This is a genomic window from Sinobaca qinghaiensis, assembly GCF_003610495.1.
Taxonomy (GTDB): Bacteria; Bacillota; Bacilli; order Bacillales; family Marinococcaceae; genus Sinobaca; species Sinobaca qinghaiensis.
In genome coordinates, this window is record NZ_RAPK01000006.1 from 623,451 (window position 1) to 681,121 (window position 57,671).

Consider the following 57,671-nt stretch of genomic DNA (forward strand, 5'->3'; position numbering starts at 1 on the left):
GGAGATGCTGATGCGGACGGAGATGCTGACGCGGACGGAGATGCTGATGCGGACGGAGACGCCGACGCGGACGGAGATGCTGACGCGGATGGAGATGCCGACGCCGATGGTACTGGCGCGGGAACTAACGTCGATGATAGTGGATCCGGTGGAGAGACATCTGCAGAAGAGGATAGTGGTCAGGCCGGAGCAGATGGCGAAAGGCTGCCTGACACTGCTACAAATATCTTTACCATTGGATTAGCAGGACTTGGTATTGCATTGGCCGGTATTTTAGCAAAAGTTGCATTAAATAGAAGAAATAAATGGCAGTAAATAATACCTTCCCCCATTTTTTGGGGGAAGTACATACATAGAACATCGTTTCGTTTAATTAAAAGGAGGAACAGGCATGCCTTGGAAAATAGAAGAACAACTTAAAGGGTTTTCGCTGCTTAAACAGAGCCTGCTTTCCAAAGAAAAAGATATAGCTGAAAAAAACCGTGGTTTTTTTGGAAGAAAACAGAAATTTATCGTGTTTCTTTCTGTCAGCGATGGCAGTAAGCGTGCGTCCGTTTATTCTGCTTCTGCTAATACGCTGGAGGCCGGCATTAAAATGGTTCAGCAGTTGTGCAGCAAAAACCTCAAATCTTCAGAACGTTTAATAGCGAGGCTGGAAGCCGTCGTTTCACCGGAGGCGATGACGTTAGAGGAGTTTTTCACGCTTTCCACAAAAACGAAAAAAAATTATCTGCGTAAAGGAATCTCCTTTGATGAGCAGTTTAATCTCGCTTTTATGGAACAGGAAGTGTTGAGCAACGCCTTTATATTAAAATCAACTAAAAAAACACAGGATGTACTGTCGCTGAAAAACATCAATGCTTATGCAAAAGCCCATAGAGGGTTCCAATACCCCATACTGGAAACTCATATTAAACAGGTTATTTTATTCAATACGATTGGGTTTTTCTGTGAAAATGACAGTGTGGAAGAATTGGAAAGTGGAGGGCTGAACCACGGCCGTAGAAAGCTGCCGGAAGCGGATGCCGATACGGTTTTTCAGGTAATAGAAAGCTCTTCCCGATTTTTGGCAGGGGAAGTAAAAGAAAATGGGGCCTTCACATATGGGTATTTCACCCATTTTTATAAGGAAATCAAATGGTACAATATGCTTCGCCATGCAAGCACCATTTACTCTATGATCGAAGCTTATACATTAACAAAAAGCACTGATTTAAAAAATTCAATTGATCGGGCTGTTGAATATTTAATTGATCAGGGTATCGTTTTAAAATCCCATCGCACCTATGGTACAGCCGCCTACGTAGTAGATGAAAAAAATGATAACGAAATCAAGCTGGGTGCTAATGGGGTTGCTCTGCTGGCCTTATGTAAATATACGAGCGTTTTCGAAGATACGTCTTATATGCACGTCATGAAAGCCCTTGGCAGGGGAATTCAATCCATGCAGGAAAAAGACGGCCGATTTGTTCACATTCTTTATGCGGAAGATCTTCAGGTGAAAGAAGCATTTCGAATCATTTATTATGACGGGGAAGCAGCCTTTGCATTAATGCGTCTGTATGAGTTGGATCGTGAGGAGAGCTGGCTTCGCACAGTAGTCCGCACGTTTGATTATTTTATAGAACATGATTACTGGAAACATCACGATCATTGGCTTAGCTATTGTACGAATGAGCTGACGAAGTATCTTCCTGAAGATAAATATTTTCAGTTTGGTTTAAAAAACGTGCAACGAAAGCTGGAGTTTATTTACCACCGTGAAACAACCTATCCGACGTTTCTTGAGCTGTTAATGGCAGCCCATCATATGATAGAAGTAATGAAACAACAAGGAAAGAGCTACCTGCTGGAGGGTTTCCCGACCGAACGGGTTTACGAAACCATTGAAAAAAGAGCTTTGTATCAGCTGAATGGCTATTTTTTCCCCGAAACAGCTATGCACATGAAATATCCCAACAAAATTGAAGGAGCGTTTTTTATCAGGCATCACTCATTTCGCACGAGAATTGATGATATTGAACATTATTTATCCGGCTACTGCCATTATTATATGGAATATTTGGGAGAGGAGAGTCCTGCAGGGAAGCAGAAGGAGATGATCCTGAATGATTAAAAAAATAACATCTTTATTAATCGCTGCCGGGCTCGCTATGGTCGGTTTCAGCGTATACGATTATATGTCCGTCCAGCAGGAGGAAGCAGCTACAGTCGGGGAAATTGAAGAACTGCTTGGAAAAGATGAAGAAGAGCAAGGCGAGTCCAGCTGGTTTTCCTTCTTCGACAGTCCGGGCGGCAGTTCTTCTTCTGTGCCAGCCGAAGAGGAGGGGTCTGAAACAAGCACAGCGACCTCAATAGAAGAAACCCCGGATCAAGGCCAGAACTTAGAACAAGCAGACCCTGCCGGGAGAGAAAATTCCTCTCGGGATGAAATATCCGGACATGATGAAGATATGGCGCAGACACCGGAAAATTCATCTGATTCTTCAGAACAGGCGGATGCTTTTAACCCACAGACCGGTGACGGTATAGCTCTGCTTCATATTCCATCGATTGGGGCCGAACTTCCCGTAGTAGAAGGGGTGGATGCGGACAGTCTCCGCAAAGGGGTGGGCCATATGACAGAAACCGTACTTCCCGGCCAGGGGGAGCAGATACTATTTTCCGGCCACCGGGACACGACCTTTACCGATTTCGGAGAATTGGAAAACGGTGATCGATTTATTGTAGAACTGCCTTATGGAACATATGAATATGAAATGAGGCATTCAGAAATTGTCGATCGGGAAGATAGAAGTGTCATCCGTCCCATGGGTGAAGAGGTGTTAACACTTTCTACCTGTTATCCCTTTAACTACTTAGGTGATTCTCCGGAAAGGTTTATCATCTACGCTTACCCTGTATAAGAGCAGTCTGTCTAAAATTTAGATAAGGGATATAGATTATGAATTGTTAAATTTGACTGTGAGTGAATTAAAAGGCGTAAAATTAACCGCCTTTTCGAAATTCGTTAGGGGTCTGTTTTGTTACTTTTTTAAATTGATGCGTAAAATAACTTTGGCTCTGAAAACCGCAGTAATAAGAAATGTCTAAAATCGAATGGGTGGAATGTCTGAGGAAATGTTTGGCCTTACTGATTCGTTTATTCAGAAGAAATTCCTGAATGGAGTAGCCGGTGTCTTTTTTAAAAAGAGTGGAGATGTAGTTGGGGTGACGGCTGCAGTAGTCCGCAATATCCTTTAAAGATATATTCTCATGCAGATGCTTTTCTATATATTCTACAATCAGTTGAGTCATTCGATTGTAGTCGGCGGTAACATGGCGTTTAATTCTTAAAAGAACGGTTTTTAACAATTGCTGCTCCAATGACCGGCGGATTTCAGGAATTTCGATATTTTGCTGGGCTTCGACTTTCTTAATTAACGATTCGCCCAGCTTTATGGTCTGCAGAGGATCAAGGCCTGCTTCAATAGCGGTGCGGATGATCGTATTAACGAAAACAATAAGGTTATTTTTAATGGAACGGGAGTGGGTGCTTGCCAGCGTCAGGGAATCATAACGATCAAATGACGGCATAAGTTCTAATACTTGCTCGTCTCCGTTTCTCAAAAGGTGAAGAAATTGTTGTTCGAGTTTATAAGGGAAAGGAGTATACTCTTCGGACTGCTGAAATATTTGGTCTTCCGGTAGAATATCTTCTTCAAATTCCGTACTGCTTTCGTTAGATGAAGGGTAGGCATGTGTTTTTATCAAACGAAGCATATCTTTTAAATAATTAATCTGTCTTAGCGTACAGGAAGGAGGAACAGGAGTTGTGGTCGGTATTAATTCATCTTTCCGAAGTTTTGAGGATGCACTTTTTTCAAAAGAAAAGAGAGGTGGATTTTCTAAAAGGAAAGGACCAGCTGCTATCCATTCTTCTTCAAGAGATAAATGTTTACTGACGATGAAATGGTAATTGTTGGAGTCAGAAACTAACTTCACACAGGAAGGGTCTTCTAAAGAAGTATCCTCGGTTAATAATTTCTGCAGATACGCTCGGTCGAACACATACCATGGGTCGATATCCGGACGTGCAGAATGAATTTCCCCTCTGTGATTAAATATGCAGATAGGAAGCCTGGTTGTATAGTGAAAAAAAGCCAGCTGTTCTGTAATGGATTGAAAATGGAAAGATGACTCGGATAAAGGCATCTAACCCCTCCTTAAGATAATCTTTATATATTTATAAAAATCTTATAATAATAGAAAAAAGCAGATTCATAATATAGTAGTCTTTAATTACTTTAATCTGGCGACTAAAGTTCTAGTTTTATTATATCTAATTTTCAACAAAATTCCAATAGTGTTTAAATATGTAACTTAATAGTGCATTAAAAAGGACTGCCGGTTTAAAGGGCAGTCCTTTTTACGTATATACCTTTTTATCTTCCGAAGTCATCCTTGAATAATGTTTGGGGTTTTTTCTTTATCAAAGAAATCCTGAATAACCTGCAGCTCATCGTAAGGAACCTGTTCTCCTTTTACGTGCTGATAGCCGCCGAAGCCTAATCCGGTAATAAGTACCAGATCCCCCTCCTCTGACAGGGACAGGGAACGGTGAATGGCATCCTGCCTTAGAGGTTCTTTATATACATTCGAGGCGTTAGGGTCGCTGAAGCCGGATGCTACATCTTCTGCTACTTTTTCCCGGTCTACAAAACCAGGGTGGTCAACGCTGACAACAAATGCATCTGCTTTACCTTCTGCTGCCTTAGCCATTTTAGGCCTTTTACCAGGGTCTCTTAAACCAATGCCTGTCAGCATTAAAATAAGTCTGCGGTGCTTAAGCTTTTTAGCAGCTTCAATGACCAGTTCGAGCGCGTCGGGCGTATGTGCATAATCCAGAATTATTTTGTAGCTCGGGTAATGATCAATTATCTGGAAACGTCCTTCCGGTCCTTCAATAAATGGAAGCTGGGCAACAATCTGATCTTCTTCCAATCCTAAATGAATACAGGCACATACAGAAGAAAGAAGGTTGGATACGTTATACGTGCCAAAGATTGGCACATGAATGTCATACCGGTTGTTTTGGATAACGATCGTTAACGATGTACCGTGTTCGTCGGGAACGATCTGTTCTGCATATACATCAGCTTTTGTTTCGATACTATACGTTAATAGAGGGCCTTTGAAAATGGAGAGAATATCATCGGACATTCCTTCATCGTCAAGATTTACTACGGCGCGTTTGGACTGCAGAAACAATTTAAGTTTAGACTGCTTATAATGATTCATCGTTTCATGAAAATCCAAATGCTCGGGTGAAAGGTTCGTATGAATACCGACGTCAAACATAATACCGTGAAGACGCTGCTGTTCAATGGCAATAGAAGTGGCTTCGAGCGATACTGCTTTTGCCCCGTTTTGGTATATTCTATCAAAAATAGCATGCAGATCCGGTGCTTCCGGTGTGGTAGGTGTTGTCTGCTTAAACATAAGTTTGCTTTTATGATCCCACATACCTGCTGTTCCCATAATGCCTGTAGGAACTGCCAGACGATTAAGCAGTGTACGTGTATATGCCGTTACGGTCGTTTTTCCGTTTGTTCCCGTAACGGCAACGGTCTTTAAAGATTTATGAACAAAATTATGGAAAAATATTGAAAATTCTGCCATTGCGATTTTTGAATCGGCAACTTCAAGAAACGTAATTGAAGGAAAAGCGGCGGCAAGTTCCTGGAGAAATGGTCCGTTCGAACCGACAATCATTGATGCTCCGTTGTTGATTGCTTCCCTGGCATATTCGTGTCCATCCGCCTGAGAGCCGATAATACAAAAGAAGGCAGCGTTTTTTTCTGCATTCGAAGAGTTATAGCACAGGGAGTCGACCTCCGTCTGTTCCGGTCCCCATATAGACGTAATAGATAGGTGCTGCTGTGCAGTTGTTAGCGAGAAAAGCATAGTCACGACTCCTTTTATGAGATAACGTGCTGTTTGAGCACTTTTCTGGTGTATAAATAATGTATACGAAAATATAGAGCGATCGGATCACTTATTATGTATAAATTGTTTTTACTATATTATTAAGTACCCTGTCCTGAGCATGTAAAAACGTTTTAAAAAGGCTATACAGAAAAATAGGAAGTTTGATCGACACACGCTCAACATAAACCAGCTTTTCTAAGTATAAACGCTAGCCCTATAATAATCCAATAATTAAAAGTAAGGATTTTCCCCGGCGGCAATACCCAATTCACCCAGGCATTATAAAAGGTGACTAAAAGTGAATAATAATAAGAATATACCGCTGTGCTATATATTGTTTAATGCAATTACTGCTCAAAAGCCGGATGTATCTTCTTCATATTGAGCATGAATGTTTTCCAGTTCTTCCAGCACATCGTGAATGGACAGCAGAACATATAAAATAATTACTTCCCCGGAAAAATGATGATGATAGGCGGATTCATTCGTTTCCGGCCAATCAAGCTGTACCTGCCGAAAAGTGTAGTCCAGCTGTTCGATAACTTGATAATGCGCCTCCGTTATGCTCCGGCTTTTCCGCTCCAGCACGTTGGCGATGGAGTGGGCAGCCTGATTTACGACCTCCTGCTTTTCCGGAAAAAGATTAAAATGATCGTCTTTGAGCATAAATAAGCTGTGCGTATGGTAAATAATCCGTTCCAATGCATAAAGCTGTTCTTTTTGATAAGTGAAAAACATCATATCCCGGTCGCTGTAGCGGTGGTATTTCCATTCTTTTTTCTGGTGGGAAATCAGTTCAATAGAAGCATTCAGCTGTCTTTGCATATCGGAAAAACGCTTTCGGGTGTAATTTTTGGATTCCCCGGTCTCCACAATTTCCGCCATTTTTTCAAGGAGGAGCCGGCCGGCCTGGGAAAACAGTACATCATTTTTTTCCGCCACCATTCTTGAGAAATGAGGAGGGAGAATGGTGAGGTTAACGATGGTGGATACGCTGATTCCAATCAGCGTGGTGCCGGCACGCTGAATGAATTCGATCAAATAAGGAGCTTCTGCCACAGGGATCATCAACACGGCTGTCAGTGTAGCAACCAGAATTCCTGCTTCCAAACGAAGCTTATAGCATATGTAAATGGTCAGCACGGCCGCCAGCGTAAACGCAACAGCGGACTGGCCGAATACAAACAAAGAGCCTAAAGAAAGCGCGGTGCCGATTAAAGTTGCGGGAAAGCGCTGCAGTCCCTTCTGCACGCTGTCGGCTGCCGTTGGTTCGAGCGTCACTACAGCGGCGATTACGGCAAAAGCCGGAGGGAGTTCGAAAAACCGGCAGATCAGTACAGTGAAAAAAACGGCGAGCGCTGTTTTTATCATCCGCTCCCCTCTTATTTTAGAAACCCATTTTTTTATCATAATAAAACGCCTTCCTGCAATAATATCTTTTTTCAGTATAAAGGAAAAAAATAAACATGTCTTGGTGCTTTAAAGGAAAACGGTTTCGAAATCTTCTTAAGTAAGGTACTCTGAAATATAAGATAAGATTCGTTTGAAGCAAAATCACCTGGATGGAGGGGCAGCTATGAAAGCAGTAGGTTTTTATCAATATCTTCCTATAGAAGAAAAAGAAAGTTTCCTTAACGTAGAAGTACCGGATCCGGTACCGGGTACACATGACCTCGTTGTTCGAGTGAAGGCCGTTTCCGTCAACCCCGTAGACACAAAAACGCGGATGTCCAAAGGATCTGAAGTAACAGAGGATCATCCACAGATCATCGGATGGGACGCTGCAGGTGTAGTAGAAGCCGTCGGCGAACACTGCCAGATTTTTAAGCCGGGAGACGAAGTATACTATGCGGGAGATAAGTCACGTCCCGGAGCCTATGGGGAAAAACACATAGTGGATGAACGTATCGTCGGCAAGAAGCCAAGACAGCTCAGCTTTGCAGAGAGTGCTGCTTTGCCGTTGACGGCCATCACCGCCTGGGAAGGTATGTTTACCAGGCTGGGCATTGATTCGGAGAAAGATCAGTATAAATCTATTTTAATTATCGGTGGAGCAGGAGGAGTGGGCTCGATTGCAATCCAGCTTGCCAAATGGGCAGGCCTGCATGTGATTGCAACTGCTTCCAGACCGGAAACAGAGGAATGGTGCACAAAGATGGGCGCCGATGAAGTGATTAATCACCGGGAGCCGCTCCTTTCCCAGCTGCAGGCGCTTGGAATTGAGAGCGTTCCATACATTTTCTGTCTAAATGACACCGCCTATCATTGGGGAAACATGGTTGACTCCATCGCGCCGCAGGGAAAAATCTGCTCTATTGTTGGATCTAAGGAGGCGCTCGATCTTTCCCAGCTTCAGCACAAAAGTGTTACATTTGCCTGGGAATACATGTTTACAAGGGCGCTGTACCAGACCGATGATATGATTGCCCAGCACCGGCTGCTTACAGAAGTCAGCGAGCTTCTCGATAAAGGAGCGCTTCAGACTACGTTGACGGTAACATTGTCACCGCTCGAAGCCGATACGGTGAAAGAGGCTCACAAAAAAGTAGAATCCGGAAAAATGATCGGAAAGCTTGTTATAGAAGTGTAGTAAACAAAGAACCGCGGCGCTGCATAGGCTGCGGTTTTTCTGTCTGTGAACTTTATGTGAAAAAATTCACAAATGCTTGCAGAACATATAAAGGCGTACTATACTAAGGTTAACAAATAAATGTGAATCATTTCACAATATATGTGAAAACATTCACAACAGGAGGAACTACTATGAAAATAGCAGTTATTGGCTGCACCCACGCGGGAACAGCAGCTATTACCAATATGGCAGAAATGTACCCGGAAGCCGACATCCACGTATTCGAAAAAAATAATAATATATCTTTTTTATCCTGCGGCATCGCTTTATACGTCGGCGGAGTGGTAAACGATCCGGATGGATTGTTTTATGCATCTCCTAAAGGAATGGAAGAATTAGGGGTGCACATGCACCTTGAACACGAAGTGCTAGAAACTGATACGGAAAACAAAACGCTGCTGGCTAAAAATCTGCAGACAAATCAAGAAACGGTATATGGTTTCGATAAGCTGGTAATTACTACCGGTTCATGGCCGATCACCCCGCCGATTCCAGGGCGGGAGCTTGATAATATTATGCTCTGCAAAAACTTCAATCATGCAAAGCATATTATTAAACAGGCACAGCATGCCGAAAGCATTACCGTGGTCGGAGCCGGCTACATCGGCATTGAGCTGGTGGAAGCTTTTGAAGAAGCCGGTAAAAAAGTTACGTTAATCGACGGAGAAACAAGAATTTTGAACAAGTACCTGGATCCGGAATTTACCGCTCCAGTACAGAAGTCCCTGGAAGACCGGGGTGTGAATATGGTGCTTGGAGAAACGGTCCGCGAATTTAAAGGAGAAGAAGGAACAGTACAGAAAGTGCTGACAACTAATGGAGAATATGAAACAGACATGGTCGTAATGTGTATCGGATTCCGTCCCAATACAGATTTGTTCCGCGGCGAAGTGGATATGCTCGACAATGGTGCAATTATCGTAGACAAATATATGCAGACAAGCCGGAAAGATGTGTTTGCTGCCGGTGACTGCTGCACGGTTCCTTATAATCCTACAGGTGGTAATGCGTATATTCCGCTGGCTACAAACGCGGTACGCATGGGAACGCTGGTCGCCCATAACCTGGAAAAACCTGTTCTGGCCCACCCCGGTACGCAGGGAACATCCGGTTTGAAAATCTATGAGCATCAAATGGCTTCTACCGGACTGACGGAAATGGCGGCGAAACAGGCCGGTTTTGATACCGGAACTGCTGTAGTGGAGGACGATTACCGGCCAGCATTTATGCCGGATAATGCTGTCATTAAGCTGAAAATTGTATATGACACAAAAACACACCGTCTGCTGGGCGCACAGGTTATTTCCGAAGCGGATTTCACCCAGTCCATCAATACGCTGAGCGTGGCGATTCAACAGCAGATGACGGTAGAACAGCTTGCGATGAATGATTTCTTTTTCCAGCCTCACTTTAACAAGCCTTGGAATTACCTTAATATGGCCGGACTTGAAGCGATGAAAAATATAAAAGCACGGGCTGCAGATAAAAGAAAAGTACCGGCTGCTGTTTAATTCCCAATGATAGAATATAAAAAAGCACGGCTACCGGCCGTGCTTTTAATTATGTCCAAATAAAGGCAGTACAAAAATTCATACTGTAAAGAATGGGCATTAAGGTTTTAATCTATAGAAAAAAAGGTAAATTATTTAAGATGAATTTAATGAAAAATATGAAACATGAGCAGAAGAAAGGATGTACCTTATGAAAGCAGTTGGATTTTTTGAATCTTTATCTATTGATAACAATGAAAGCTTACAAAATATAACAAAAGATAAACCGAAAGCAGAAGATCATGATATTCTTGTACGGATAAAAGCGGTGTCAGTTAATCCGGTAGATACAAAAGTCAGGATGTCCGGGACAGAAAAAACGGAGGAAGCCCGGGTTCTTGGGTTTGATGCAGCTGGTGTTGTAGAAGAAGTAGGGGAACGCTGTCAGCTGTTTAAGCCGGGAGACGAAGTTTATTATGCCGGAGATATCACCAGGCCCGGTACCAACAGTGAGTTTCATCTAGTTGATGAACGGATTGCAGGAAAGAAGCCGAAAAGCCTCAGCTTTGCAGAGAGTGCCGCCATGCCTCTTACGACGCTTACGGCCTGGGAAGGACTGTTCGAGCGGATGGGTATTTCCAGCGAAAAAGACAAGCGGAAGCCGATTTTGATTATCGGCGGCGCCGGCGGAGCGGGATCTGCAGCTATTCAGCTGGCAAAGACTGCCGGCCTGGAAGTTATAGCCACCGCTTCCCGTGAAGAATCGGCGGACTGGTGCCGGGAATTAGGAGCAGATCACATTATTAATCATAAGCAGGATCTGCTTCCGCAGCTGCAGCAGTCCGGTTTTCCGGACGTGCCGTATATTTTCTGCCTGAATGATACAGCCGGGCATTGGGAAAGTATGGCTGAAATCATAAGTCCACAGGGAATTATCTGTTCCATTGTGGAAACAGAAGAGAAGCTGGACCTGACGATGCTTCAGCATAAAAGTGCTGCTTTCGTCTGGGAATTCATGTTCACGCGTTCCACTTATATGACAGATGATGTTCGTGAACAGCACCGGATTTTAAATGAAGCAGCAGAAATGATCGACAAAGGAGTGCTGCGATCTACGTTGACAGAAACACTGTTTCCTATAAATGCCGAACAAATCAGGGAAGCCCACCGGAAAGTAGAATCCGGCAGAATGATCGGAAAAGTAGTGATAGCAGAAGACTAGAAGGAGGGCACACGACATGAAAGCCATCGTCATTGAAAAGTATGGAAATGAAAATGAATTTAAAGAGGTAGAAATGGACAGACCTGTTCCTAAAGCGGGACAGGTTCTGATCGAAGTAAAAGCAGCCTCTGTAAACCCGCTCGACTGGAAAGTAAGAGAGGGGTACTTAAAAGACAGGCTTCCTCTGCGCTTTCCGGCCATTTTAGGATGGGATGCAGCAGGAGTGATTGTAGAGACAGGAAGCGGGGTATCGGCTTTTAAAAAAGGCGACGCCGTATTTGCTAAAACAGAAACCAATGAAAACGGAACGTACGCGGATTATACCTGTATAGAAGAAGAAAAACTGGCTAAAATGCCGGAACGGCTCTCTTTTTCGGAAGCGGCTTCCGTTCCGCTTGCCGGCCTTACAGCATGGCAGGTACTAAACGATGTAGCGGATGTGCAGGACGGGGATAACGTATTGATTCTCGGCGGCGCCGGCGGCGTAGGAAGCTTTGCGGTACAGATTGCCAAGCATAAAGGTGCGTATGTAGCCGCTACGGCTAGTGAAGAAAATCAGGGATTTTTAAAATCAATTGGAGCCGACCGCCCTATTGATTATAAAAAAGAAGATCCCGCTGATCTGCTAAGCGATGTCGATTTAATATTTGACCTTGTAGGCGGTTTGACAGCAGAAAAGGCGCTTCCTGCTTTAAAAGAGGGGGGACTTCTTGTCTCCGTTGCGGGAAATCCGGATACAGAAGCCGCCAGAAGCAGAAATATCCGCACTGTTTATCATTCAATTGAAGCAAGCGGAAAGCAGCTGCAGGAAATTTCGGTTCTGCTGCAGCTTGATATGATTGTTCCTGTCGTAACAGAAGTACTGCCGATGACGGCAGCCGGAGTAAAGCAGGCTCATCAGTCCAGCCAGGAAGGCCACGTCCGCGGCAAGCTGGTGCTCAATAACCAAAAGTAGAAGATGGAAGTACTATTAGGAGGGTTTTGATGTTTGGATTAGATAAAAACAAAAATGCAGATGGTGTTATTAATTGCAGCTTTCCTTTTGTTAAGCCAAAAGCAAAAAAAGAAATGGATGGCCAGGTGAGAGTGAATTATGTGCCGGTAGAAGTACGTGCAGGCCGCGATTACACAATAGATCAGGAATCGGATCTCGAAGTATATTTTCTGGAAGATGACGACCAGAAATCGATTGAAAGCATGATTGAGGTGCTGTCTACCTGTGTATATAACAGCCTGATTAAGCAGATGTATATGGAAGGGGAAATTCCATCCCAGGATCGTATTAAGTTCTTTGAAAAGCATACGGACAATTCGATCGACACGAAAAAAGTTGTAAATGAAATAAAAATGTCCTGGAATGAATCGGAGCAGTGCTACGGTCCAAAAGGTGAAGTTGAAAAAACCGTACGAGAAGACATGGTGTAAACAAGCTCAGCAAAAGCAGAATCCGTCCGGATTCTGCTTTTTTTTGGGCAGGAAGATAAAACAAGGCTTTTTGAAACCTCTGCTTTTGAGGCACAGGAACGGATATGGTAAAATACTTAGACACTCGAAGAGAATAAAGATAGGAGGGAGGAAGAAAAGGTGCGTAGAATTCTGACGTTTTTAGGGCCTTATAAAATAGGAATTGCAATCGCTTTATTTGTTATGCTCGTTGAACTTTCAGTCGAGCTGTTTCAGCCGTTTATTATAGCCAGAATTATCGATGAAGGCGTGATGCAGGAGGATCTGGGAGTGGTTTTTCGGCTCGGCGGCCTTCTGGTGGGACTATCGCTGGTAGCATTTGCCGGTGGGATTATCAGTTCTTTTTACGCCGCCCATATCAGCCAGAGTGCGGGTCTTGATATTCGAAGCCGCGTCTATCATAAAGTTCAGGCCTTTTCTTTCTCCCATTTCGCAGCTTTTCAGACATCTACGCTTTTAACGAGAATGACAAATGATGTTACATCAATACAGCAGACTATTTTTATGAGCCTGCGCTTTTTTATTCGTGCGCCGCTTCTTGTGGCGGGAAGTGTTGTTATGGCACTGGTTGTAAACTGGCAGCTGGGCCTGCTTTTTTTGATTACCGTTCCGATCATTCTCGGATTTCTTTTCTGGGTGATGAAGCGGGCCGATAAAATGTTCCGCACCGTCCAGGCAAAGCTTGATACGGTGAACCGGGTGATGCAGGACAACCTGTCCCGTATCCGCCTGATTCGTGTTTTTTTAAGACAGGATGTTGAAAAAGGTCATTTCACCGATTCAGCCCAGGATCTTCGTTTTCAAACCGTCTCGGCTCTGCGGATGGCTGAAATGACGATGCCGGTCATTCTGCTGATTATGAATGCTACTATTATCGGTGTTCTCTGGTTTGGAAATATACAGGTCCAGGCAGGATCAGCAACTACTGGAGAAATCGTGGCGCTGGTTAATTACGCGACGAGAATGACAGGGGCGCTTTCCATTTTTGGCTGGATTATTATGATGGTATCGAGAGCCAGAGCGTCCTCAGTACGGGTCGGGGAAGTCCTTGACACGGAAACAAAGCCTTTTACGGATAAAAAACGGACATCCGCTCCGGCAGCCGTAAACGGAAGACTTACTTTTGAAAATGTGGCATTTCATTATCCGGACACATCCATGCCGGTACTGGAAAACGTGAATTTTGATATAAAAGCAGGCGAACGAATTGCGATTCTTGGCGCTACCGGCTCCGGTAAAACGTCTTTGTTCCAGCTGATTCCCAAGCTGTATGAAGCCGATACCGGTACAATACGACTGGACGGCAAAGATATCCAAGAGATAGAAACAGCAGATCTGCGCCAGCACGTAGGCTATGTGCCGCAGGAGCCATTTTTGTTTACCGGAACGATGAGGGAAAACATCGAATGGGGTAAAGAAGATGCGACCGATGCAGAAATTGAAAAAGCAGCAAAGCGCGCCCAGATTCATGAGACGATTATGGATCTGCCGGATGGGTATCAAACACTGGTCGGCCAGAAAGGCGTCAATTTATCCGGCGGCCAGAAACAGCGTGTGTCGATTGCGCGGGCTTTTGTAAGGGAACCGGCTATTCTCCTGCTCGATGACAGCACGAGCGCTCTTGATGCAGGTACGGAAAAAAAGCTTGTTGAAGCACTGCAGGAGTACGCCTGTACGACCCTTCTTATTACGCAGAAAATCAGTACAGCCATGAATGCCGACAGAGTGTTTTTACTCGAAGACGGCACTATATCCGTGCAGGGAACTCATGAAGAACTGCTGAAAGAATCAGAGCTGTACCGGAAAATTACAGAGTCGCAGTTTGGAAAGGGGTCGGTGTCCTATGTTTAAGCAGATCAAAGACCCTTTTTCCTATTCGAGAGAAAAGCTTGGGGCAATGTATGAGGAATACGCTCCGAGAGCAGACCGCCCCAAGGTCCAGAACTGGCGGCAGACGTTAAAAAGATTATGGTCCTACTTAACATATAAGAAATGGAAGCTTGTCGTTATCATTATTATGATTGCTCTAAGCTCGGCTCTGGCACTGCTCGGGCCACTGCTCGTAGGGATGGGGATCGACCGGTTTATTGTTTCGCAGGAATCCTCTGTTATTGGAGTATTTCTGCTGTTGCTGGCCGGTGTGTATATTCTTCATTCGGTCACGGTGCTGATTCAGCAGTTTATGATGATCAGCGTGGCTCAGCTGGCTGTGTTTCATATGCGGCAGGATTTGTTTCACCATCTGCACGATCTGCCGATTCCTTTTTTTGATAAAAGGCAGCACGGCGATTTGATGAGCCGTGTTACCAACGACATGGATAATATCAGCACGACGCTGAACAGCTCCATTATTCAAGTGTTTACGAGCCTGCTGACGCTGATCGGTACATTGGCTGTTATGCTCTGGCTCAGTCCGCTTCTCACTGTTATTACGCTTACTATCGTTCCTTTGATGGCGGTCGGGCTGAAATGGATTACAAAGCGCACCCGGATATTATTTAAAGCACAGCAGCGCCGGCTGGGTGATCTGAATGGATATATTCAGGAAACAATGTCCGGCCAGCGCATGATCAAATCATTTTCCCAGGAGCCGAGAGTGCTGGAGGAATTTCATCATAAAAGCATGGAATTGAAGCAGGCGGGGTTCTGGGCACAGACAATTTCCGGATTTATTCCCAAACTGATGAACACGCTCAATAATGTCAGTTTTGCTCTTATAGCCGGCGCCGGAGGTTTCCTTGCTGTGCAGGGGGTCATCACGATAGGTGTGATCGTTGTATTTGTGGAATATGCACGACAGTTTACCCGTCCGCTGAGCGACCTGGCCAACCAGTTTAATACGATTTTGTCTGCGCTTGCCGGGGCGGAGCGGGTATTTGATATTATGGATGAAAAAAAGGAAGAGGAGCCGGAAGGCATATCTCCCTGGAAAACGATTCGGGGAGAAGTGGACTTCTCCCATGTCAGCTTTGCCTACGATAAAGAAAATGGACAGACTATTAAAGATATCAGCCTGCGTGCCAGGCCCGGAGAGACCGTGGCGTTTGTCGGGCCGACTGGAGCAGGGAAAACGACCCTTATCCAGCTGCTATCCCGCTTTTACGAGCCGGGTGAAGGACAGATTACACTCGATGGAGTAGACATTAATAAAGCCTCCCGGATTCATCTTCGGCAGCAGATGGGGTTTGTGCTTCAGGAAGCCTTTTTGTTTCAAGGATCGCTGCGGGAAAATATTCGCTACGGCCGTCTCGATGCCACTGATGAAGAAGTGGAAAAAGCAGCAAGAGAAGCTAACGCCCACAGCTTTATTATGAGGCTTCCGGATCAGTATGATACGGTTCTGCAGCAGGACGGAGACGGTATCAGCCAGGGACAGAAACAGCTGATTTCCATTGCCCGCGCTCTTTTGGCGGATCCTAAAATTCTTGTGCTTGATGAAGCGACGAGCAACGTAGACACTATTACAGAAGTGAAAATTCAGGAGGCCCTAGAGCGCCTGCTTAAAGGCAGGACTAGTTTCGTGATTGCCCACCGGCTCAATACCATCCAGCAGGCAGACCAGATTGTGGTACTGCAGGACGGTTCTATTGCTGAAAAAGGCTCCCATGAGGAGCTGATGAAGCAGAAGGGTTTTTATCAGCAGCTGCAGGCAAGCCAAATGGAGCATTATGTAAGTTAAAACCCGGGAACGCGTGGAAGCGGTCCCGGGTTTTTCTTTCAGCTGGATAGGTTAAATGCTTCGGCTAAAAGCGTATACGAACGCATGCGGGCTTCATGATCATAAATATTAGTAATAATAAGAGCCTCATCCGCCTGGTACTGTTCTGCCAGTTTTTCCAGCTTCGCTTTAACGGTGTGCGGCGTACCGACAATGGTCCGGGCCCGGTTTTCCCGGATCCGTTTTTTGTCGTCTTCGGACAGGCGCTGCTGAAATAGTTCATCCGGGGAAGGCAGCTTCGTACTTGTGCCCTTCTCTACGTTAAGCAGCCATCTGTCCTGGCTCAACGCGAGCTTGTCAGCTTCATCCTGGGTAGGAGCGCACACAACAAATATACAGAAATTTACCGCGGGAGAAGGAAGTCTTTCGCTCGGAAGGAAATTTTGAATATATGCTTCGGCAGCATCCTTTCCCTGCGTTGGATTAATAAAATGCCCGTAGGTAAAACCGGCACTGTTTCTGGCTGCATGTTTGGCTCCGCGCGTGGAAAGGCCGAGCACCCACGTTTCCGGCAGAAACGTTGTTTGGGGTGAGGCTTTAATGGACGCATAAGGATGGCCGCTCGGCAGATTGCTGTCAATAAAGCCCTGCAGGTCAGCTAAAAGCCTTGGGAATTCAATCAGGTTTTTCTTTACTCCGTCGGTCAGGGCGAGCCGGATGGTCTGGCCGCCTCCCGGAGACCGGCCGACACCAAGGTCAATCCGGCCGGGAAATAATGCTTCAAGCACCTTGAAATTTTCAGCGACTTTATAGGGGCTGTACTGCGGAAGCAGCACGCCCCCGGATCCGACCCGGATCCGGCTGGTGCAGGTAGCGAGGTGGGAAATTAATATTTCCGGTGATGTACCGGCGAGGCCGCTTGTACTGTGGTGTTCAGCGACCCAGAACCGCGAATACCCAAGGGCTTCTGCATGCTGGGCGAGCTCTTTTGTATTGCAGAGCGCTTCGTGGGCATCGGAGCCGGAAGGAATGGGCGACTGGTCTAATACACTTAGTTTCAAAAAAACGCAACCTTTCTATCCTAATTTGCTGCCGTTATAAATTTGTTTATCGGGCTGAATCAATACGACACCATTTTCTGAATATAATCCTAATACTAGTACTTCAGAACGGAAACCGGCAATCTGTCTGTCCGGGAAATTCACAACGGCCAGCACCTGTTTTCCGATAAGTTCTTCTTTTGTATAAAGGTCGGTCAGCTGGGCACTTGATTTCTTTTGGCCCAGAGCTTCTCCGAAGTCGATCCATAATTGATAAGCGGGTTTGACTGCTTCTGGAAAATCCTTTGACGCAGTGATCGTGCCGGCACGAATATCAAGAGCCTGAAAGTCATCTATAGACGCCATAAGTATCTTCCTCCTGAAAAAAGTATAGCATGAGCCGGGCCGGATTTTTAGAAAAAAGCATGAATCCGAATCAAAATGGGAATAAGGGGCAGGACAACCAAAACGGGAGGCAGACATTAATATGATAAAACAAAAAGAACTCGGCACCTATTCAGGAGAGATTTTGACGGAAACAGAGCTTACAAATGACAGCGGTCTCCGTGTAACGGCACTGAATCTGGGCTGCCGTATTAACGGCATTTATTTAACCAATGAAAAAGGGGAAGAAGAGAACCTGGTTCTGGCCTATGAAGATCCCGCTGATTATTTAACAGACGGAAATGCACTTGGGGCGGTAGTAGGCCGCGTAGCGGGAAGAATACCCGATGCTGAAGCCGAAGTGGAAGGGCAGAAGTATTCTCTGACGAAAAACCACGGTAATCATCATCTGCACGGCGGCGAAAAAGGATTTGCGAATGTATTCTGGGATGCGGCCATTCACGATGATGAGAAGAAGCCGGCTGTTGTATTTTCCTATACTGCCGAAGATGGAGAAGAAGGATATCCGGGACGTCTGGAAGTAACGGTCACCTATACGCTGGACCAGGACACGCTGATAATAGATTATAAAGCGTCGAGCGATAAAGCAACGCTGGTCAGCTTAACCAACCACAGCTACTTTAATTTAAGCGGGGATCTGCAGAGTTCGATCCTGAACCAGACGCTGAAAGGGCCGGCTGAAGGGGTACTCGAACTTGATGCTGAACTGATCCCGACAGGAGAAGTGCTGCCTGCCTCGGATATCTTTCCTATGCAGGACGGCGAGGCAATCAACACTATTAAGAAAAACGATCATCCGCAGCTGCTTTTAACCGGCAGAGGGCTGGATCATTTCTTTGTATGGGCGAAGACCAAAGAGGATATTGTGTTTGCAGGGGATACCGGTATAAAGATGACCGTGCAGACAACCGAGCCCGGGGCGGTTATTTACACCGCAGCTCAAATGGGAGACGATCTGAAGCTTAAAAACGGGCCATCGTTTCCATTTGCGGGCCTCTGCATTGAAACGCAGCGGCTGCCCGTTGGTTTTTCCAGCCAGGGAAAAACCTGTGAGCTCAAAGCAGATGAAACTTATCAGGCTTCTACGAGCTTTCATTTTGCCCCGAGGCTGAAGTAACAAAAGGAAATAAAAAAATCGCAGTCTCCTGTAAAGGAGCTGCGTTTTTTTTGCGTTACTTTAATGAATCAGGAAGGCCGGCGGGGCACCCACTCAAAAATTTTACCGCTTTCAAATATAAGAATAACCTCATCGAGCCATTCGTAGTATTCTACAGCTCCTTCGAGCTTTTCAATATCCATATGTATCATTTGTATATCTTCATCCTGCGCAGAGGAGAGCAGCAGACGAAGGTCTTTAAGTGCCTGAAGCGCTGCCTGGTGATTGTTATCGGTTGCTTCTCTCCATCTTGTGATAAACACGGAAGTAAACGATTTGTACCAGTCCTGCTCCGTCTGGTATAAATCCTTGCGTACTCCTTTTTCCCATACTCTTTCCACCATAGAAGCATCCATTAAGGAACGGATTCCTGTGCTCATGCTCATTTTGCTCATGCTGAGCGCATCGCTCATTTCATCAAGCGTCATAGGCTGTCCGGCAAAAAGAACGGTCCCATAGAGGCGGCCATTGGTTTCGGATATATTATATAACCCCATGTTCTGGGCAATAACTGATATAAACTGATGCCTGATCTGCTCTACCTGCGTTACGACCGGCAGTTCTCCTTTTTTATCCATAAGCACGCCCCCTGAATAAACTGCACATTACGTTTAGAATAGCAGATAAATGATAAAGCGGATAATGAGATATGAGCAGGCAATAGCAGGATACAGCGATTATCTATGTGAAAAGACAGATGTAAAGAGCGTACAGTATATATTTTATAAAGAATATGGACGTAAATCAGCTATTATTCGATTTGCGCCATTTTTCCCACAATTGTATAGTAATAGGGAAGCATGAAAAAGGGCGCAGGCTTTCATGAAAAGAGGGATAAACCATGGCAGTGAAAATTCAGGTGGAGAATATTACGAAGATATTCGGGAAAAAACCCAAAAAGGCTCTGGAACTTTTGGACCAGAACCAGTCTAAAGACGCTATTCTAAAAGCTACGGGAAATACAGTGGGAGTGAACAAGGCCTCCTTTGAAGTAGAAGACGGAGAAATTTTCGTTATAATGGGTCTGTCTGGAAGCGGAAAGTCCACGCTGGTGCGGTTATTCAACCGTTTAATTGAACCAACGGCCGGCAGTGTCTGGATTGATGGGGAAAACCTGGCAACGATGGATCAGAAAACGCTCCGCGATGTACGACGCAAAAAAATGAGCATGGTATTCCAAAAATTCGGACTGTTTCCATTCCGCACGATCCAGAGCAACGTGGAATACGGGCTTGAAATTCAGGGAATGGATCCGGCCGAACGCAAGGAAAAAGCAGGTAAAGCTTTAGAGCTTGTAGGACTGCAGGGATATGAAAATATGCACCCGGACGAATTATCCGGAGGAATGCAGCAGAGGGTGGGACTTGCCCGCGCCCTTGCCAACGATCCGGATGTACTACTGATGGATGAGGCTTTCTCGGCGCTTGATCCTCTCATTCGAAAGGATATGCAGGATGAGCTTCTTGATCTGCAGGGGAAAATGAGAAAAACGATCATTTTTATTACCCATGATCTGGATGAGGCTCTGCGCATCGGAGACCGTATCACGATTATGAAAGACGGTGCGGTGATTCAGACCGGCACGCCGGAACAGATTCTTATGCATCCAAAAGATGACTACGTAGAGAAATTTGTAGAAGATGTGGACCGTTCGAAAGTATTTACTGTAGAACACGTTATGTCACGTGCCGAGGCAATAAACATAGAAAAAGAAGGACCGCGTGTTGCCCTTCAGCGTATGAAAGAAGGCAACATCTCCAGCATCTTTGTAACAAACCGCCAAAAAGAACTGCTCGGTGTTGTTCATTCGAGTGATGTCTCCCGCCTGGCGCAGGAAGGAAAAGACAGCGTGGAGGAAATAATTGAAAGAAACGTACCAACGGTTGAAAAAGGAACAGTACTTAAAGATATGATGAATCTGCTTACGTATACCAATATTCCGTTAGCTGTTGTAGAAGATAATAAATTAAAGGGCATCGTGTTTCGTGGTTCGGTTATGGCTGCACTGTCCGGCGGGGAGGTGATCGAGCATGGAAATACTTCCGAAACTGCCGCTGGCAGCATGGATTGATGCGTTCGTTGAATGGCTGACAAATGCAGAGTTTTTCTTTGATTCCCTGACAAACGGCATCGGCTGGATTATCAGCTCGATAGAAGCTGTGTTCAGCCTTCCGCCTGCCTGGCTGCTTTTGATTATAATTGTGCTGCTTACTTATTTCCTGGCAGGGCGAAAAATAGGATTAACGATCTTTGTGCTGCTGGGACTGTTCTTAATAGATAACCTCGGTTTCTGGGATGATATGATTTTAACACTTTCCATCGTTCTTACTGCTTCGATTATATCGATTGTCATTGGAGTTCCTATCGGCATCTGGATGGCGAAAAAGGGATTAGTAGAAAACGTAGTAAAGCCGGTTCTGGACTTTATGCAGACGATGCCTGCTTTTGTTTACCTTATTCCAGCCGTAGCTTTCTTTGGGATCGGTATGGTACCTGGAGTTGTGGCTTCTGTAATCTTTGCTATGCCGCCGACGATTCGTTTTACGAACCTTGGCATCAGGCAGGTTTCGACGGAAGTGATTGAAGCGGCCGATGCGTTTGGTTCCACCGGATCACAAAAGCTGTTTAAAGTTCAGCTTCCAATGGCCAAAGCGACTATTATGGCCGGTATCAACCAGACGATTATGCTGGCGCTTTCCATGGTGGTTATTGCTTCCATGATCGGAGCCCAGGGTCTCGGAACGGCTGTGTACTTTGCCGTAGGACGTAACGATGCAGGCGGCGGTTTTGAAGCCGGTATTGCCATTGTTGTTCTCGCCATTATCCTGGACCGTTTAACGCAAAGCTTTGGAACGAAAGCAAAACAGTAGTTTACCTCCATTTTCTGGAGTAAACATATATTAAAACAAAAAGGGAGCGGATCAAGGTATGAAAAAGAATTTTAAGTATGTTGGCTTAACAGCAGGACTATCTTTTACAATAGCCCTGGCTGCCTGCGGAGGCGGCGGTTCTGACGATTCAGAAGAACAGGAGTCTGGATCGGAAGGCGGAGAAAGCAGTGAAGAAAGCGCCGGAGGCAATATTGGCGAAGAAATGGATTATACGATTACCGGTATTGATGCCGGTGCAGGCGTAATGGCTGCAGCCGAGCAGTCTATCGAAGACTACGGTCTTGACGACTGGAGCCTGCAGTCGAGTTCAGACGCAGCGATGACCAGTGCGCTTGACGAAGCGATTTCCAATGAAGAACCTATCGTTATTACAGGCTGGAATCCTCACTGGATGTTTTCTGTGCATGATTTAAAATACTTAGAGGATCCGGAAGGCTCCTTTGGGGAAGCAGAAGATATTCATACTATCGCACGTGAAGGATTGGAAGAAGACGCACCTGAAGCCTATGAAGTTCTTGATAATTTCCAATGGGAAGGCGAGCAGATGGAAGAAGTAATGCTCGAAATATATAATGGAGCTGAGCCGGAAGAAGCTGCCAGAACCTGGGTGGATGAAAACGAAGATGTAGTCAGCACTTGGACTGAAGGCGTCGAAGAAGTAGACGGAGAGCCATTAAGCCTTGCATTTGTAGCCTGGGATTCCGAAATTGCCTCTACCAACGTGGTGGCACAGGTATTAATGGACCAGGGGTATGAAGTAGAGACAACGCCTATGGAAGCAAACATCATGTTCCAGGCTGTTGCACAGGGTGAGCAGGACGCTATGGTAGCAGCATGGCTGCCGGCTACACACGAACAGTACTTCAGTGATTACGAAGATCAGTTTACTGATCTCGGAGCGAATCTGGAAGGTGCCAGAATCGGCCTTGTTGTTCCAGAATATGTAGAAGCGGACTCCATTGAAGATTTAGCATCAGAATAACAGCACAAAGACAGAACCCGGTTTCTATCGGGTTCTGTCTTTTTTATTTATGGAAGCTGCCTGTTAGTTATGCGAGAGAATATCCGCCGTCTACGACAAGGTTGTGGCCATTAATATAGGAAGCTTTATCGGACGCAAGAAAGTAGACGACTTCTGCAATTTCTTTTGGATCGGCCGCCTCTCCGCGCGGGTGTTTTTTCGAAGCTTCTTCAAAATTACTTTCTCCTCCATACAGCCGATGAGCAAGGCTTGTGTTTACAGGGCCCGGCGAAATGGAATTAAAACGCATCTTCTGCTTGGCATGACGAACCGCAAGCGATTTTGTCATGGCCACAACGCCTGCCTTGGCACTTGCATAAGCAGGGAGGGCTGAAGGATATTTGCCGTTTCCTACAATAGCCGCGTTGTTAATAATAGAAGCACCGGCTTTTTTGTCAAAAAGCGGGGTGGCGTGCTTGATCATCAAGTACACACTTTTCAGGTTAGCATCAAACAGCGCATTCCAGTCTTCCTCTTTGACACGCTGCAGGGGACCTAATGCAAATTCAACCGTACCGGCGTTGTTAAACAGCACATCGACTGTTTTATCCGCATCAGCCAGCTCCTGAAAGAAGGCTTCCACATCTTTTTCACTGCCGGCATCGGCCTGGTGGTAAGTAATCGTTAGATCGCTGCGTTCCTCTTCAAAAGCTGTGCCTTTTTCTTCATTCCGGCCTAGTACATGCACTTCGTATCCTTTTTCTGCAAAAAGAACGGCGGTGGCACTGCCTATTCCTGATGTTCCTCCTGAAATGACTGCGAGCATATCTCTTCAATCCCTTCCGTATGTGTATAGTATGTATATACCTTTTGTAGAGGGATTGAAAACCTGACCGTTGGATAAACACAAAAAACCCTCCGGCTTATGCCGAAGGGTTCTCTGCTGTGGCACAATTATGGATGCAGATAATGTATCTGATCTATAATCGAGGTATGGGGTGGGTTAGTTTTAGTATTCCCACTTTTTAAGAAATTAATCCTTTTTTTATCATTTTTTTCATATTTGTTTTAAGTCGTTCCATAGAATTCTTTTGCTTTTTCAAGAAAAGACTCAGTGGCAGGTGTCAGTTCATCTTCCTCCACGATTGCTTCTACTGGACAGACGACAATACAGGCTCCGCAGTCAATGCAGACATCCGGGTCGATGAAATACTGATCCGGGCCTTCTTCAATACAGTCTACCGGGCAGACATCAACGCAGTCGCCGGCTTTTTCTCCGATACATGGGTCCAAAATAACGAAAGCCATTTTTCCACCCCCTTTATTGCTTCTATTGTAACATGGAACAAGATGTTTTAATGCTTTCTATATACCTTCTGCAAAGGAGAAATATTTCTTTTCTGCCTGGACAGAGGATTCTTTACATTTAGAAACGGGAAGGTATAATGATGGATACATTGTTAAATACACAATACATATAAAATTACTTGGTATTAATTATAAAGGAGCTTAACGGCATGACCTGGGAAATAATTGCGCTTGGCCTGATCATCGTTGTTATGATGGGCGCTCTCATAAAAGAATTAGCTCCTCCCGAAATAATCCTGCTGCTTGCGCTCGGCGTTCTTGTCGTGAGCGGTATTCTTTCCTTTTCGGATGCTCTGACTGGTTTTACAAACCAGGGGATGCTGACGGTGGGACTGCTCTGCATTGTAGCAGGCTCTGTGCAGCGAAGCGGCCTGGTAGAAACGTTTATCAACCGGATTTTAAGCAAAGGGGAAACGCAGCGGCAGTCTCTTCTGCGCATATTGATCCCGTCCTCTATATTGTCCGGTTTTTTAAATAATACCCCCATAGTAGCAACGTTTTCACCGCTTGTAAGACAGTGGTGTGAGCGCCATAATGTATCTCCATCAAAGTTTCTGCTGCCGCTGTCCTACGCAACGATCACAGGCGGCACGATGACACTCATTGGTACGTCTACGAACCTCGTCGTGCACGGCATGCTGGTGGAGAGGGGATATGACGGCTTTTCGTTTTTTCAGCTCAGCATCATCGGCGTTCCGATAACGATCGGTTTAATTATTTTTATCGTGCTGCTCGGTCCTGTTCTGCTTCCGGACAGAACGCCGCCTTCTTATTTATTAAAAGATGACCGCAAGCGTTTTATGATGGAATTTGTTGTAGGAAATACAGAAGCCTATCATTTAAAAACAATCCGTTCTTCCGGATTGTGGACAGAAAAGTCCATCGAAATAAAAGACATATACCGAAAGCAGAAACGCCAGCTGCACTGGGATGAAAAGTTTATTCTGCAGGAAGGGGACAGGCTCTGGGTGAAAGGAACCCTGGATGCTCTGGCTGCGATGGAACGAAAGGAAGGGATAGAGCACCATTCTTCCGGGCAGTATGGCATTAACAAACTGCGGGACGGAGAAAACAAGCTCCTGGAAGTTGTGGTGACGCACTACTCGTCCCTGCTTTTTCAAACGATTGGGTCTGTTTCTTTCACAGACCGTTTTGATGCGGAAGTGGCGGGCGTCCACCGCCATCAGGATGTTCAGGAAAGCAGCCTGAATGACATACCGGTAAAGCCCGGGGACACGCTGCTTCTGCTGGCAGGTCCCCAGTTTGAAGAAAAAACCCTGCATCATAATGAATTTACCGTGCTGACGAAAAAAGAGAATCCTTTCTTTCATCTTCCTTCCTGGAAAGCTGTCCTGCCGGTTGTACTGATGAGTGCGATGGTAGTGCTGTCAGCTCTGCAGATTGTGCCTATTTTTTATGCTTCTCTCGCTGTAACAGGACTCCTTCTGCTGCTGCGCGTGATGACAGTCAAAGAAGCAGTCGATTATATTCCTATTCCTATTCTGCTTGTTATTGCTGCCGCATTTGGAGTGGGAGAAGCGATGCTTCAGACTGGAGCCGCGGCATTTGGAGCCGGCCAGCTGATTAACTGGGTGCAGCCGTTTGGCATCATCGGTATCTTTATTGTCATTTATATTGTAACCAATTTGTTTACAGAAATGATCACCAACAATGCTGCGGCAATTATTATGCTGCCCATCTCTATCGAAGCTGCCGGGCTTCTGGATATTGATATTCTTCCTCTGGCGGTTATTGTTGCTATTGCAGCTTCAGCAAGCTTTATTACGCCGATAGGCTACCAGACGAACCTGTTCGTTTATCACCAGGCAGGCTATCGTTTTACCGATTTTATGAGGCTGGGCATTCCCGTAAGCTTTTTTGTCATGCTGATTACGGTAACAATTACCTGGATCGTATGGGTGTAGTACAATAAGAGGACTAGACAAAAAGGAGACTTCATCCATGGCAAGACAGCGTACCCTCGAAAAAGAACGGCTTTTCGAAGAAACGGAAAAGCTGCTGCTCGAAGAGGGATATCATTCTTTTCATTTTCAGGCTCTCTCCAAACGGCTCGGCGTGGCACGAAGCACTATTTATAATTATTACTCAAAAAAAGAAGAGCTGGTCACCGAATACATGATGTACGTCATTGACCAGATTATGCAGCGTATGGAAAAAGCAGCTGCTATAGAACCTTTTGAAGAAAAGCTCACAGCGTTTCTCCGGGTGTGGATTGATTATGCGGATATTCATCAATCCCTGCAGATTTTACCTGTGATGGATCATCACGCTTCCCCGCTGGTAGAAAGAAATGTCGAGCGGCTTTTCATCTTTTTCGGCACCTTAAACCGCCATGTCCAGCTGTTAATTGAAGAGGGAAAAGCCAGCGGACATATAGACAGAAATCTCTCCGGAACAGCATTAAATGCCATCATTATGTCTCTCGTAAGAGCGCCGAACGCTAAACTCAGCCGGGATGTATGGGTGGATACAATATATGCTGTACTGACAAAAGGAATGAGCCCGGGATAAAATAGTTTCCGCAGGCTCTTTTTTATGATATAAATAAATGACACAACCGTCATATTAAAGCAGTCAAAGGGGCTGCTTATCTTTTTCGAAAAATATGACACGAGTGTCATTTAAAAGGCACCGCGGATAATGGAATCCGCAGTGCACTAATAATATGTGAGTGTATTGGGATGATAGTAGAGGGGGGATATCGAAGGTATATAGAGGAAATGCTGTCCTGATATAGATAGGCACTCACATAAAAGACAGCGGAATAAAAGCTGTTCAGCTGTATGCTAAGAAAATACAGGATCTTCCATTGGTTCATCTTCATCTGCCGCAAAATTATGCAGGACGGATGTTTCCTTTTGAGGCTGCAGCTTTAAAAACCGCACCTGTTCGGCATTTACTTCTACAACGTGTACGCGCTGCTGATCTTTATTATCGTAGGAACGGGTATGTATCCGTCCTGTTACGCCGACTGTAGCGCCTTTATGGCAGTAGGATGCCGTGTTTTCAGCCTGTTTTCTCCAGACAGTAACGGGAACAAAATCGGCTCCATATTCTCCCTGCTGATTCTTGAAATGGCGCTGAACGGCCAGAGTGAAACGGCAGACGGCAATTCCTTCTTTCGTGTACAGCAGTTCCGGATCTTTCGTAAAACGTCCAACCATCGTGACTTGATTAAACATACATAGCTCCTTTATGAAAGTATAGGGGTGGATTCGTACTTAGATGAATGGTGTGGTAAAGCGGGCGGGTGTAAACATTTTATAATAAAGGGGGAGTGCGGTGCAGGTGGCGTCCTGCCGGGGTGAAACTTGAAGGGGTAATTCGTCTACACAGCGGGCGCGATAGGGGGAGGCGTCCTGCAGCACGTAAATGAAGCGATAAAGCGTTAACGACTCTCCTTTCTTTTTAAGTTGTCTTAAATATACCAGAATGTTAGGTAAAAAGCACTACATATTTTATAAAAATTAGGGGGTTTTTTCATGATTGAACAAATCATCAAAAAACGGAAGATTACGATTCTATTTTTCATTATGCTCTGTCTTGTCGGAGGACTGGCTTTTTTACAGCTTCCTCAAAAAGAAATTCCCGCTATTGACCCGCCGGTGGCACAGATTAATACGGTATATCCCGGTGCTTCGGCAGAAGCCGTCGAGTCGAGTCTGACCAATCCGCTGGAGGAGTCGGCCGCCAATGTCCAGGGCATTGCCGAAGTTACATCTGTCTCGAGTCCGGGTTTTTCTTCTATTACGCTGGAGCTCGAAGAAGGGCGCAGTGATACAAACGAAATCTGGACAGAAATTGAAAGAAACATAAACGAAGCGGCGCGCAGTTTTCCGGAAGACGCAGAAGCTCCGTCCTTCAGCAACAGCACAGGCGGGCAGGGTCTGGCTATTTACCAGGTAGTATTGAATGATAATGCCGGACTTTCCGAAGTACAGAGTTATATTGAGAGCTGGGAAAGAAACTTCACGCAGCTTCCCTCTATCACGGAGGTAGGCGTAGAAGGGGATCTGGAGCGAGAGCTCCGTTTTACACTTGATCCTGAAGCATTAGCAGATGACAGCCTTTCAGCGGGCCAGGTGATTGGAGCCGTCAGCGGAGAAACATCGACGGTGCCGCCGGGGGAATGGCAGATAGACGACAGAAATCAGCGTGTAGAGCTCCCGGGTGCTTCTACAGCAGAAGAGCTGGAGGAAATTATTGTCGGCGCAGATGAACAGGGAGACAGCCTTCGTCTCTCAGACGTTGGAAGAGTGGAGGATACGCTTGTTCCGCCAGTTTCATCCGTATCTCATAATGGAGAGCAGGCTCTGTCCTTAACCTTTTTCCTGGCTGAGGATGCCAGTGTTCCAGCAGCACAGGAAGAACTCGATCCTGTGATTGAGGACTTTGAAGCCGGGCTTCCGGAAGGCGCTGCGCTGGAAGAACTTTATACCCAGGCTGATCTGGTTTCCGAATTGTTTACTGGTCTGGCCTTTTCGTTTGCTTTGGCATTTTTATCGGTTTTTCTTATTTGTGCGATCGGTCTGAGTTTCAGTACTGCTGCGGCCGTAGGAATTTCCATTCCTGTATCCTTAACGATTGCGGCGATCGTTCTTCCATTTGCCAATGTCGGACTGGATCAGATTTCTTTAATTGCCTTTATTATCTCCCTTGGTATTCTTGTAGATGATGCCATCGTTGTTAATGAAAACATAGACCGGAGGCTGAAGCTGGGGGATTCGCCGTTTCGTGCCGCGACACTTGGTGTCAGGCAGGTAGCGGTATCCGTCATTGTGTCCACGCTGACGGTTGTGTTTACGTTCTTTCCGCTTCTGCTTCTGCCGGGCTCGGCCGGGGCATTTATCCGACCGCTTCCGGTCGTACTGATTGCCGCTATTATTGCGTCGACGATCGTAGCGTTAACTATCATGCCTCTGTTCCGCGCTGCGCAGGAGGAACGGGCCCTGAGACGTCAGAAAAAACGCAGAAAGTCTTCTTCTCCGGGGCTGCTTGGCTCCTGGATTGATAAAGGAGCCGAATTATACAGTACAGGTATTCTAAAAAAAGTCGTGAAGCGGCCGATATTGTTTTCAGCAGGAGGACTGCTGCTCGGTACAGCAGCCTACGCACTGGTTCCATTTACGCCAGTTGAATTTTTCCCGGACACCGACCGGGAAGAAGTGTTTATAGAAGCATCTCTGGAAGAAGGAACAACACTTGCTGATACGAAAGAAAAAGCCGAAGAAATAGAGACGTGGCTGCTTGAACAAGAGGAAATCCGTTCCGTTTCCTCCTATGCAGGAACGGAAGTGCCGAGAATATTTAATTCCGGAAACGGTGGAGGCGCCACTGGTGAAAATGATATGCAGTTCCTCGTATATATAGATGGAAGCCAGGCCGCCGCGCGTGACGTAATGAACACGTGGAACAACGACTGGTCGGAAACATTCAGCGGCATTGTATCAACAAGGGGATCCATCGTTGAATCCGGACCGCCGATAGGAGCGCCTATTGCAGTGGAAGTTTCCGGAGAAAATATGGATGATATTCTGCAGACAGCGGAACAGATAGAGCAGATTCTGGCTGAAGCAGAAGGAGTACAGGAAACAGAAGCCGATGCTAATGACAATCTATCTGCTCTATCATATGAGGTAGACGAAGAAGCTGCCGCAGCGGCAGGCGTTGATAAGGAAGCTATCAGCCGGGAGCTCCTTCTGCTGGGAGAAGGGGTGCCGCTTGGAACCCTCCAGCAGGGGAGCCGTCAGGTGGATATGAGAATATCCTATAATACTGCAGGAACCGTCAGCGAAGAAGATCTGGAGAACATCGCATTTTCCCCGCAGGCAGAAGGACCATCGGCAGAGGAGGAACCTGTTGCTCTTTCTGAACTGATTGCTGGAGAAGAAGAAACATCCTTCAGCGCGGTTCCCCATATTGGAACAGAACGAACTGTAACGGTCCGCGCTTACCCGGGCAATGAAAATGTGGAGGATATTGAAGCCGCCGTGGAGGCTCCGATTTTAGAGGCCGGAGAAGAAATGCCCGGGGTTAACGTATCAATCGGCGGGGAAACGTCCGAGCGGGCAGATGTATTCATTGATATCGGCCAGATTTTTATACTTGTCGTGTTTCTAATATTTATCGTTATAGCCATTCCCTTTTATTCGCTCATGCTGCCGCTTATCGTTCTGAGCGCTGTCTACTTATCAACCGCCGGGGCGATTCTTGGCTTGTTTCTTACGCAGACGGGACTTGGATTCATGTCGATGATGGGGGCAGTGAGCCTGGCAGGAATCGTTATCCGTAACGGACTCGTGCTGATTGATTTTATTGAACAGCGACTGAAAGAAGGACAGCCGGTCGAACAGGCCGTGCAGGAGGCGGGACGGGAGCGGTTCCGGCCGATTCTTCTAACGAGTTTAACGACAGCGGTTGGACTGCTGCCGATTGCATTTGGAAACAATCCATTGTTTCAGCCGCTTGGTATTGCCATTGTATCCGGTCTCGTATTTTCTACTCTGCTGACGCTTCTTGTCGTACCAGCCCTTTATATGATTAAGCACAAAGTCGGAAGCAGAAGAAAAAAGAAGTCGCTGCAGACAGCTGAATAAGTATTTCCAAAAAAAAGGTGGTAACGACCCTGCACAAAAAGATATAATACAGAAGAATCCCTCCAGAATTTCATCTGGAGGTTACATAACAGCAAGAAAGAGTTAAGAGGAGGCCTGTACATGAAAGTAAGAAAAGCGATTATACCGGCAGCCGGATTAGGAACCAGATTTCTGCCTGCCACAAAGGCCCAGCCAAAGGAAATGCTTCCTATTGTAGATAAGCCGACTATTCAATATATCGTGGAAGAAGCGATTGCATCCGGCATTGAAGACATTATTATTGTCAGCGGACGAGGCAAACGCGCGATTGAAGACCATTTTGATAAATCATACGAGCTGGAAGAAACGCTCGCGAAGAAAGAGAAATGGGAGCAGCTCGAAGAGGTGCAGAACATCTCCAACCTGGCGAACATTCACTATATCCGCCAGAAAGAACCGAAGGGCCTGGGCCACGCCATTGCATGTGCCAGCAGCTTTATCGGCGACGAGCCGTTCGCCGTGCTTCTTGGGGATGATATTGTTAAATCAGAGGAACCCTGCCTAAAGCAGATGATTGAAGTGTATGATGAATATCAATCTTCTATCGTTGGTGTCCAGGAAGTGGCTGATAAGGACGTATCCAAATACGGCATCGTAGAACCGAGAGGAAAAGAATACAAGCCGGGAATTCTCCCGTTAGCCGATTTGAAGGAAAAGCCGAAGCTCGAGGACGCCCCTTCCAATTACGCTATTATGGGACGCTACATTCTGAACCCGGAGATTTTCGATATACTAAAAAATCAGGCGCCCGGCTCCGGAAATGAAATTCAGCTTACAGACGCTATTAAAGAACTAAACAAAACACAGGAAGTTCTGGCTTACGAATTCAAAGGCCAGCGTTACGACGTAGGAGACAAATTCGGTTTTGTAAAAGCGACCGTGGACTTTGCCCTGGAGCGTGACGATTTGAAAGATGCGGTCCAGGAATACCTGGAAAGTGTTATACCAGCCAGGAAATAGAATGAACCACCTTTCCCCGGGAAAGGTGGTTTTTTTGTCGTTTTAACAACAATGTCAAATAATAGCTTTAAAGTATTGGTAGTTTATACCTGTTTTTTAAATATAGGACTATGAATTCGTTTAAAATAGTTATATCTTCATAGTAGCTGTTTCGTTTGTATCATTTATTAGTACATATACTCCAATTGCATCCATTTATATAATACTTATGAAGCAGACTCTACATAAGAAATGGAGAAAAGTATGATAAGAAATTGTTTAAAGATTGTCCTTCCAGTTCTTGTTGCCCTCATCTTGTTTATTCTCGTTCCCCTGCAGAGCTTCGCCCAGGACCAGCGGCTAAGCGGCTCGGACCGGATTGGAACGGCTATTGAGCTTTCCAAACACGGCTGGGACAAGAGCGGAAGCGTTATTATCGCCAGATCCGATCACCCTGCCGATGCCTTAGCATCAGCGGGATTAGTTGCCAAAACAGGTGCCCCGGTTCTTTTAAGTAAAAAAGGCAGCCTTGATTCCCGTTTAACGGCTGAAATCAAACGGCTCGGCGCGAAGCAGGTGTATCTGCTTGGCGGCACTGGAGCCATCAGCGGTTCTGTAGAGAGCTCATTAAAATCACAAGGTGTCAGCGTGAAAAGAGTCTCCGGCGATACAAGATATACTACGGCACAAAGCGTTAACAAAGAAGCCGGCTTAGGTTCAGCGTCTACTGCTATTCTGGTAAACGGCAGTACAGTAGCTGATGCATTAAGTGCTTCAGGAATTGCAGCAAACAAAAATCTTCCTATCTATCTATCAAGAACAAACTCTACACCTGTTGAGCTTCCTTCTACTGTAAAGAATGTAGTGATTTTCGGCGGAACAGCAGCGATTAGTTCTTCTGTAGAACAAAAGCTGAAATCGCAGGGGAAATCAGTACAGCGTATTTCCGGCGCAGATAGATATGAAACAAGTGTAAATGCGGCTAAATGGGCAAAGCTCTCAGGTAAACATAATTTAATAGTTAGAGGTACTTCTGTAAAGAGCAGCGCAGAAGATTACCCGGATGCAGTAGCATCTGCCGGGCTGTCAAAAAAGCTTGGAGCTCCAGTTATATTGAGTCATAACAGCAGCCCCGCCAGCGTAACCAAAAACTATATCAGTTCATCAAGCAAAACAAATTTAGTTTTAGGCGGTACCACTGCTATTTCAAATAAAGCGTTAAATGATCTTAATGTTTCTCTTTCAAGTGGAGGAAGCACTGCTCCTGAAGACGATAGCTCTTTAACTTCAGCAACTATTAGTTCTCCATATGAAATTAATGTTAGAAGCGTAGCGAACTGGAGTGCTGATATTCTTGGGACCGTGAAAAACGGCCAGGGAGTAGAAGTTTACGAAGTGAAAGACGGCTGGGCCAAAATTAAATACGGCAGCTCTACCGGTTTTATCCCAGGGAACTATGTAAATCTTACCGGCGGACAGCCGGAACCGGAACCATCCGTTCTGGCCGGCAAAGTTATATCCATTGATGCAGGCCACGGAGGAAATGATCCAGGTGCAGTTGCTAATGGACTTCAGGAAAAAGAACTTAATCTTGACGTAGCGCTTCGTGTTGAAAAAAGATTAAAAGACCTTGGAGCTACGGTTATTATGACTAGAAAAACAGATACATTTATTGAACTTGGTCAACGTGCCAGAATTGCAAACGATGCAAAAGCATCATCATTTATAAGCATTCACGGCAATGCCTTTAACGCTGCGGCCAATGGAACAGAAACATTCCATCACCCAACAAGCACAGAAGGCAGAAAGCTGGCAACGGCTCTACAGACAGAATTAATTGAAGAACTGAGCACAACAAACCGCGGTGTGAAAAATAATAACTTTGCCGTACTTCGCCTTACAAGCATGCCTTCCGCTCTTGTGGAATTAGGATTTTTGACAAATGCTGCTGAGGCAAAAAGATTAAAAACAAATGAGTTCAGAGAAAAATCTGCTATTGCGATTGTAAATGGTCTTGAGACGTATTACGGAAGTAAATAAAAGGCAGAAAATGAGAGAGAAGCTGTCTGCTTCTCTCTTTTTTTATAATCATGCGATAGTCAAAAGGGTGGTAGTTTATTGAAAAAAACAGTATGGCAGATAGGGACATCACTACTGGCGGTTTTTATTTTTCTTCCAATGGAAGCAGACGCAGAAGACAAAGAAATTTACATAGAATACGAAGATCACGTCCAGGAAGAATCAATAGGGCTTCAATCTGTAGACAAGCAGAGGGTGGAAACAATAAGTGTTCCGGAAGAAGACTATGAAGAAACTCTGGAAGAACTGGAAAACAATGAAGAAATAAAATTTGTAGAAGAAGAAATTTACTACGAGTACACAACAATGCCAAACGATCCTTTTATGTCCAGGCAGAAAATTAATTTTGAAAAAATAGGTGGTTACGGCGCCTGGAACAACTACACGCCAAAGTATACTCCTACGATAGCTGTTCTTGATTCGGGACTGCAGACTGCTCATTCGGATATCGGCAAAGCAGTAGTAAAGCCTTTCAATGTAGTAAACCAGACAACGAACGTGAAGGATTTAGTCGGGCACGGAACTCATGTAGCAGGCACGGCAGGTGCGGTTACAAATAATGGTATCGGTGTTGCTTCATTAGTGAAAAATGCAAAAATCATGCCGGTAAAAGTAGGTGAAGCTACAGAGATTACAAACATGAATATTGCCAGAGGCATTCACTACGCCATCGATAATAAAGCAGATATTATCAATCTGAGTCTTGGAGGACCAACTTCTTCCACTGTAGTACAGGAGGCTGTGAATAGAGCAAACCTTGAAGGAATTCTGGTAGTCGCAGCAGCAGGCAATAATAGTTCATCCAATAAATTTTATCCGGCTGCCAGCAATGGCGTACTTTCTGTTTCAGCCGTTGACGATAAAACAAATAATATTGCCGGTTATTCCAATTACGGCTCCTGGGTTGACGTTTCTGCACCAGGAACGAATATCTGGAGCATTTGTACAAAAGGCTCACTGTATCCGTTTACCAATTGCAGCCAGTCTAATCCGTATATTCCATCCAGTGGAACAAGCATGGCGGCTCCAATGGTTTCATCAATGGCAGGGATGCTGAAAGCTCAGGATCAAAAGCTTACCAACCATCAATTAAGCTATTTGATAGAAAGCGCGGCCAGCACGAAAGTGGGAGACAATAAAAAAACCAAATACGGGCTGACGAATGCCGAAACCGCTCAAACCCTATATAAAGAAGAAAACAGGCTGTATGGTGCGTCTTCCATAAAAACCTCCAATGAAATTGCCTTAAAAGGCTGGAGTGACATTAAAGAAACTACTCTTTCCAAAGCATCCGGTGAGGAAGAGGAGGCGCCGGTAAAAGGTCGATTTGTCATTATGGCAAATAATCAGTCCTTTGCAGACAGCCTGGCAGCAAGCGGGCTTTCCAATAGAATTGACGCGCCTCTGCTTCTTACATCTCCAACGCGTCTGGATGCTACTACTGTAAATACAATGAAGAAACTAAACGTAACAAACGTCATTCTTCTCGGAGGGTTCAACGCTGTATCATCAAAAGTGGAAGAATCCATTCAAGCCAGCGGTTTTGAAACGATGCGCCTCCGTGGAAGCAATCGTTATGAAACGGCTTCAGTTGTTAATGACTATGTCGCTGTTCCGGGAGGGGAAGTCGTCGTAGCTTCCGGAGAAAACTTTCCTGACGCACTGGCAGTATCGAGCTATGCTGCCAAAAAAGGGCTGCCGATAGTTTTTGTTCAAAAGAACGCCCTTCCGGAAGCAAGCCGGGCATTCATGGAGAAATACAATTTTAGTAAGGCATACGTAATTGGCGGAACCAATGCTGTTTCTGAAGAAGTGGCAGCGGATCTTCCAGAGCCGGTGAGAATTTCCGGCAGCAACCGTTACGAAACTTCTATTAAAGTAAACGAATATTTTAAAGGGACGCTTTCTTCAGATCACCTTCTTGTAGCTACTGGAGCTAATTTTCCAGACGCTTTAGCAGGTGGGGTAATGGGAGCAAAAACGAATACTCCAATGATATTTGTTGAAAAAAATAAAGTGCCGGACGTTTCCTCGACATTTATTGCAAATCAGAGTAACTTTCAATCTTTTACCGTACTTGGTGGAACGGCTGCGGTCAGTTCCCATACAAAGTGGGAAATAGATAATCGGATTTATAACAGTTATTACCAGGATAGATATGGAACAGGCAGTGGAACGCAGGCAGTAAAAAATTAAAGGGGGATATTCAAATTGAAAAAGGGAATAAAGTGGACAGCCGCATGTGCTTCTCTCGCAGCTTTTCTTCAGTTCTTACCGGCAGCGGCTCAGGCAGATACTATAATGGAAGAAATAAAGGTAGAAAAAGACAGCTCCGAAAGTATGGATAAAGGAGAAGAAATGAAGCTGCAAGTACGTAATTCTTCGAACAATGGAACGGTGGAAGTAAACGGAGAAGAGATTCAAACAATAGAAAACGGCTACGTGGAGAAGGTTATTTATACAAACAATCAAGAAGCCGCTTTTATAACCGTACTCTCGCGTTATCAGGGAAATGGTAATATTATGAATGTAGATATTTATAAGTGGAATGAAAAGAAATTGAACACGGTTTATGAAGAAGAAGATATTATGAGCGGCTCTGTAACGGTGGAGGACGATTCGATTGTGATCGGCAGGCCTGACCTGGAGACGGCAGAAAGCCAGGCCGTACCTGAAAAAGTAGAGACTAACACTATTTCTTTTACTGAAGGTGAAGTGAATGAGTCCGGATTTAAGGAAATGAGCCTGGAAAGCTTTAATCAATCATACGCGGAGGAGTCCGGGGAGATGAATACACTGGCCAATTACGATAATCCGTCGTTTACGGAAATCAATGAATTGTTGACGCGAAAAGCCAACCAGCACGGCATTCCGCCTGAACTCCTAAAGGCTATTGCCTGGCAGGAAAGCACCTGGAGACAATATGTAAACGGAGATCCGCTTATTGGTTTTGACGGGAAAGGTATTGGCATTATGCAGGTTACACCGGGATATACAGGGCTGCCGGAAGACGGAACTCCTGAGTTTGAGCAGAGACTTAAAACGGATATCGAATACAATATCGATAAAGGGATCGAAATACTTCTGCAAAAATGGAACTGGACCGGTAAAATCATTCCTCAAGTGAATGATGGATCTAAAGAAGTAGTAGATAACTGGTATTTTGCATTAATCGCCTATAATGGAATTTCCAAAATAAATGATCCAAGAGAAAGATCGAATACGTACCAGGCGAAAATATTCGAACATATGAATGGAAATATGGGCAGCCTGGGGTTAAAACCATTCCCGGAAAATACGCTGAACATAAAATATACAAACCCAAAAAGCCCGAACTTGATGATTTTTACCGATAAAATGAAATACCAAACAACAGCACCCTATACGCGCTCAAAAGAAAATTATAAAAAAGATGATGTTGTTGCGCCTAGAGCGTCAGTGAACATGAGAAATGCTCCGGGCGGAGCTGTAACCGGGAAATTAGATGCAGGGCAGCTTGCAGTTATTTCGGGGCCGATTACTTATCAGGAAAACAGGCTGGTTCATCACGGCTGGTACCAGGTGAAAAATGCTTCCGGAGAAACGGGCTATGTTCCTGCGAGCTATCTTTCCCTGCAGCGTCTTTCCGGGCCGACAAGATATGATACGGCTGTAGAAATTTCAAAAAATGGCTGGATGCAGGCGGAAACAGTTGTTATTGCAACGGGAGAAGACTTTCCTGATGCACTTTCCGGAACGCCGCTTGCCCATAAGTTAAATGCTCCTATTCTTCTCAGCAGTGCAAATGAACTTCCAGCCCGTACAGAAGCAGAAATTAACCGTCTTAATGCAAAAAATATAGTAATTCTGGGTGGAACACAGGCTATTTCAAAAGAAGTAGAGAATAAGCTTAGAAGTACGGGACGATCAGTGGAAAGAATTTCAGGAGCGACCCGTTACGCGACAGCAGGCTTAATCGCTGATAGAGTCGGCGGTTCGGGCGAGTACATCCTCGCAAACGGAAACTCGTATCCTGATGCCTTATCTATTGCGCCTCATGCTGCACGTGAAGGCATCCCGATTCTGCTGACAAGAGAAACCTCGGTGCCGTCAGAAACGGCGTCCAAACTGCGTAACAGCAAAAACATTACAGTAGTCGGAGGGACGAGTATGGTGAGCGGTAAAGTCTTTAACTCGCTCTCCAACCCAAAACGCATCAGCGGATCGACAAGGTATGGTACCGCTGCTGCAGTTATCAACGAACTAAACAGCCCTAAAGAAGCAGGCTTAATAGTCAGCGGGGAGAATTTCCCTGATGCGCTCACAGGATCTGTGCTGGCTGCCAAACAAAACGGAGCACTTCTTTTGACGAGATCCGGCAGCATCCCATCAGAAACGTCTTCCTTAACGAACGACAGTTCTTTTCAAACGATCAAAGCGCTTGGTGGAACAAGTGCGGTAAGCACAAACACAGTTGTGAATTTTACAAGATAACCCAAATACACTGCTCTTTATGGTAAATTAATAACATAAAGAGCAGTTTTTTTATGAACAGCTGCGCAGAAATGAGTGAAAAAATGAGAATTTTAATAATAAGCAATATGTATCCTTCGCAGGAATACCCTACTTTCGGTATTTTTGTAAAAAATCAAGCGAAGGAGCTATCCGGATTAGGTCATACAGTTGATGTTATTTCAAATAACAATCCAAAAATGGGAAAAAAAGAACTGCTGAAAAAATACAGCACATGGATGCTGCAGTTTGTCCGGCCGTATGTAAAGAAGAGCGGCAGCTATGATGTTATTCATGCTCACTACGCTTTTCCGTCAGGAGCGATCGCCAGATTAATGGCAAAAAGGCTTAACATTCCCTATGTGGTAACCTGCCATGGCGGCGACTTAAATAAAATGGCAAATATTAATTCGTTCTTAAAAAACCAGACAAAAAAAGTGCTGGAGGACGCTTCTAAGGTCATTGTAGTCGGCGAAGATTTAAAAGACAAAGTCCTTAATGAATATCAGATTCCCGAAGAGAAAACAGCTCTTTACAGCATGGGCGTAGATTTGGATACCTTTTATCCTGTTCCTAAACACGAAGCCGCCGCCAAAGTGGATTTTAATAAAGATCAAAAGCATCTGCTCTACGTGGGGAATTTAATTGAGGAAAAAGGGGTAATGGATCTTATAAAGGCTTTTCGTCTCATCCATGAAAAAAACGACAGAACAGTTCTTCATCTGGTAGGGCAGCACAAGCAGGATTTCTACCTGGAACGGCTGAAAAAAGAAGTTTCATCAAATCATCTAACACACGCCGTGCATTTTCATGGTCCAAAACCGTACCAGGAGCTTAAAAACTGGATGTCAGCCGCTGACGTATTTATTCTGCCCTCGCACATTGAAGGGTTCGGATTGGTAGCTGTAGAAGCTATGGCATGTGAAGCGCCGGTAGTCGGGACAAGAACCGGGGGACTTTACTACCTGCTCAAAGATGGTGCCGGTCTGCTGGTATCACCGAAAGAACCGGGGGAACTGGCAGAGGCCGTCCATTCTATTTTAGACGATGAATTATTAAAAGAAAAAGTTATTAAAAAAGGACTGCTGAAAGCAAAAGAAAATAACTCGAAGGAGATCGCCAAAGAAATTATTGAGATTTACAGAAACAATAAGTAAGTTTTTTGTAACTAAAAATGTCATTTGCCGTCTAACATAATGGTTCTTAAAGAAAAAATATAATGCAGGAAAGTGCTCTTAACAGCTTTATGCCTATGTTACAATAGATCCATGTGAAAAAAATCAGCTTCAAATAACTTAAAAATGTATTCAAATGAGGAGGATCTTAATGATCACTGCCATTGCACTGATTAGCTGCTTCATGATTTCATTGCTTTTAACACCGGTAGTGAAAAAAGTTGCCTTCCGCATCGGAGCGACAGATAGTCCTAACCTGAGAAAAGTTCACAACAAATCAATGGCTAGACTTGGCGGCATAGCAATATACGCAGCTTTCTTAATCGGTCTTTTGATTTTGCAGCCGGAGAGTGCCTATCTTCCTTATATTTTAGCGGCAGGCGCTATTATCATTGTTACCGGCGTGCTGGATGACATTACCGAACTGTCGGCCAAATATAAGCTGCTGGGACAGATAGCTGCTGCAGGAATTGTTATTGCCGGCGGCGTCCAGATTGATTTTATCAACCTGCCTTTTGGAAGCTCCCTGCAGCTTGGGTGGCTGAGTATTCCTATCACTCTCTTATGGATTGTTGGTATTACCAATGCTATTAATTTAATAGACGGTCTTGATGGCTTGGCAGCAGGAGTATCTTCTATCGTATTGGCAACCATATCTATCCTCGCTATTATTCAGGGAGACATTTTCATCGTAGCTCTGGGTATTGCCCTTTTAGGAGGAACGCTGGGCTTTCTAGTGCATAATTTTAACCCGGCTAAAATCTTCATGGGAGATACAGGGGCCTTGTTTTTAGGGTTTATGATCGCCGTTATTTCTCTGTTAGGATTCAAAAACGTAACTATTTTCTCGCTGGTCGTACCGGTCATTATTCTGGCGGTGCCGATCTCTGATACGTTCTTTGCAATTATCAGACGGATTGTGCACAGACAGCCTTTGTCTGCCCCGGATAAATCGCATTTACACCACTGTTTGTTAAACCTGGGATATTCCCACAAACAGACGGTCTTAATTATCTATGCCATTAGTGCGATGTTTGGGCTGGCAGCTGTGATATTTACGTTATCCACACTCTGGGTTTCTTTAGTGCTTATTTCACTATTGGTAATTGCAGTGGAGATTTTAGTGGAGCAGGTAGGGCTGGTTAGTAAACAGTATCGTCCTGTTCTTAATCTGGTCGATAAAATTTATAATTTCCCAAGAAGGCTTTGAATAAAAACGGTGTTTTGCAGAGTACAAATGCAGAACACTTTTTTATTATTTATAATTAATGGAAAAAGAGTTTATACGTCATCAATAAAAAGCATGCTCCACTCTGGGGCATGCTTTTCTTGTCGTCATTGTTTTTGTTTAGGCACGGTGATAATATACTGGCTGTAAGGAAGTTTATTTATCAGCAGGACGAGAGCTATACTGCCGGCAAGCACCAATGCGTAAGAAAAAGGCAGCCAAACGGCGTTAGTATATAATCCGCTCAGGTAATCATTGCTGACGAATAATACAAAAGGATGAATCAAGTATATACCAAGAGATAGATTCCCTAAAGAGATAACAGCATGCTGCAGCCGGGGAAGTCTGGAGCAGAATAAATACAACGAAGCGCCGGCTAAAAACAGCATGGGAATATTAAAAAAATTACTTTCTCTATTGGATCCTACAAAACCCTGTACAGCATATTCTAGCGCTCCAAAAATAAAAATGAGAAGGCCGATTGAAAGGGAAGTTCTTCTGTATTGAGCCACCCATTTCATAATAGGTCCCCAAAAATAGCTCAACATGCCTCCGATCATAAAAAAGAATATCCATCTGAATAAAAAGGATCTTTCAGAGATAATCATGTCCACATAGGAGTTTCCTATTTCCGGATGGTATCGGACGAGCAGGAAGTTAACTGCAAAGGCAAGGATGAATAGAACGAGATAGCGGTTAAATGATTTTGCCGCCATAATAAGAAAAGGAAAAATGATATAAAACTGGAGTACCACCGACATAAAATAAAGGTGGTAATTCGTTTCGCCCCTTACAAAAATATACACGAAGTCTATGATTTCACCGGGAGTGCCAAGGTTTGGGAACGCTCGAAGCCCTGCAATATCTTTATAAATTATGTAAAATACGCTCCAGAATAAAAATGGAAATAATACCTTTGTTATCCGGGAAGAAGCGAACCGGGAAAGAATAAAATCACGTTTCCGGTATTGATTAAAAAGAAGAAAGCCGCCAATGACCGCAAAAATAGGAGTGCCAAATCTTGTAATCTGGTTCCAAAAATATGTATAAGTCGTAAAATCGCCGCCGTTTGCCTGGGCAAATTGGGCGGATACATGAACCATAACTATCATTAAACAGGCGAGAGCACGAATGAAGTTAATTTCATAAAAAAAGCTTTTCTCCTGCGGACTGTTCATTGTTATACTTCCATCCCCCTTTTTCTATTAAATCGGGTACATACTATTTGAGTATAAGCGATCCGTTCGTAATTAGATATAAATGTATAAAAAGTCAGTAGGAATAGTCTACTGCTCTTTGAAAAAAACGGATTTAATCCGGGAAAGAAGGCATATTTAACGAACAAAAGGAAGTCCGTCACTTGGTAATTATGGTAGAATGAATAAGGAATTTATTTGAAAGCTGCAAAGGAATTTATTTGAAAGCTGCATGGGAAATAATTTGCATCTAATATAGTGAGCGAGAGAGGTTCTAAAGTTGAAAAGAAATTTAGGAATAGCCAGTCTATTGTTGATTGGAGTAACTTTTATACTAAAAGTTTCCGGTCTATTAAGAGATATGACTATTGCTTTTTATTTTGGTGATTCTTATTTAGCAGACGCATATATTGCGGCCTTTATTATTCCAAACATGCTTTTTCTGTTTATGACCAACGGTATGAAGAATGCTCTGGTGCCCAGCTACGTAGATGCGGCGGAGCATAATAGAGGAAAAAAATATTTGAACCAGGTGCTTAAAGGTACAGCTGTTATCAGCCTTGCTCTTTCTTTATTGGGCGTCGTGCTTGCTCCTTTTATCGTACGAACATTGTACAGCGGATTTTCTGAGGAAGCCGTCCAGATTTCGACAGTAGTAACAATTATTTTATTTTCTTCTTTATTTTTTGTTGGTCTGAATTCTGTATTTGAGGCTTACTTTGATGCGGAAAAACGATTTTCTTTATCGATTTTTTCGCAGGTGATCGTTGTGCTTTCCACCATTTTGGGAGCGGTATTATTAGCAGGGGAATTAAGCGTGTATTCACTGGCCTATGGATACCTGGCTGGTACCATTATCTCTCTGTTGTTTAAAATGCCTATTTTAAAAAGTGATAGAATTATAGAATGGAAAAGCAATATAGACTGGACAGAGGTAAAAAAGTTTTATGCGATTTTTATCCCGGTTGCTTTAACCGTTATGGTTGGGCAGATTAACTTGACCGTTGATAATGTATTTGCCAGCCGGTTTTCAGAAGGGGCGGTTACGTATATTAATTACGCTAAAAACCTCGTTCATTTTCCGCAGCAGATATTCGGCATCGCCATAGCGACGGTTATTTTCCCAATGCTTGCAAAAGCGATGTCCAATCATAATAACAACTTATTTAAAAAAGGAGTTGAAGACGGGCTGAACGCTATGTATTTAATTGTTCTGCCTTCTATTATCGGCATGATGCTCCTAATGCCTAATATAGTAGAGCTTTTATACCAAAGAGGGGAGTTCGGCTCCGGGGCAGTATCCAATACAACTATGGTAGCTTATTATTACTTTGGTTCCGTGCTGTTCTTCAGCTTAAATAATGTAATAAACAAAGGCTTTTATACATTGAAAAAAGGCCATTTAATTTTGATCATCGGCGGTATTTCTGTTTTATTGAACATATTGTTTAATTATATTTTTACCTCTATTATTGGCTATAATGGCATTCCTTTGGCCTCTTCCTTTGTAGGGTTATTTTACGCAGGTCTCTGCTATATTGTTTTCTCCCGGCTTATCGGTGGAATGCCACACCTTAAAATAGCAGTGGAGTTTATCAAAATAACAGCAGCGGCAGCAGTTATGACAGGATCTATCCTTTTGATACAGCCTTTTATAACAGATTGGGCTAATATTTTTCAAATTGCCCTCGTGGGGGCGGCAGGAGCGTCCGTTTATGGAGTATCGCTGCTGCTGGTGAAAGCAAAATCAGTAAATATCGTTATAGAACGATTTAAAAAGAAAGAATAGGTGAACCAGCATGCGCTTTAAAGATATCGCAATAAAATCAGCGGGCATTCCGCTGAACCCTATAACAGGTAGTTTTCTAAAAAGGTACTATGCCTCGAAGCTGCCGCTTTGTTCTATGAAGGAAAATGAAAATATTGTCGTTATGGTTCCACACGTTGATGATGAAACCATTGGACTTGGAGGAACTATACGTGCTCATGTAGAAAGTAACAGCAGGGTGCATGTTGTGCTCGTAACAGATGGAAGCCAAAGTGTAAGCGATCTGACAGCAGATGAATTAAAAGCTGAACGACGCAGGGAAATGGAAAAGGTAAAAAAAGTTCTCGGGATTCAACAGGTGAGTTATCTGGATTTAAAGGACGGCGGTATCGTTCCGACAGAGGCTTCCAACAGCAGGCTGAAAGGAATTTTGGAGACAGAACAGCCTGACATTATTTATACGAATACATTTATAGATGCTCATCCAGATCATACGAATACATCTCTAATGCTTGCTGATATGCTTCAAACGGTTCATCTGCAGAAAAAGCCGGTGATTCGTCTGTATGAAATAAACTGCCCGATTCCACCCGAATTCATAAATTGCGTCGTGAACGTTTCCAAAACAATGAAATACAAGAAAAAAGCGATTACTATTTTTTCTTCTCAGGCAATCGCTTTTGACGGATTTATTAAATTAAATAAATATAAAAGGCATCTTGTAAAGAAAAAAAGAATTTCCTACGCTGAAGCTTTTATTGAATTGGACACAGAAGCTTTCATTAAATCAGCTTTTCACATCAAGAGACACGGTTATAATTTTAAGGCTGCTTTTAAACAGGCTAATCGAACAGAAACGCTGTTATGGGCAATCACTAAAAGCCAGGCCTTTAAAAAAGAAGTATATAGAAAATCACTCAGTTAAAATCCGGCATATAAGAATTGTTGTGAGAGGAGCTTCACTTAATGAAAGGTTTACGATTTGAAAAATGGCACTATTCACTCGGTATATTGTTTGCTTTTTACATATTGCTTCAGCCTTTTCTGGATCTGTTTGCATTTGTAGGTATACCTGTTTCCACTTTAATACGGGCCCTTGTTATTCCCTTAGGGCTGGTATTTATTTTAGGATTTTCTTCTGTAAAGTGGACGAAAATCTCATTAATTTACCTGGCTGTGTTGTTCATATATATGGGACTTCACTTCATCAATAACATGATTTTCAAAGACCCAATCAGTATGGGAGAAGAAATTACCTATATTATAAAGACCGTTTACTTCGCGGTCATGCTGATCGTATACATCATGCTGTTCTTTACGTTAAAATCCAGATGGAATATAAAAAAGACTATACCCAAATTCATTTATATTAACTTACTGGTCGTCTCTATTATTGTACTGCTGGCTCATATTACAGGTACCGGACAGCGCAGTTACGGTATGCTGCTTAGAGAAGGCCACACGGGATGGTTTTTCTCCGGAAACGAACTGAGTGCGATCTATGCCATGGGATTCTGTTTCGCCGTATTGTTTTTCCTGAAAACAAAGCGTGGATTGATCAAATGGCTGATGATTCCCGCATTATTTTTGATGATATTAGCGATGCTTAATATTGGAACAAAAGTCGCCTTTGGAGGAGCGGTCATTGCCCTGCTGCTAGGGGTAGTAACGTCCTTCTGGGAATTAATTAAAAAGAAAAAAGGCCTTAATCTTATTATTATCACGGCGCTGACCGTAGTGACACTTGCGATTTCCCCTTTTATGGCTATCGGAAATAATCTGGGGGTTTCCATGGATATCTCCCAGGCCCCGGCAGAAGAAGAGGGAGAGGAAAGCGCTGCTGAAGAAGGTGGAAGTGTTGATTCAGGGGAAACCCCGGAAAATGTTTCGGAAGGGCCTGCTTTAGGACCGATTCAATCCTTTTTCCTAAGTGGAAGAGAAAGCTTTTTCAATGATTCACTGACTCAATTTCAGGCAGCTCCCGTTTCCCAGAAGATTTTAGGCATGGGACGAGGAGGTAATTACGAAGAAACCTCTAAATTCATTGAAATGGATTTTATTGACTGGTTCTTTAATTTCGGATTTGTTGGATTTATTTTATTAATGATTCCGCTGGCAGCAGTTGGCGGAGCCAGCATAGTAAATATATTGAAAAACGGCAGGCTGTTCAGCTTAAACGTTTTATTTTCCGGACTTGCCACGTGTATTGGACTTGGTGCTGCATTTACAGCCGGCCATGTGCTGTCTTCTCCGGGAGCCGGTATTTACCTGGCTGTTGGACTGGCCTTTCTTTTTACAATGTCTATGAAAAAAGAAACTGGAAATAGAAGATGGTAACAAATAAAAAAGGGAGAGGGGCAGGGTCTGCTGTGGACAAAAAGAAAAAAGTAATGATGATTTCTTCCATTGGAGGACACCTCACCCAGCTTCTTCAGCTGGAGCCGGTATTCACGCAGTATGACTACCATATAGTAACGGAAAAATCATCAATCACCCTGGAAATGAAAAAGAAGTATCCTATGTCCTATCTGGTATATGGGGCAAGAAATTACCCAGTACGATACATCTTCAAATTTTCATACAACATTATCAAATCGTTTCTGCTGTTTTTAAAGTACCGTCCGGATGTAGTTATTACGACAGGCACCCACACGGCGGTTCCGATGTGTTACATTGCAAAGCTGTTCCGGAAAAAAGTAGTGTTCATTGAGAGCTTTTCCAAATCTTCTTCAGCTAACCTTTCTGGACGGATGGTGTATCCTATTGCTGACTTATTTGTAGTTCAGTGGGAATCCATGCTGAAAGTATATCCAAAAGCTGTTTACGGAGGGACTATCTATTGATATTCGTTATTCTTGGAACCCATGAACTGCCCTTTACACGCCTGTTAAATGAAGTAGAGCGTTTAAAAAAAGAAGGATTCATTGAAGACGAAATTATCGTACAGAATGGCAATACTCCTTTTAAGAGCGGGTATATGGAACTGCGGCCATTTGTTACATTTGAGCAGATGGATCAGCTGTTTGATGAAGCACGGCTGATTATTACCCATGCCGGTACTGGGTCGGTTATTACCGGACTGAAAAAAAAGAAAAAAGTTATTGCTGCACCGAGGCTGGAAAAGTATGGAGAACATAATGATGACCACCAGCTGCAGTTAACAGAAAGCTTCACGGAACAGGGACATATTCTGAATTGGGGAGAAGGAGACAACCTGCTCGAGCTCATCCACGAGTCCGAAACATTTGAACCCAAACCATTTCAGTCCAAACAGGAGCAGATGTTTTCCGTAATTAAAAATTTTATTGATCAATAATACCTATTCAGGGGAGGTTCCATGTCTATTCGGCTGTATCATCCAGAAGACCGTGAAGCGGTAAGGGCTTTATTTAAGAAAGTGTTTGATAAAGAGCATCCCGATTCATATTGGGAATGGAAATATTCCAGCCCGCCCCTCAAGCCTTTGGTATTAGTATGGGAGGAAAACGAACAGATATTAGGTCATATCGCTCTTTGGGTGATGCCGGCATATATAGAAGGCCGTTCTTCTAAAATAGGGCTTAGAATGGATACGATGGTTGATCCGGAAGCAAGAGGAAAAGGCATTTATAACTATTTGAATCAGGACATGCTGCAGCGGGCTGAAGCAGAAAATATTGTGATGCTTTACGGATTTCCCTCTCCGGCAGCTAACAGCCGGCTGCTAAAGTACACGAACGCCAGCCATCAGGTGAATATTTCCCGCCGGATTTTATATGCTCCTGCCAGATTAAAACGAGGCAGCAATAAAGCCGATGTAAGCCAGTTAACGTTTAAGCCTGTAGCAGAGTGCGGGCCGGAATTTAATGAACTGGCCTCTCAAAATAAAGACCAGTGGCCGGTGCATGTAAATAAGTATGCGGATTTTTTGAACTGGAGGTATTTTCAACATCCGGTTAACTCGTATAAAATGACTGCCTGCTATATGGAAGGAAAGTTAAGAGGATACGTTGTGACGAAAAAAGAAAAGAAAAAAGTAAAAGGGCTGCCGATCGGCATAGGAAGCATTGTTGACATTTCCGCAGGTACGGCAGAAGAATCAGAAGCGTTAGCGCGTGAAGCTGTGTATGAGCTGAAATCATGCCTGGTCGTGCAGACATGGACGCTTCCGCATTCCGGATTGGCAGATTCCCTGCAGCATTTGGGCTTTAAGGAAAAGGACCAGCCGCTTCCTTTTGTCACGCATAATCTTTCCTCTTCCCCATCTTTGGATGACCCATCCAGTTGGTTTATTACCCAGGGTGATGTCGATTCTTTTTAACGGCATAAAAAAAGCGTTTTTCCGATTAGCGGAAAAACGCTTTTTCTTATTCTACTGTAGAAAAGTAGGGTGTTTGTTCGCCTGAAGATTCACTCTGCGGCTGGCTTTCCTGTTCAGCCGGCTGCTCTTCCTGCTCTACAGGAGCCTGAGTTTCAGCCGGCTGTTCTTCAACCGGAGCTTCTCCGGCAGAAGGAGAACCGGAGGTAGGCTGTTCCGGCATATAGGCGTTTGTGCCTTCAATTTCCAGGTGATCGGTTAACGTTTCAGATATTTCTTCGCGTGATCCCTGGTCAAGCTGGTAATAATAGATACCGTTGATTGTAGCGTCTGTGCCCCCGAGCTGAAGGCTTTCTACATCGTCAAGTGAACGGGAATAGCCCTGCAGCGATACCAGGTTTCCAAAGGTGAAGTTCATCCTCATATTCGAACGCACGCTGTCAAACACGTCATCAAATTTATTAATCGAAGAAAACGAAGCGGATTTGTTAATCAATGATTCAATGACTATCTGCTGGCGTTCGCCTCGACCAAGATCTCCACGGGGATCCTGCTTTCTCATGCGGACAAAAGCCAGTGCTTCTTCTCCATTTAAGGTCTGTTCGCCTTCTTCAATTTGAATAGCATTAGGGTTGCTTTCACTGTCCTGCTCGGTAAAAGCGAGCGGAGAGTCGACTTCAATACCTCCAAGGGCATCAACGATTTCGACAAAAGCGATAAAATCAAGCTTTATATAATAATCCACGGGGATATTAAAAAGGTTTTCTACACTTTCAATAGCAAGATCAGTTCCACCGTATGCATGGGCATGGGTGATTTTATCTTCGCCCCGGCCGGGGATATTAACTAAAGAGTCTCTCGGGATACTGGTAGTCTTAACTGTTTTTTCATCTTTATTAAATGTAGCAAGCACCATTGCATCTGTGCGGCCTTCCAGATTGGAGCCGTCTCTGTCATCAACGCCCATAATCAGGACGGAAAAGTTATCTTCCTGCAGATCAACGGCTTCTGTACGCAGATCTGATTTTTCGCCTCGTTCGAGTTCTTCCTGGGTATCGGCGGTAACGCTGCTGAGCTGGATAAGGAAATAGCCGGCTGCAACCGCTACGGCTAATACTCCAAGGATTCCGAGAAGACCGAAAATTTTAATTATTCTCCGGCGGCGGCGTACCTTTTTATTCCGGCGCTGGAGTCTTGTTTGTTCATTTATATCTGCCATTTAGTTAACTGCTCCCTCACATATGATGTTCTAGTATTTTCCCAAGCTGTCGTATAGATGGAGCTTCCTTATGAATGTCTACTCAAGGCCTGTGCTCCTTTACGGCTTTTTCACGGCAAACAGCCACTTCTCTTCATTCTACAGAAAGACCTTCAGATAGTAAATATGGGATATGTATATTCAATTTCCTCTATGTAAGACGCTGTAACAAAACAATAGTTACAAAAAAAGAATAATCCTTTTTTTTAGAGAAAGGATTATTCAAGTGTTCGTTCAAGAAAAGCGGTATTTCCTTCTTTAACCTCTGCCTGGCCGTTGGATAGTTCAGTGATCCAGGCGGTAAAGGTTTCTGTTTCTGCCGCCGCCACATACGTATCTATATGCACGTTTTCCTCGTAGCGGATGTCCTTCAGCTGGTAGGAGGAACGGCGGATATCGTTTTCGAGTTTTCCGAGCAGGGTGTAATCTGCCGTTACGGTCATAATCTGCGTGCGGATGCGTTCGACAACACCGACAGCCGAGATGGCCTCGGTAACCGAAGAACCGTAGGCACGGATTAAGCCGCCGGCGCCGAGCTTGATGCCGCCGAAATATCTGGTTACAACAACGACCGTGTTTTTCAGCTTCTGCTTTTTGAGCACGTCGAGCATGGGGACCCCGGCTGTGCCGCTTGGCTCTCCGTCATCATTTGCTTTTTGGATGTGATCCTGCTCGCCGATAAGGTAGGCCGAGCAGTTATGATTGGCATTTTTATGCTCCTTTTTAACCTCTTCTATAAAAGACTGCGCCTCCTCTTCTGTGTAGGCGCGCCGGACGAAAGTAATAAACCGGGATTTCTGGATAACAATTTCGTGGGTTCCGGGCTGTTTAACGGTGTAATAAGATGTAAGCATATGGTAACTCCTTCTAGTTATGTCATCACACTATAATCATATTGTAAAACAACGTAAAAATAATAAATGTTATGATTTATAAAGACATTTTACGAGAATGTTAATAAAATAGGAACAAATTATTTTTTTAAAACCTGTAATAGGTAATTCAGAATGTGCTAAACTAATCATAGCAAAGCGTTATTTTTTGTAGAGGCTGAGAAGCCGGAAAGAAAATACGCAGGCTAAAAAATCATTCTTTCCCCCTTGGAATACATTAGGTAAAGGATGTAAAAAGGGTGAGGGGTATCCTTGGTATGGAAACCTGCTTTAGATGAAGTAGTAAAGAAAATGCTCGGTACTGTGGACCTAAGCAAACGCCAGCTTTTTGATATCGGCGAGCAGTCGCGGTCCGAATTTGACGCATTGAATGATGAATTAAGAGAGATAAAGAAAAAAGTAGCAGCAACGATTGAAGCTTCGGACAAAATGGAAATCCGTGCCCGTATTGCAAGAAACAGATTAGCGCAGATGAGCCGGACTTTCAAGGAATACAGCGACAAAGATGTTCAGAATGCCTATGAGAAAGCAAATGCTCTTCAGGTAGAGCTTGCTGTTGTGCGCCAGGAAGAGAAGCAGCTGCGGGAGCGGCGCGATTATATTGAACGCCGGCTCGTGCTTCTGCAGGAACAGATCGGCAAAGCCGAAACGCTCATTCACCAGGTGTCGGTCGTGTATAACTTTTTGGACGGAGATTTAAAAGATGTTGGGGAACTGGTGGCAAACGCGAAAGAGAAACAGCGTTTCAGCTTAAAAATTATTGAAGCACAGGAAGAAGAACGAAAGAAAGTCGCCCGGGAAATTCATGACGGCCCGGCGCAGATGCTGGCAAACGTCATGCTGCGATCCGAGCTTGTCGAGCGCGTGTATAACGATAAGGGCATTGAACCTGCTCTTGAGGAAATAAGGGATGTGCGTTACCTGATCCAGGACAGCCTGGCAGAGGTGAGGCGCATCATTTATGACCTCCGCCCGATGGCACTCGATGATCTCGGCCTGGTTCCGGCCCTGCGGAAATACCTGCAGACGGTGGAGGAACGCACCGGCATGACGATCTATTTCCGGGAGCTCAGCACAGCGCTGCGGCTTCCCCCGCATGTAGAAATTGCGTTATTCCGCTTAATTCAGGAAGCAGTTCAGAACACGTCCAAGCATGCAGAAGCTGATATGGTCCGCGTCAATCTGGAAGTGGGAAACGATTTTGTGACCGCTTTAATTAAAGATAACGGCAAGGGATTTGAAACAGAAAAGTCAAAGGAAAATTCATTTGGCATTGTCGGCATGAAGGAAAGAGTACTGGCCCTTAATGGGGAAATGCGCGTTCAGTCGGAACCTGGAAAAGGAACCACGGTGATCATTAAGATACCGCTGGAATGAAAAGTTAATAAAATGAGCGGCTGAAACATGCTGGACACATAGTTCTACTAGACTATGCCGAGGTATGTATTCGAAAGGATGAATGTGATGATACAAGAGCATATTAAGTTAGTATTAATAGACGACCACCAGCTGTTCCGCGAAGGTGTAAAGCGAATTTTAAACATGGAAGATAATTTTGAGGTAGTCGGAGAAGGCGATGACGGCGAGCAGGCAGTTTCCCTTGTCGAAGAAAACGAACCGGACGTTGTGCTGATGGACATTAATATGCCCAATATCAACGGCGTTGAGGCGACCAGACAGCTTCTTGACCGCTTCCCAAAAGTGAAAGTCCTGATCCTTTCAATTCATGACGATGAAACATACGTCACCCACGTTCTGAAATCAGGGGCTTCCGGCTATCTGCTCAAGGAAATGGATGCCGATGCGCTGATTGAAGCCGTAAAAGTAGTCGGATCCGGGGGCGCCTATATTCATCCAAAGGTCACCCAGAACCTGATTAAGGAATACCGCCGCCTGGCCCTTGGCACAGAAGGCGAAATGGAGCCGGAGGAAATCGGCTACCGGGAAGTGGAATACCGCAAGCCGCTTCATATCCTGACAAGACGCGAGTGCGAAGTGCTTCAGCTGATGACAGACGGCTACAGCAACCGCATGATCGGAGAAGCGCTCTATATCAGTGAAAAAACGGTGAAAAACCACGTAAGTAATATTCTGCAGAAAATGAACGTAAATGACCGTACCCAGGCCGTGGTCGAAGCCATCAAAAAAGGCTGGGTCAAAGTCAGATAAGGCAGACGCTATAAAGTAAAGGAAGCCGGAGGTGTCATGCATCTTCGGCTTTTCTTATCCTGACGGAAAGAAATTCCATTCTATAATAAAGCGAGGAACGAGTATGCCGCAGATTGCAATTGTTACCGACAGCACGGCCTATTTGGCAGATGAAGTGAAAGAGGCCCACCACATATCCGTCATTCCATTGAGTGTCGTATTTGGAGAAGACGCCTACCGGGAAGAAATAGATATTTCCAAAGATGACTTTCTGGAGAAAATGAATAATGCAGACAGCCTGCCGACGACCTCTCAGCCGCCTATCGGCGAATTCACTGCCCTTTTTGAAGAGCTCAGTAAGGAATATGAAGCTATTATTTCGATCCATTTGTCCAGCGGTGTCAGCGGTACGTATCAGACCGCCTGTGCTGCCGCAGAGCAGGTGAGCGATAAAGTAGAAGTATACTGCTTTGATTCGGAAATCAGCTGTATGCCGCAGGGGTTCTATGCGATCCGCGCGGCGGAGATGAGCGAAGCAGGCCACACCGTGGATGAAATTCTTGATGTACTTTCCGATATGAGAAAGCGGACGAAGGCGTATTTTGTCGTAGACAACCTAAATCACCTCCACCGCGGCGGACGCCTGAACGGAGCGCAGGCGATTGTAGGAAGCCTTCTGCAGATTAAGCCCGTACTCCACTTTGAAGACACGAAAATTGTGCCATTTGAGAAAGTGCGGACCGCGAAAAAAGCAATTGCCCGCATTTATGATATTTTTGCCGATGATATTAAAAACAGTACGTCGGTCCAGGCTACCGTGATTCATTCCAACCGACCGGAAAAAGCGGAACAAATGAAAGAAGAACTTTCCCAGGCCCACCCACAGGCAAACATCGTTGTCAGTGAGTTTGGACCGGTCATCGCCACCCACCTCGGCGAAGGCGCGCTTGCGCTCGGCTGGTACAGTAAGTAATAAGAAGCGGCAGGCACCCGTCTGCTGCTTTCCTCATATAAACCCCCTCAAAGGAGTGACCCCCGATACGTATCCATTCATTTCTCTCCAAATCAGGAGAAACACGCTACCTTCCTGTAACGAACGATCCCTCAGCTCCAAGAAGTATAGATAGTTTACCTGCGGTGTCCCCGATACAAGGGGACGCCGATTTTAACCATCCTTCCTATAACGAAATCTGCACGCGTCTTGCCGGACGCGATCTTCTGCTGGAGGAAATCGGCGAACCGCTGGAGGTTCTGCTTCCTTTTCTACAGGCAGGGCATATAGTGATGCGCCCCGGCTTATCGAAATCGGGGAAAGGCTGGCTCTGTCACCGCTGTCTGGAAAGCGATCCCGGATTGTTTGCCGCATTTTCCTGCGCTCGCTGCGGGCAGGTCTGCACGTACTGCCGTACCTGCCTGGAGATGGGGCGGATAGACACGTGCGGGGTGCTGTTCTCCTGGAACGGCCGCGCACCGCTTCCCGAAGGCACCGCCTCTCTGCAGTGGCAGGGGGAGCTATCTCCGGGCCAGCAGAAAGCATCCAACGCGCTTTGCCGGGCCGTTGCGGATGGCACGGAGCTGCTTATCTGGGCCGTCTGCGGCGCGGGAAAAACAGAAATCCTTTTCCGGGGGATAGAAGACGCCTGCCTCAGCCGCAGGCGGATTCTTCTCACTACGCCGCGCGCCGAGGTGGTGATGGAGCTCCTCCCACGGATTCGAGCGGCCTTTCCGGGATTGATCGTGAAAGGCCTCTACGGCGGCAGTGAAGAGCGCTTCGGCTACGCTGATATTCACATAGCCACCACTCATCAGACAAGACGGTTCCGTGATGCCTTTGACGTGGTTATTATTGATGAAATTGATGCGTTTCCCTTCTCCTACGATCCCTCTCTTAAGCAGGCGGTCGACAAGGCAGCCAAATCCGGCGCCGCCAGGATTTATTTAACTGCCACCCCCTCCAGGCTGTTAAAAAAACAGGCGCGGGACGGAAAGCTTCCCTTTATACAAATCCCGCGCCGCTATCACGGCTATCCCCTTCCCGTACCGACACTCAAATGGATAGGAAACTGGAAAAAAGCATTAAAAAAAGACCGGATCCCGCCGGCACTGCTCGCCTGGTGCGAAAAAAAGACGTCCGCCGGTGTACCGGTATTTGTCTTTGTCTCTTCTGTCGAACAGGCGGAAACAGCGGCACGGCTGCTTGCAGAAAAGTGGGAAGGTACGATCGGCGTACACGCCGCAGATCCGCGGCGCCACGAAAAAATCCAGCTGTTCCGCAATAAAAAAGCGCCGATTTTAGTGACGACGACCATTCTGGAACGCGGCGTTACGATTAAAGGGGCAGAAGCGGCGGTGCTTGGCGCCGAAGAAAGCATATTTGACGAAAAGGCGCTCGTGCAGATTGCCGGAAGGGTGGGAAGAAGCAAAGACCAGCCGGAGGGGGACGTGATGTATTTCCATTACGGAAAAACGAGCGCGATGCTGGAGGCGGTCCGTCATATTCAGACGATGAACAAACAAGGGAGCAATGCACATGGGGAGTAAGCGCCGCTGTTTATACTGTATGGAACCAAGGCAGGAGCAGCTCTCCTGGCACGGGCTGATCAGCCGTGCCGATGACCCGGTCTGTCCGGACTGCCGGGCATTATTTACGATGCTGATGTCCCGGGACTGCCGGATCTGCGGCCGGGAAAAAGATGAACAGAGCGCACCGTTTTTTCAGGATACGCGCTGCGGCGACTGCGTAGCGTGGGGAGAAAAAGACATAGGACGTGCTCTTGATCATAACATTTCCCTGTACCGGTATGATAAAGCCATGCAGCAGTGGATGGCACGCTGGAAATACCGCGGGGACCCGGCGCTTACAGCTGTGTTTCAAAAAGAATGGGTCCAGATCTGGCGACGCTCTTACGCTTCCTGGAAGGTTATGGCACTGCCTGCCGGTCCCGGCAGAACGCAGGAAAGAGGCTTCAATCAGGCCGTCCTGCTGGCGGATATGCTGCCGGGGGATAGGCTGAACGGACTAGAAAAAAAAGATGAGCCGAAAAAACAGAGCAAAAGTACTAAAAATCAAAGAGAAAGCCTGTTCTATCAACCTTTTTATATGAACAATCAGGAAAAAATTAGATTTAATGGTGAAAAAATTCTGCTGGTGGACGATATATATACTACAGGGACCACCGTCAGAAAAGCAGCGTCTGTTCTGCGGAGTGCGGGAGCGGAGCGGGTTGCTTCATTTACGCTTGCACGAAGTACGGGTACCCTTTCCAGAAAAGAGGAGAAAGCCCAATGAACCAGCTTGAAAACTGCAGCGTCTGCGAGCAGCTTTATGTACGAACCGTACGGGACATCTGCCCGCCCTGCCATAAAAAACGCGAAGATCGGTTTCAGGCGGTCTACCAGTTTATTCGTAAAAAGCAGAACCGCCAGGCCACGATGGCCGATATTTCCGAAGCCATTGGGGTGGAGGAAAAAGAAATTATTCAGTTTATTAAAGAAGGCAGGCTGGAGCTGAAATCTTTTCCACAGCTGTTTTATCCATGTGCATCCTGTGGAGAAGGCATCCGCGATGGGAAAATCTGCAGCAGCTGCCATACCCGATTGAAAACGGATCTGGAACAGGAAACGTACGAACAAAAGCGCACAGATCGGCTTCGGGAAGAACAATCCAACATTTACCGGTCGAAACCTATCCGGTAGTCGTGTAATAATAGAAAAAACAGCCGATATAAGAAACACAGCAGTACAGATCGGACTCGCCAGAGGAGGCAGCAGCCATGAAAATCAATCCAAGCGGACCTATTAACAACCCGTATCAAAAAACGGTAAAAGCGCAGGCATCGGAACAGGCCGCTCCGCAGAAGACCGATAAACTGGAAATTTCAAAGGAAGCAAAGGATATGCTAAACAGCGATAAAATTGATCCAGCCCGCCAGGCAAAGGTGGACGCATTGAAGAGTAAAGTAGAAAGCGGCGATTACAAAATTGATGCCGAAGAAACCGCCAGAAAATTTTATGACTTTTGGACAAAGCAGTAACGGTCAGTAGAGAAGGAGAGAAATCAGGATGGCAGTGAAAGAACTGGTAGACCATATGAAAGAACTGGCCGGCCTGCATGAGCAGCTGCACGAGCTGAGCCTGGAAAAAACAGAGCTGCTGAAAAACAATGAAGCTAAACAGCTCCAGGAGCTTGTAAAAAAAGAAGCGCTCTGCATCCGTGAGGTAGAAACAGCGGAAACGGCCCGCGCCGCAGAAGCGGAAGCGGTGGCCGGGGAATATGCGGCAGATGAGGTGACGATCCGCAGCCTGCTGAGGGTTCTGCCCGAGGGTGTTCAGTCTGAGCTCCGGCAGCTGCAGGCACGACTCGGTGAAACGATTCAAAAGCTCCAGCAGCAGCAGGAACTAAACCGTGTGCTTCTGGCTGATTCTCTTTATTTTCTTCAGAAAAATATGGAATGGATGCGTCCGGCAGCGGACCAGTCCCGTTACACTCCGCCCGGTCAGAAAAACCAGACGCAGGCGTATTCATTTTTTGATTCAAAGGCGTAAACGCCATACTTAAGGGAGGTGTCATGTATGTATTCTACGTTTCATGGACTGGAAACAGCCAAGCGGGCGATGACTGCCCAGCAGTCGGCACTGCAGACGACAGGTCATAATATTGCCAATGCCAATACTCCCGGATACACCCGGCAGCGGGTCACGATGGAAGCCGCACAGGCGTTTCCGAAAGCCGCGATGAATGCCCCAATGATTGCAGGACAGATGGGCACAGGGGTACATACCCCATTTGTGGAACGAATTCGTGAACAGTATCTGGACATACAATACCGCACGGAAACGAGCAAAACTGAATACTGGAGCACGCATGCGAGCGCGATGGAACGGATGGAGGACATCATGAACGAGCCTTCCGAACACGGCCTCTCCAACTCTGTTACCCAGTTCTGGGAAGCGGCGCAGGATGTGTCCGTGCAGCCGGAAGACGCAGGTGCCCGTTCGGTTATGCGCCAGCGCGGCGAATCGCTTGCCGAGACGTTCCGCTACATAGGAGATTCCCTTCAGGCTAATAAGCTGGATGTGCGGACAGAGCTCGATATTACCGAAAAAGAGGTGAACTCGCTGTTATCGCGCATTAATGAAGTGAACACACAGATTGGAAAAGTCGAGCCCCACGGCCAGATTCCCAATGATTTGTACGACGTTCGCGACAATCTCGTCGATGAGCTTTCCGGCATGCTTTCGATAGAAGTGGTCCGCAACGAAGGCGGATCGAATGCGATGGCGGCC

General features: G+C 45.2%; 49 protein-coding genes and 1 pseudogene (1 of these 50 only partly in view). 38 read left to right on the forward strand and 12 right to left on the reverse strand.

All coding sequences use genetic code 11. The features are described from left to right. The 3 genes and pseudogenes from ATL39_RS17335 to ATL39_RS17540 all read left to right on the forward strand — a co-directional run. A pseudogene (locus tag ATL39_RS17335) lies at nucleotides 1-315 on the forward strand (adhesive domain-containing protein); the annotation flags it as partial. 76 nt (nucleotides 316-391) lie between these two features. Continuing rightward, nucleotides 392-2,116, forward strand: coding sequence for a hypothetical protein (locus tag ATL39_RS03385; RefSeq protein WP_120191867.1), 1,725 nt, complete (start codon nucleotides 392-394; stop codon nucleotides 2,114-2,116). Next, a complete protein-coding gene (locus tag ATL39_RS17540; RefSeq protein ID WP_245960903.1) occupies nucleotides 2,109-2,906 on the forward strand; it encodes a class D sortase in 798 nt (265 codons plus the stop codon). Before ATL39_RS03385 ends, ATL39_RS17540 begins: the two co-directional genes overlap by 8 nt. 82 nt (nucleotides 2,907-2,988) lie before the next feature. On the opposite strand, the gene ATL39_RS03395 is transcribed toward ATL39_RS17540, so the two are convergent. The 3 genes from ATL39_RS03395 to ATL39_RS03405 all read right to left on the reverse strand — a co-directional run bounded on the left by ATL39_RS03395 (nucleotide 2,989) and on the right by ATL39_RS03405 (nucleotide 7,380). Then, the gene (locus ATL39_RS03395) at nucleotides 2,989-4,194 is read right to left on the reverse strand and encodes a helix-turn-helix domain-containing protein (RefSeq protein ID WP_120191868.1); all 1,206 of its coding nucleotides are present in this window, start codon (nucleotides 4,192-4,194) and stop codon (nucleotides 2,989-2,991) included. Between the two features lie 243 nt (nucleotides 4,195-4,437). Continuing rightward, nucleotides 4,438-5,946, reverse strand: coding sequence for a UDP-N-acetylmuramoyl-L-alanyl-D-glutamate--2,6-diaminopimelate ligase (locus ATL39_RS03400; protein ID WP_120191869.1), 1,509 nt, complete (start codon nucleotides 5,944-5,946; stop codon nucleotides 4,438-4,440). A 378-nt stretch (nucleotides 5,947-6,324) separates the two neighbouring features. After that, on the reverse strand, nucleotides 6,325-7,380 hold the full coding sequence (locus ATL39_RS03405; RefSeq protein WP_120191870.1) for an aromatic acid exporter family protein: 1,056 nt from the start codon (nucleotides 7,378-7,380) through the stop codon (nucleotides 6,325-6,327). Nucleotides 7,381-7,546: 166 nt separating this feature from the next. Between ATL39_RS03405 and ATL39_RS03410 the strand changes: the two genes are divergently transcribed. The 7 genes from ATL39_RS03410 to ATL39_RS03440 all read left to right on the forward strand — a co-directional run bounded on the left by ATL39_RS03410 (nucleotide 7,547) and on the right by ATL39_RS03440 (nucleotide 16,457). Continuing rightward, nucleotides 7,547-8,560, forward strand: coding sequence for a zinc-binding alcohol dehydrogenase family protein (locus ATL39_RS03410; RefSeq protein ID WP_120191871.1), 1,014 nt, complete (start codon nucleotides 7,547-7,549; stop codon nucleotides 8,558-8,560). 173 nt (nucleotides 8,561-8,733) lie between these two features. After that, a complete protein-coding gene (locus tag ATL39_RS03415; protein ID WP_120191872.1) occupies nucleotides 8,734-10,113 on the forward strand; it encodes an FAD-dependent oxidoreductase in 1,380 nt (459 codons plus the stop codon). A 190-nt stretch (nucleotides 10,114-10,303) separates the two neighbouring features. After that, nucleotides 10,304-11,314: a zinc-binding alcohol dehydrogenase family protein gene (locus ATL39_RS03420; RefSeq protein WP_120192015.1), complete on the forward strand. Its 1,011-nt coding sequence runs from the start codon at nucleotides 10,304-10,306 to the stop codon at nucleotides 11,312-11,314. 16 nt (nucleotides 11,315-11,330) lie between these two features. Then, on the forward strand, nucleotides 11,331-12,269 hold the full coding sequence (locus ATL39_RS03425; RefSeq protein WP_120191873.1) for an NADP-dependent oxidoreductase: 939 nt from the start codon (nucleotides 11,331-11,333) through the stop codon (nucleotides 12,267-12,269). A 29-nt stretch (nucleotides 12,270-12,298) separates the two neighbouring features. After that, nucleotides 12,299-12,739, forward strand: a complete 441-nt coding sequence (locus ATL39_RS03430; protein ID WP_120191874.1) for a hypothetical protein — start codon at nucleotides 12,299-12,301, stop codon at nucleotides 12,737-12,739. Between the two features lie 159 nt (nucleotides 12,740-12,898). Then, nucleotides 12,899-14,629: an ABC transporter ATP-binding protein gene (locus tag ATL39_RS03435; protein ID WP_120191875.1), complete on the forward strand. Its 1,731-nt coding sequence runs from the start codon at nucleotides 12,899-12,901 to the stop codon at nucleotides 14,627-14,629. After that, the gene (locus ATL39_RS03440; RefSeq protein ID WP_120191876.1) at nucleotides 14,622-16,457 is read left to right on the forward strand and encodes an ABC transporter ATP-binding protein; all 1,836 of its coding nucleotides are present in this window, start codon (nucleotides 14,622-14,624) and stop codon (nucleotides 16,455-16,457) included. The genes ATL39_RS03435 and ATL39_RS03440 overlap by 8 nt, the downstream gene beginning before the upstream one ends. A 38-nt stretch (nucleotides 16,458-16,495) precedes the next feature. Here the strand turns inward: ATL39_RS03440 and ATL39_RS03445 are convergent, their stop codons facing one another. Continuing rightward, entirely contained in the window at nucleotides 16,496-17,497 is a 1,002-nt protein-coding gene (locus ATL39_RS03445; RefSeq protein WP_120191877.1) for an LLM class flavin-dependent oxidoreductase, read from the reverse strand. Nucleotides 17,498-17,512: 15 nt separating this feature from the next. After that, on the reverse strand, nucleotides 17,513-17,842 hold the full coding sequence (locus ATL39_RS03450; protein ID WP_120191878.1) for a tRNA-binding protein: 330 nt from the start codon (nucleotides 17,840-17,842) through the stop codon (nucleotides 17,513-17,515). A 121-nt stretch (nucleotides 17,843-17,963) separates the two neighbouring features. On the opposite strand from ATL39_RS03450, the gene ATL39_RS03455 reads away from it, so the two are divergent. After that, nucleotides 17,964-18,998, forward strand: coding sequence for an aldose epimerase family protein (locus ATL39_RS03455; protein ID WP_120191879.1), 1,035 nt, complete (start codon nucleotides 17,964-17,966; stop codon nucleotides 18,996-18,998). 68 nt (nucleotides 18,999-19,066) lie between these two features. Here ATL39_RS03455 and ATL39_RS03460 read toward each other — a convergent pair whose 3' ends face one another. After that, on the reverse strand, nucleotides 19,067-19,615 hold the full coding sequence (locus tag ATL39_RS03460) for a GbsR/MarR family transcriptional regulator (protein ID WP_120191880.1): 549 nt from the start codon (nucleotides 19,613-19,615) through the stop codon (nucleotides 19,067-19,069). A 263-nt stretch (nucleotides 19,616-19,878) separates the two neighbouring features. Between ATL39_RS03460 and ATL39_RS03465 the strand changes: the two genes are divergently transcribed. From ATL39_RS03465 to ATL39_RS03475, 3 genes are read left to right on the forward strand one after another with little or no spacing between them, the layout of a single operon-like run. Further along, on the forward strand, nucleotides 19,879-21,108 hold the full coding sequence (locus tag ATL39_RS03465; RefSeq protein ID WP_120191881.1) for a quaternary amine ABC transporter ATP-binding protein: 1,230 nt from the start codon (nucleotides 19,879-19,881) through the stop codon (nucleotides 21,106-21,108). Next, nucleotides 21,068-21,907, forward strand: a complete 840-nt coding sequence (locus ATL39_RS03470) for an ABC transporter permease (protein WP_120191882.1) — start codon at nucleotides 21,068-21,070, stop codon at nucleotides 21,905-21,907. The genes ATL39_RS03465 and ATL39_RS03470 overlap by 41 nt, the downstream gene beginning before the upstream one ends. Nucleotides 21,908-21,965: 58 nt before the next feature. Then, nucleotides 21,966-22,910, forward strand: coding sequence for a glycine betaine ABC transporter substrate-binding protein (locus tag ATL39_RS03475; protein WP_120191883.1), 945 nt, complete (start codon nucleotides 21,966-21,968; stop codon nucleotides 22,908-22,910). Between the two features lie 67 nt (nucleotides 22,911-22,977). On the opposite strand, the gene ATL39_RS03480 is transcribed toward ATL39_RS03475, so the two are convergent. Both ATL39_RS03480 and ATL39_RS03485 read right to left on the reverse strand, forming a co-directional pair. Then, nucleotides 22,978-23,715 (reverse strand): SDR family NAD(P)-dependent oxidoreductase, encoded by a 738-nt coding sequence (locus ATL39_RS03480; RefSeq protein WP_120191884.1) that lies wholly within the window; start codon nucleotides 23,713-23,715, stop codon nucleotides 22,978-22,980. A gap of 242 nt (nucleotides 23,716-23,957) precedes the next feature. After that, complete coding sequence (locus tag ATL39_RS03485; RefSeq protein WP_120191885.1) at nucleotides 23,958-24,197, reverse strand: ferredoxin family protein; 240 nt, start codon at nucleotides 24,195-24,197, stop codon at nucleotides 23,958-23,960. A 209-nt stretch (nucleotides 24,198-24,406) separates the two neighbouring features. On the opposite strand from ATL39_RS03485, the gene ATL39_RS03490 reads away from it, so the two are divergent. Together ATL39_RS03490 and ATL39_RS03495 are read left to right on the forward strand one after the other, a co-directional pair. Continuing rightward, nucleotides 24,407-26,182 (forward strand): SLC13 family permease, encoded by a 1,776-nt coding sequence (locus tag ATL39_RS03490; protein ID WP_120191886.1) that lies wholly within the window; start codon nucleotides 24,407-24,409, stop codon nucleotides 26,180-26,182. 37 nt (nucleotides 26,183-26,219) lie between these two features. After that, nucleotides 26,220-26,789 carry a TetR/AcrR family transcriptional regulator gene (locus ATL39_RS03495; protein WP_120191887.1) on the forward strand — a complete coding sequence of 190 codons (570 nt, stop codon included), beginning with the start codon at nucleotides 26,220-26,222 and terminating at the stop codon, nucleotides 26,787-26,789. A 275-nt stretch (nucleotides 26,790-27,064) separates the two neighbouring features. On the opposite strand, the gene ssb is transcribed toward ATL39_RS03495, so the two are convergent. Continuing rightward, nucleotides 27,065-27,460 carry a single-stranded DNA-binding protein gene (ssb, locus tag ATL39_RS03500; RefSeq protein WP_120191888.1) on the reverse strand — a complete coding sequence of 132 codons (396 nt, stop codon included), beginning with the start codon at nucleotides 27,458-27,460 and terminating at the stop codon, nucleotides 27,065-27,067. Nucleotides 27,461-27,760: 300 nt separating this feature from the next. On the opposite strand from ssb, the gene ATL39_RS03505 reads away from it, so the two are divergent. The 7 genes from ATL39_RS03505 (at nucleotide 27,761) to ATL39_RS03535 (ending at nucleotide 40,807) form a co-directional block, all read left to right on the forward strand. Next, nucleotides 27,761-30,874, forward strand: a complete 3,114-nt coding sequence (locus ATL39_RS03505) for an efflux RND transporter permease subunit (RefSeq protein WP_120191889.1) — start codon at nucleotides 27,761-27,763, stop codon at nucleotides 30,872-30,874. 120 nt (nucleotides 30,875-30,994) lie between these two features. Beyond that, the gene (gene galU, locus ATL39_RS03510; protein WP_120191890.1) at nucleotides 30,995-31,873 is read left to right on the forward strand and encodes a UTP--glucose-1-phosphate uridylyltransferase GalU; all 879 of its coding nucleotides are present in this window, start codon (nucleotides 30,995-30,997) and stop codon (nucleotides 31,871-31,873) included. 243 nt (nucleotides 31,874-32,116) lie between these two features. Further along, nucleotides 32,117-33,892 carry an N-acetylmuramoyl-L-alanine amidase gene (locus tag ATL39_RS03515; RefSeq protein ID WP_170146824.1) on the forward strand — a complete coding sequence of 592 codons (1,776 nt, stop codon included), beginning with the start codon at nucleotides 32,117-32,119 and terminating at the stop codon, nucleotides 33,890-33,892. A 78-nt stretch (nucleotides 33,893-33,970) separates the two neighbouring features. Next, nucleotides 33,971-36,127, forward strand: a complete 2,157-nt coding sequence (locus tag ATL39_RS03520) for a cell wall-binding repeat-containing protein (protein ID WP_120191892.1) — start codon at nucleotides 33,971-33,973, stop codon at nucleotides 36,125-36,127. Nucleotides 36,128-36,142: 15 nt separating this feature from the next. Then, nucleotides 36,143-38,404 carry a cell wall-binding repeat-containing protein gene (locus ATL39_RS03525; RefSeq protein WP_120191893.1) on the forward strand — a complete coding sequence of 754 codons (2,262 nt, stop codon included), beginning with the start codon at nucleotides 36,143-36,145 and terminating at the stop codon, nucleotides 38,402-38,404. Between the two features lie 53 nt (nucleotides 38,405-38,457). Beyond that, the gene (locus ATL39_RS03530; protein ID WP_120191894.1) at nucleotides 38,458-39,579 is read left to right on the forward strand and encodes a glycosyltransferase; all 1,122 of its coding nucleotides are present in this window, start codon (nucleotides 38,458-38,460) and stop codon (nucleotides 39,577-39,579) included. A 172-nt stretch (nucleotides 39,580-39,751) separates the two neighbouring features. Further along, nucleotides 39,752-40,807 carry a glycosyltransferase family 4 protein gene (locus ATL39_RS03535; RefSeq protein ID WP_425452960.1) on the forward strand — a complete coding sequence of 352 codons (1,056 nt, stop codon included), beginning with the start codon at nucleotides 39,752-39,754 and terminating at the stop codon, nucleotides 40,805-40,807. A gap of 125 nt (nucleotides 40,808-40,932) precedes the next feature. On the opposite strand, the gene ATL39_RS03540 is transcribed toward ATL39_RS03535, so the two are convergent. Next, a complete protein-coding gene (locus ATL39_RS03540; protein ID WP_120191896.1) occupies nucleotides 40,933-42,003 on the reverse strand; it encodes an acyltransferase in 1,071 nt (356 codons plus the stop codon). A 298-nt stretch (nucleotides 42,004-42,301) separates the two neighbouring features. Here ATL39_RS03540 and murJ point away from each other — a divergent pair, with 298 nt between their 5' ends. From murJ to ATL39_RS03570, 6 genes are read left to right on the forward strand one after another with little or no spacing between them, the layout of a single operon-like run. After that, nucleotides 42,302-43,810: a murein biosynthesis integral membrane protein MurJ gene (murJ, locus tag ATL39_RS03545; RefSeq protein WP_120191897.1), complete on the forward strand. Its 1,509-nt coding sequence runs from the start codon at nucleotides 42,302-42,304 to the stop codon at nucleotides 43,808-43,810. Nucleotides 43,811-43,820: 10 nt separating this feature from the next. Beyond that, complete coding sequence (locus tag ATL39_RS03550; RefSeq protein ID WP_120191898.1) at nucleotides 43,821-44,714, forward strand: PIG-L deacetylase family protein; 894 nt, start codon at nucleotides 43,821-43,823, stop codon at nucleotides 44,712-44,714. A 41-nt stretch (nucleotides 44,715-44,755) separates the two neighbouring features. Continuing rightward, entirely contained in the window at nucleotides 44,756-46,126 is a 1,371-nt protein-coding gene (locus ATL39_RS03555; protein ID WP_120191899.1) for an O-antigen ligase family protein, read from the forward strand. 32 nt (nucleotides 46,127-46,158) lie between these two features. Then, the gene (gene pssD, locus ATL39_RS03560; protein WP_245960904.1) at nucleotides 46,159-46,632 is read left to right on the forward strand and encodes a PssD/Cps14F family polysaccharide biosynthesis glycosyltransferase; all 474 of its coding nucleotides are present in this window, start codon (nucleotides 46,159-46,161) and stop codon (nucleotides 46,630-46,632) included. Continuing rightward, complete coding sequence (gene pssE, locus ATL39_RS03565) at nucleotides 46,629-47,105, forward strand: PssE/Cps14G family polysaccharide biosynthesis glycosyltransferase (RefSeq protein WP_120191900.1); 477 nt, start codon at nucleotides 46,629-46,631, stop codon at nucleotides 47,103-47,105. The genes pssD and pssE overlap by 4 nt, the downstream gene beginning before the upstream one ends. A 21-nt stretch (nucleotides 47,106-47,126) precedes the next feature. Then, nucleotides 47,127-48,089, forward strand: coding sequence for a GNAT family N-acetyltransferase (locus ATL39_RS03570; RefSeq protein ID WP_120191901.1), 963 nt, complete (start codon nucleotides 47,127-47,129; stop codon nucleotides 48,087-48,089). A 46-nt stretch (nucleotides 48,090-48,135) separates the two neighbouring features. Here ATL39_RS03570 and ATL39_RS03575 read toward each other — a convergent pair whose 3' ends face one another. After that, nucleotides 48,136-49,305, reverse strand: a complete 1,170-nt coding sequence (locus tag ATL39_RS03575; RefSeq protein WP_120191902.1) for an LCP family protein — start codon at nucleotides 49,303-49,305, stop codon at nucleotides 48,136-48,138. 257 nt (nucleotides 49,306-49,562) lie between these two features. Then, complete coding sequence (locus ATL39_RS03580) at nucleotides 49,563-50,198, reverse strand: YigZ family protein (RefSeq protein ID WP_120191903.1); 636 nt, start codon at nucleotides 50,196-50,198, stop codon at nucleotides 49,563-49,565. Nucleotides 50,199-50,489: 291 nt separating this feature from the next. Between ATL39_RS03580 and ATL39_RS03585 the strand changes: the two genes are divergently transcribed. The 9 genes from ATL39_RS03585 to flgK form a co-directional block, all read left to right on the forward strand. After that, nucleotides 50,490-51,614 (forward strand): sensor histidine kinase, encoded by a 1,125-nt coding sequence (locus ATL39_RS03585; protein WP_281270878.1) that lies wholly within the window; start codon nucleotides 50,490-50,492, stop codon nucleotides 51,612-51,614. An 87-nt stretch (nucleotides 51,615-51,701) separates the two neighbouring features. Then, nucleotides 51,702-52,406, forward strand: a complete 705-nt coding sequence (locus tag ATL39_RS03590) for a response regulator (RefSeq protein ID WP_425452957.1) — start codon at nucleotides 51,702-51,704, stop codon at nucleotides 52,404-52,406. Nucleotides 52,407-52,509: 103 nt separating this feature from the next. Beyond that, nucleotides 52,510-53,358, forward strand: coding sequence for a DegV family protein (locus tag ATL39_RS03595; protein WP_120192018.1), 849 nt, complete (start codon nucleotides 52,510-52,512; stop codon nucleotides 53,356-53,358). Between the two features lie 164 nt (nucleotides 53,359-53,522). After that, nucleotides 53,523-54,926 carry an ATP-dependent helicase ComFA gene (locus ATL39_RS03600; protein WP_120191905.1) on the forward strand — a complete coding sequence of 468 codons (1,404 nt, stop codon included), beginning with the start codon at nucleotides 53,523-53,525 and terminating at the stop codon, nucleotides 54,924-54,926. Then, a complete protein-coding gene (locus ATL39_RS03605; RefSeq protein ID WP_170146825.1) occupies nucleotides 54,916-55,674 on the forward strand; it encodes a ComF family protein in 759 nt (252 codons plus the stop codon). Before ATL39_RS03600 ends, ATL39_RS03605 begins: the two co-directional genes overlap by 11 nt. Next, complete coding sequence (locus tag ATL39_RS03610) at nucleotides 55,671-56,081, forward strand: TIGR03826 family flagellar region protein (protein ID WP_120191907.1); 411 nt, start codon at nucleotides 55,671-55,673, stop codon at nucleotides 56,079-56,081. The genes ATL39_RS03605 and ATL39_RS03610 overlap by 4 nt, the downstream gene beginning before the upstream one ends. A gap of 77 nt (nucleotides 56,082-56,158) precedes the next feature. Next, entirely contained in the window at nucleotides 56,159-56,419 is a 261-nt protein-coding gene (gene flgM, locus ATL39_RS03615; RefSeq protein ID WP_120191908.1) for a flagellar biosynthesis anti-sigma factor FlgM, read from the forward strand. 28 nt (nucleotides 56,420-56,447) lie between these two features. Further along, nucleotides 56,448-56,930 (forward strand): flagellar protein FlgN, encoded by a 483-nt coding sequence (locus tag ATL39_RS03620; RefSeq protein WP_120191909.1) that lies wholly within the window; start codon nucleotides 56,448-56,450, stop codon nucleotides 56,928-56,930. 27 nt (nucleotides 56,931-56,957) lie between these two features. Beyond that, nucleotides 56,958-57,671, forward strand: partial view of a flagellar hook-associated protein FlgK gene (flgK, locus tag ATL39_RS03625; protein ID WP_120191910.1) — the beginning only. 894 nt of this gene lie beyond the right edge of the window; 714 of the gene's 1,608 nt are visible here — the first part of the coding sequence; the start codon lies at nucleotides 56,958-56,960; the stop codon falls past the right edge of the window.

Coding starts and splice junctions, on each gene's coding strand:
- ATL39_RS03385 (WP_120191867.1), top strand. CDS start 392: ATGCCTTGGAAAATAGAAGAACAACTTAAAGGGTTTTCGCTGCTTAAA.
- ATL39_RS17540 (WP_245960903.1), top strand. CDS start 2,109: ATGATTAAAAAAATAACATCTTTATTAATCGCTGCCGGGCTCGCTATG.
- ATL39_RS03395 (WP_120191868.1), bottom strand. CDS start 4,194: ATGCCTTTATCCGAGTCATCTTTCCATTTTCAATCCATTACAGAACAG.
- ATL39_RS03400 (WP_120191869.1), bottom strand. CDS start 5,946: ATGCTTTTCTCGCTAACAACTGCACAGCAGCACCTATCTATTACGTCT.
- ATL39_RS03405 (WP_120191870.1), bottom strand. CDS start 7,380: ATGATAAAAAAATGGGTTTCTAAAATAAGAGGGGAGCGGATGATAAAA.
- ATL39_RS03410 (WP_120191871.1), top strand. CDS start 7,547: ATGAAAGCAGTAGGTTTTTATCAATATCTTCCTATAGAAGAAAAAGAA.
- ATL39_RS03415 (WP_120191872.1), top strand. CDS start 8,734: ATGAAAATAGCAGTTATTGGCTGCACCCACGCGGGAACAGCAGCTATT.
- ATL39_RS03420 (WP_120192015.1), top strand. CDS start 10,304: ATGAAAGCAGTTGGATTTTTTGAATCTTTATCTATTGATAACAATGAA.
- ATL39_RS03425 (WP_120191873.1), top strand. CDS start 11,331: ATGAAAGCCATCGTCATTGAAAAGTATGGAAATGAAAATGAATTTAAA.
- ATL39_RS03430 (WP_120191874.1), top strand. CDS start 12,299: ATGTTTGGATTAGATAAAAACAAAAATGCAGATGGTGTTATTAATTGC.
- ATL39_RS03440 (WP_120191876.1), top strand. CDS start 14,622: ATGTTTAAGCAGATCAAAGACCCTTTTTCCTATTCGAGAGAAAAGCTT.
- ATL39_RS03450 (WP_120191878.1), bottom strand. CDS start 17,842: ATGGCGTCTATAGATGACTTTCAGGCTCTTGATATTCGTGCCGGCACG.
- ATL39_RS03455 (WP_120191879.1), top strand. CDS start 17,964: ATGATAAAACAAAAAGAACTCGGCACCTATTCAGGAGAGATTTTGACG.
- ATL39_RS03460 (WP_120191880.1), bottom strand. CDS start 19,615: ATGGATAAAAAAGGAGAACTGCCGGTCGTAACGCAGGTAGAGCAGATC.
- ATL39_RS03465 (WP_120191881.1), top strand. CDS start 19,879: ATGGCAGTGAAAATTCAGGTGGAGAATATTACGAAGATATTCGGGAAA.
- ATL39_RS03470 (WP_120191882.1), top strand. CDS start 21,068: ATGGAAATACTTCCGAAACTGCCGCTGGCAGCATGGATTGATGCGTTC.
- ATL39_RS03475 (WP_120191883.1), top strand. CDS start 21,966: ATGAAAAAGAATTTTAAGTATGTTGGCTTAACAGCAGGACTATCTTTT.
- ATL39_RS03480 (WP_120191884.1), bottom strand. CDS start 23,715: ATGCTCGCAGTCATTTCAGGAGGAACATCAGGAATAGGCAGTGCCACC.
- ATL39_RS03485 (WP_120191885.1), bottom strand. CDS start 24,197: ATGGCTTTCGTTATTTTGGACCCATGTATCGGAGAAAAAGCCGGCGAC.
- ATL39_RS03490 (WP_120191886.1), top strand. CDS start 24,407: ATGACCTGGGAAATAATTGCGCTTGGCCTGATCATCGTTGTTATGATG.
- ATL39_RS03495 (WP_120191887.1), top strand. CDS start 26,220: ATGGCAAGACAGCGTACCCTCGAAAAAGAACGGCTTTTCGAAGAAACG.
- ssb (WP_120191888.1), bottom strand. CDS start 27,460: ATGTTTAATCAAGTCACGATGGTTGGACGTTTTACGAAAGATCCGGAA.
- ATL39_RS03505 (WP_120191889.1), top strand. CDS start 27,761: ATGATTGAACAAATCATCAAAAAACGGAAGATTACGATTCTATTTTTC.
- galU (WP_120191890.1), top strand. CDS start 30,995: ATGAAAGTAAGAAAAGCGATTATACCGGCAGCCGGATTAGGAACCAGA.
- ATL39_RS03515 (WP_170146824.1), top strand. CDS start 32,117: ATGATAAGAAATTGTTTAAAGATTGTCCTTCCAGTTCTTGTTGCCCTC.
- ATL39_RS03530 (WP_120191894.1), top strand. CDS start 38,458: ATGAACAGCTGCGCAGAAATGAGTGAAAAAATGAGAATTTTAATAATA.
- ATL39_RS03540 (WP_120191896.1), bottom strand. CDS start 42,003: ATGAACAGTCCGCAGGAGAAAAGCTTTTTTTATGAAATTAACTTCATT.
- ATL39_RS03550 (WP_120191898.1), top strand. CDS start 43,821: ATGCGCTTTAAAGATATCGCAATAAAATCAGCGGGCATTCCGCTGAAC.
- ATL39_RS03555 (WP_120191899.1), top strand. CDS start 44,756: ATGAAAGGTTTACGATTTGAAAAATGGCACTATTCACTCGGTATATTG.
- ATL39_RS03570 (WP_120191901.1), top strand. CDS start 47,127: ATGTCTATTCGGCTGTATCATCCAGAAGACCGTGAAGCGGTAAGGGCT.
- ATL39_RS03575 (WP_120191902.1), bottom strand. CDS start 49,305: ATGGCAGATATAAATGAACAAACAAGACTCCAGCGCCGGAATAAAAAG.
- ATL39_RS03580 (WP_120191903.1), bottom strand. CDS start 50,198: ATGCTTACATCTTATTACACCGTTAAACAGCCCGGAACCCACGAAATT.
- ATL39_RS03590 (WP_425452957.1), top strand. CDS start 51,702: ATGATACAAGAGCATATTAAGTTAGTATTAATAGACGACCACCAGCTG.
- ATL39_RS03595 (WP_120192018.1), top strand. CDS start 52,510: ATGCCGCAGATTGCAATTGTTACCGACAGCACGGCCTATTTGGCAGAT.
- ATL39_RS03605 (WP_170146825.1), top strand. CDS start 54,916: ATGGGGAGTAAGCGCCGCTGTTTATACTGTATGGAACCAAGGCAGGAG.
- ATL39_RS03610 (WP_120191907.1), top strand. CDS start 55,671: ATGAACCAGCTTGAAAACTGCAGCGTCTGCGAGCAGCTTTATGTACGA.
- flgM (WP_120191908.1), top strand. CDS start 56,159: ATGAAAATCAATCCAAGCGGACCTATTAACAACCCGTATCAAAAAACG.
- ATL39_RS03620 (WP_120191909.1), top strand. CDS start 56,448: ATGGCAGTGAAAGAACTGGTAGACCATATGAAAGAACTGGCCGGCCTG.